The organism is Negadavirga shengliensis, assembly GCF_042652345.1.
GTDB lineage: Bacteria > Bacteroidota > Bacteroidia > Cytophagales > Cyclobacteriaceae > Negadavirga > Negadavirga shengliensis.
Map to the genome: position 1 here is coordinate 1 of NZ_JBHSJJ010000022.1, position 57671 is coordinate 57671.

Consider the following 57671-nt stretch of genomic DNA (forward strand, 5'->3'; position numbering starts at 1 on the left):
GAGCTGGATTTTAGTCGGATATCCCATATCTAGTCATATAACTAGATATAAAAATCAATAAAAAAGACCACAATTCCAAATTGCAGCCTCTTTTTATTTTATGTCTAGTAAATAGCCAAAGTCGAGGAGGCTGCCTTGTAAAAGGCAGCCTTTTTCCTTAGAAGCTGTTGCTAAAGAATATCCAGCAGGGATTTTAAAATGCAACGGATTCCCTGTTATCCTGTTAATTATTTAGGATTTTTTGAACATTTTTGCAACTCAACATCGGACACATGAAAGATAACATGAACAGGAAATACAGGATATACCTGGCTCTCATTTTGATTTTGGTGGCTTTTTTAAAGCTGCTCTTTACGGCACTCACCCCGCTCAGCTTGTTTTCAGAGGAAACCCAATATTGGCTTTGGTCGAGACACCTGGACTGGAACTACTATTCCAAACCCCTGATGATCGCATTGTATAACCGTGCCAGCACCTTTTTACTCGGTAATACTGAGTTGGGAGTGAGGGTCAATGCGGTGCTGTTCACTTCCTTGACTGCTTGGATGGTTTTTGAACTGTCCCTTTATATGTACAAAAAGCCAGCTGCCGCACTTTTGGCTGCGGTGATGCTTTTGGTGATGCCTTTCTTTCATTTGGCCTCTTTGTTTCATACCACTGACTCATCATTGGTGTTTTTTTGGGTATTGGCCATGTATTTTGTCTGGAGAGCCATTAACGAAGACCGTATGGGGTGGTGGATTGCCGCTGGTGTTGCCACAGGTTTGGGCATTTTGTCAAAGAACGTGATGCTGCTGATAATTCCTTTGATATTTCTCTATCTGTTGCTTATGGAACCGAAAACTTTATTAAAAAAAGGTTTTTATGTTTATGGATGGATTGCCGCCCTCTCCTTTGTTCCTGTTTTGGTTTGGAATTTCCAGAATGATTTTGTCACTTTCCGGCATGTGGGGACGCTGGGAGGAGTGAGTGGAAACAACAGCGGATGGGAGTGGAGCCGGGCTTGGAAATACGTAGGGGAATACGTTGGAGGGCAATTGGCAGTGATATCTGTATGGTTTATTCCCTTACTGATCCTTTCTTTTAGAAGAATGCTGAAGTATAAAGGACGGCGAACGCTTTTTGTTTTGCTTCCTGTGGTATCTGTCTGGATAATGTTTTTGGGCATATCCCTTTTTAAAAGGGTAGAAGTCAACTGGCCGGCTTTCGTCTACGCCACGCTTCCCATTGTCTTGGTGCAGGCATTCAGGGGAAAACCTTCCTGGAAAAGATATGCCCACTGGGCAACAGCTATTTCGGCGGTGCTTTTGGTGTTGATCATGAAGCCCGCTCCCTTGGATGCCATCGGCTTTAAAAAATTGCTGCGCCCGGATAAGGATCCCCTGGCAAGGCTTGCCGGATATAGGGAGCTGGGCAATAGAATAGATTTTTTGCTTGATTCGCTGAAGGTGGAGGATCATTTTGTATTCAGTGACACCTATCATATCTCTTCGGAACTGGCTTTTTATATGGAAGGACATCCCCAAACCTACAATCCAAACCTGGGTAGAAGGAAAAACCAGTTTGATTTATGGCCTGGATTGGAGCAGTTTGAGTATAAAGGGTATGCCGGAATCTTTGTCAAGTGGGGGGAGGAGGATATTCCACTAGTAGGGGAGGCTTTTGGAAAAAAGATCCATGATGAAACCCTGACCGCCTATTACAGGGGAAGTCCGGTCAGGGTATTTAGGATACAGATTTTTGAGGATTACAAGAAACTGGAAGAAATGGATTGGGGGACGTATTAAGAAGGTGAAAGAAGCAATGGCGGCAACTCCTTCAGCAAACCGAAAAGCAAGGAGAGTGGGCCGTAATATGGCTCCCCCAGGTCCGTTTTATTGGTAAATAATTGGGTCTCCCGATTACATCAATTGGCACGAAGGAGGCTTTGGAATGAATATGTTCCCAAACATCCGGCGACTTACCGAAAACCTTGTCAAAAACCCGCGGTAATCCCCGGTGTCAGGAGTTCCGTCCCCGAGCCCTTAAATCTCTACTTTTTTTCCTGTTTCCGCACATTCCAAAATGGCTTCCACAATACGGATATCCCTGAGGCCTTCCTCGCCCGGAACTAACGGGGATTTGTTTTCTATTATGGCCCGGGCATCGTTGTCCATTTGATTGGCCTGTTGCCAAGGCACCTCATAGGAGTGGTTGATTTCACCCAGCGGGCTTTTGCCTTTCACCCCTGCATAAGCGGAAAAAGGGGCCATTTCCAAGTTCCCTTGCTCACATGCCACCGTAAGGAAATTGATATTTTCGGCAAAGCTGGTTTTGATATCAGCGGTCACGCCGCCCGGAAATTCCAAGGTAGCTTCTACTACATCTGCCAGGCCGTCCTTATAAATTTCAGGCCGCGTGGAGACGGCTGTGGCTTTGAGGACAGCCGTAGGTTCCATATTGCTGCCGAGCCTTGCACCTTGGATGGAGTAGACCCCCATATCATAAATGACGCCGCCGCCCATTTCTTTTTTTTGTTTCCAGTGGTCGGTTCGGTTTTCCCTGTACCCTGCTGCACATTCCACGCTTTCTACTTTTCCCAATTTATTTTCCTTGATGATTTGCCGGTACTCCCGGGTATTGGGCTCATGTTGCAATCTGTAACCTATAGTAAGCTGGACGTTGTTTTTCTTGCAGGCGTCAATCATGTTCTGGCATTCCTTTGAAGTAACAGCCATGGGTTTCTCACACCAAACATGTTTGCCCGCATTGGCACCCCTAACGGTGTATTCTTCGTGCATAGAAGGAGGAAGTACCACATACACTACATCGATATCGGGATTGTCGGCAATGCTGTCAAAATTGTCATAGTTGTAGACGTTCTTATCGGGGATATTGTACTTCTTTTTCCACTCTTCTGCCTTGGAAGGAGTGCCGGTCACAATCCCTGCCAGATAACAATGTTCAGTCTGTTGCAAAGCAGGGGCCAATAAGTCCGTGCTGTAATATCCCAGTCCTATCAAGGCAACGCCGATTTTATCTTTTTTCTTTTCTTCCGTCCGTTCTTCCACCTGTTCTTCCTTTTTTGCACCGGAACAGGAAACAAGTTGGGTAGGGGTCAACAAAACGATACCACTGCCCAGGGCAATGGTTTTGATGGCATCTCTTCTCGAATTAAAATTCATTGGGTTTAAAGGTTAGAGGTTGAACAGCTGGATTAGGTACTCATTGACATGCGGCAATGCCGGTTAGGAACAGTGAAGATAGGAAATTATGGTTTCCTTATCAAAGGTTTTTGGAGAAGAGTACCGGTGGACAGGTGTTTTTTCCAGAGAATGTATAAAGGTTCCTGGGACCGGAATTTCCATTCTTTCGCCGTTCAAGTTGCTGCTCCTTACAAAAAACCTTATTTTCGCCTAAATTTATATTTTATGCCCACACCTGAACTGTCAGTTGTCGTCACGGTTTTCAATGAAGAAGAAAACATTTGTCCCCTTTTGGAGGCTATATATAGTGCTTTGCACCATTTGGATTATGAGTTGATCCTGGTGGATGATGGCTCAACGGACCAGACAGTGGCCAAAGTCAAGCAGCATGCCAATCACAGGACCACCTTGTTGGTTTTTAACAAAAATTACGGCCAGACCACGGCGCTTTCCGCGGGAATAGACAATGCAAAAGGGCAATACATAGCCACCATGGATGGGGATTTGCAGAATGATCCCACAGATATACCTATGATGTTGGAAAAAGCCAAAACAGAAAATTGGGATGTGGTGGCTGGGAGAAGGACCAATCGGAAGGACGGCTTTGTACTGCGCAAGCTTCCCAGTAAGATAGCTAATTGGGTTATCCGCCACAGTACCCGGGTATATCTGTCAGATTACGGATGCAGCTTGAGGGTCTACAAGGCACATATCGCCCAGAACATGGGGCTTTATGGAGAACTTCACCGCTTCATTCCGGTGCTGGTAAAACAAGAGGGAGCCACCATGACGGAAGTGGATGTAAAACATCATCCACGCATCCACGGCACTTCCAAATATGGATTAAGCAGGACGTTCAAGGTGATGGCAGACCTGATACTGATGCTCTTCTTCCAGAAATATTTTCAGCGCCCCATTCACATTTTCGGAACCCTTGGTTTGCTGGCTATTTTTACAGGAGTGCTGATTAGCATATACATGTTAGTACTTAAAATCATGGGCGAGGACATATGGGGAAGGCCTATGCTTATGGTCGGATTCATTTCTCTTCTCGGTGGAATACAGCTGATTACAACAGGAATCGTAGCGGAAATCATTGTCAGAACTTACTTTGAGTCGCAGGACAAAAAGACCTATTCGGTAAAAGAGACTTTTAAGAGTGAATAAGAAACTCCTCAAGCTGATACTTAAAATCCTGCTTACAGGGGCAGCGTTATATCTTGTTTTCAATAAAATTGACACCCAGGCCACCTGGGAGGTGATCAAGTATTCGCATAAAGGCTGGCTGGCCCTGGCCCTGTTTTTCTTTGTGATATCCAAGGTGTTTTCTGCCTTCCGGCTCAATATCTATTTTCGGGACATCGGTCTGGACCTGCCTGAGAGAAAGAACCTGAAGCTGTATGCCATAGGCATGTTTTATAACCTGTTTTTGCCCGGCGGCATTGGTGGGGACGGGTACAAGGTTTATCTGCTTAATAAGACCCACAAGGCTCCGGTGAAACAGTTGATCAACGCGGTGCTGTTGGACCGGGGCAATGGATTGGCGGTACTGATTTTTTTGATGTTTGGCATCATGCTTTTTTTAAAAGTGGACTGGCCTCTACCCATAGATATATCATGGATAGGGCTTATGGGCCTGTTGGCCGTACCACCGGGCCTTTATGTCGTGATGCTGCTTTTTTTTAAAAATTTTATGGATTCCATCATTCCGACCACGGGTTACTCTTTTTTAAACCAGGTGTTACAGCTTTTCAGTACCTATTTTATTCTTATGGCCTTGGGCATTTCGGATCAGGTGACGGCTTATCTTTTTGTGTTTTTGGTCTCCAGTACGGTGGCGGTCCTTCCGCTGACCATCGGAGGGGTGGGGGCCAGGGAGTTGGTATTTGTTTTGGCACATGATTATGTGGGCATCGATAAAAATGCCGCCGTGGCCTTCAGCTTGTTGTTTTTTGTAATCACCGTCTTTACTTCATTGAGCGGCGTATTTTTTAGGTTTAGGGAAGCGACATAGAATTTCCGGGAAAAACGAAAGGCTCTTGGTGAGCCTGTATATGCCTGTGCATGGTAATCATCCTTTTTATTTCGCAGTAGCCATCCGGTCCTGGTAGCCTGAATGCGACTGATGTTACGGCATATGATTTTCAATCCCGGTTGGGATTTTGTCAGGGGTTTGCTTGGTCTCCCGCAAAAATCCTGTAGAACTTGCCCCTATGGTCCTGGGATCTCCATCCCCCGGTAAAATAATTTTACTACTGTTTAAAATCTCCGACAGTTAGCGTTGACCTCATGTTGCTAAAACGAAAATGGCACGGAATCTGACCTAAAAGCCGTCGGGTTGTCTTGTACCAAGTACAATTCTTGATTCCGTTGAGGATATCGTAGGATACAAGTCATCATTTTGTATGGATTCATGCGGATATTGTTCACATTTTGGAGAAACAAACAACAATTTATTCAATTATTAAAATAAATTATTATGAACTATCACCAAAAGAGTGCATTTTTTTTGCTGCTGTTTGTATCGTTTAGCCTGGCGGGTTGCCTTCCTTTTACGGATTTTACAAATGAGGAAAGTGAGCAAGTGAAAGTAACCTGCCTTGTTGATGGGAGACCTTTTGAGGCTGTGAATGGGGAAGGTCTTTTTGCGGTGGACTTTGTGAGAACGGAATTGGTTGACGAAGAAACCTATTTTCTCCTGACGGTATTTGGGGGGGAGTTGTTGGATGATGGGGCGGCACTCGCTGTAGGCTTCAGGTTAGGGGGAGATAATCTGGCGGATTTGCAGGAGGGGGATACATTTGACAACTGGGAGCTGGATGAAAATGACGGTGCACACAAAGGCGTGATGGGAGGGGTGGAGCAACGGCCCTCCGCGAATAGTGACGAACATGATTTTAGAGCCAGTTCTAATCATACCGGTGATGTCAGCCTTACCATTACGTCCATCGACCATGTCAGTAAAAAAATATCGGGCGAGTTTCATTTTACGGCGCTGGATAATGAAAACAATGTACGTGTGGAAATAAGCGAGGGGAAGTTTGAAAATATATATTGGGGAAAAGAATAGTCAGTCACATTATAAAATTAAGCCCATTCAATAAATGTGGTATATTATTTGCCAAGGGTTGCATACAAAAAAAAATTATAGCCAATTTAAAAAATTCGCGTTATGAAAAAAACAGGCATTTTTAAAAATCTTTTGTACACATTTTCCGCAGCCGTGATCATGGCCTCATGTACCCAAAATGAGGAAGTGCCAAACACACAGGAAAGTGAAGTTACCTTAACTGCCACTGTATCGAGCAGCACTGAGCCAGGGGCAAGAACAGCAAGTTTGGTTTACAATAATTTGACCATTACCGACTTGAGATTATCTCTTGATGATGTGAAGCTAAATTTAAGAGCGACCAGTAACGACAGCAATAAGCCGACTATCGTGCATATTCGGAGTGGTGCTCCCCAGGTAATTACCTTAGTGAAAGACGGCCAAATCCACGATGTGCTCATTGGAAGCGCAATGGCTTTTAACGGAGTGTATGGCAAATTAAACTTTGACCTCGTAAAAGCTGTCGATGTGGATGAAGATGATGAAATGCTAGGGAAGTCTGTTATTGTCAAGGCTCTTTGGTTCGATGTTCCGGCGGTGATGTACCTGGATATCGAAGAGAATGTAGAAGTGAAATTCAATCAAGGAATTGAAGTTGCCGGGGCGCAGGATTTTCTATTGACGCTCTATATGGATAAGCTATTGGAGGGGGTTGACCCATCTTTGGTTTCCGATGGAAACGGTGATGGCCTGATTGAAGTGGGGCCAAATGATGAAGACGGAAACGGGGAGGCGTATGCTGCTATCCTGGCCAATATCGAAAGTGCACTGGTGATGCAAAACGGAAAATTCAAGGATAAATAATTGTCATCCTATTTTGCCTTTGAAGCCCTATTCCCCTTTGCACGTTAAGAATAGGGCTTTTTTATAGTTAAAGATTCAGAGATAAATTTTTGAGCTAATGGGTGTTTTACCGTCTCGCGATCGAGACATTCGAATAAGGCCATTACTTCCTGGGCCAGGGGGATAAGGCTGATTGGGGTATGTTCATGATTCATGAACCGAAAAGCCAGGTCGTATAAATAAACATGGTGTGATCAGCCTATATGGAATGGTTATTGAGCCGCTTTTTTTGCACCAACCTTCTTTGTCCGAAACTTCTGGGCAAAGCATATCAATTCATGTTTAACCTTAAAATTTTAACCCAAATGGCTATCGTAAAAGTAATTGAAGTAATCGCAGGATCCGACAAAAGTTTTGATGATGCGGTGCAAAATGCACTACATGAGGCTTCCAAATCCGTAAAAAACATCAGGTCAATTTATGTCAAACATTTCAATGCAAATGTGGAAAACAACAAAATCGTATCATATGGTGTAAATGCAAAAGTCTCTTTTGAAGTTGAGAACTGATCGGCAATGAATTTTGGAGGAAACAAAATCCGGTTTTCCGGGTTTTGTTTCTTTTGGTGTTGTTTTTCAGATTCAGTTGGGTTATTTATCATACAGCCGGGATTGATGAGATTCATTGTAAAGAAAATCCCGAACTCCCTCTGAAACACGAAATGGTGGATACCTTTTTTCTTTTTTACTCTGGCTATAATTTATAATTTTAGGCCGATAAGATAAACCCAGTAAACATGAAAACAAAAACATTGGCCTTTTGGGCTTTTTTTGCGTCAGTATTTTTTGTTTCACCCCAGCTTTTTGCCCAAAAAATAAGGGCAGAAAAAATAGGTTCGAAAATAGACATTACCATCGACGGGAAGTTTTTTACCAGTTATCATTTTGCATCCAATGAAAAATACCCCTATTTCTATCCGGTCAATGGCCCTTCGGGCGCATCGGTCACCAGCATGCGAAACGGCACCTATCCTCATCACAGCTCGTTGTTTTTTGGCTGCGATATGGTAAACGGCGGCAATTACTGGCAGGAAGGCCTGGACCGGGGACAGATTGTGTCTCTAAGGGCAGACATCGAAAACCTGGGGGAAGATAAGGTCGTCATCCACAACGAATGTATCTGGACCCGTCCAAATGCCACTGCTCCCATCAAAGATATCCGCAAAATCATTATCTCCGCAGCTGAGCCTGGAATATACCAGATTGATTTTGACGTGGAGATGGAAATGCTGGAAGATGTGACCATCAGAAAAACAAACCATTCGCTTTTCAGTGCCAGGATGGACCCGGACCTGGCGGTGACTGCCGGAGGAATAATGATCAACATGGAAGGAGATATCGGCGAAAAGGAAACATTTGGGAAATCCTCTCCCTGGATGGATTTTTATGGCAAAAGAGGTGGCGGAATGGAAGGACTTGCCATTATGCAGCATCCGTCCAACGCGTGGTATCCTTCCCCCTGGTTTACGCGTGATTATGGTTTTATCTCGCCCACACCGATGTACTGGCCGGAGGATGACGAAAAGGGAACGGTACTGCAAAAGGGTGAGTCGGTGAAGCTGCGTTATCGTGTATTGGTCCATCAGGGCGACCACAAAGATGCAGGTATTCAGGGAAAGTTTGAGGCTTATAGCAAAGAATAGCGGCTTGTTATCTGCTGTTGTCTTACGTTTTCCAATAACCCGTATAATAAAGCAGTTGAAGACCTGTAATTATTCCTATGGCCGCTCCGGCGGCCAATTCACCCGGGTTATGCCTGCCCAGTCGCCATCTGGACCAAGCAACAAAGGGGGTAAAACTAAAAAGTATAAGGGATAAGGGAAGATGTAAAGGCAATAAAGCAAAGCCGGTAAACAAAACCATTGAAGTGTGCAGAGAAGTCTTGATCCGAAAATTTAGCAGGAAAGAAAGTAAAACCAGCTGTTTGAGCATAAGGCAGCCGATAAGCATATCAGCGGGTTGTCCGGTCATTAACAAGAAAGTCATCACCATCAAAGCCAGCAAAAATATAAACCCATACATGGAACGGCGGTCTTGTTTTACTGAGACATCAAAGTTGGTGTAGATGCCTTTTTTGGTAAGAAAATAGTTCCACATCGCCAGTGGGAAAATTCCTATTCCAACCAGGCCTGTCAGGGTCCACCAGGCTGTATTTACCTCGTGGATAGAAAAGGTATAAAATACAAGATATCCGGTGATCAGGCTGATAGGGTGCGCTATGCGGGAAATGATCAATGCGGACTTCATATGTACGTACCTATGAAGGAAATCGGGATATTGACCACAGATGAAGTATCTTGATCGTGTGAGAAGAACATACAGATATTTTATATTTTTAGCATATTTTCCATTCTGCCCCACAAAGCTGCAAAATTTATTTTTAAATGTTCGGGCCTACCGTTAAAAGCCTTAAATTAGCGGCCTTGAATAAAACGATCAAACGGGCAGGTGCCCCATATGATGGATGTAGCAGTAATTAAATACAATGCCGGTAATGTACAATCGGTCCTGTATGCCTTAGAAAGACTTGGCGCCAATGCTTCGCTGACAGACAATTGGGAAGCGATCAAAAAGGCGGACAAGGTGATATTTCCGGGACAGGGCGAAGCCAGCACGGCCATGAAATACCTGAAAGAAAGAAAACTCGACGAATTGATCAAAGAATTGGAACAACCCTTTTTCGGAATCTGTCTGGGGCTTCAGTTACTTTGTGAACATTCGGAGGAGTATGATACGGATTGTTTGGGCATATTTCCGGTAAAAGTCAAAAAATTCCCCCCAGAGGACAAGGTTCCCCATATTGGATGGAATAACCTGGAGAACCTGAAATCGCCCTTATTAGATGGTTTGGACGATAATGCTTATGTTTATTATGTCCATAGCTTTTTTGCGGAAATCCATTCAGCTTACACCATCGCTACGTCCCATTACATCACGGATTTCAGTGCATTGCTCCATAGGGACAACTACTATGCGATGCAGGCGCATCCGGAGAAAAGCAGTGTCAGTGGAGAAAAAATTTTAACCAACTTCCTGAAATTATAATGGAAATCATTCCGGCTATAGATATTATTGGCGGCAAATGCGTCCGCCTTACCCAAGGCGATTACAGCCAGAAAAAAGAATATGCCAGTGACCCGGTAGAGGTAGCCAGGGAGTTTGAGGACGCGGGCATCAAAAGACTGCATTTGGTGGATCTGGACGGAGCCCGGGAGAAAAGGATCATTAACAAAGCGGTGTTGGCCAATATCTGCCAACAAACGTCATTGCAGGTGGATTTTGGTGGTGGGGTCCAATCGGATGAAGATATTGCGTTGGCTTTTAGCTTAGGAGCCCATCAGGTGACCGGCGGGAGTATTGCCGTCAAAAATCCTGAATTGTTTACCTACTGGTTGGAGAAGTTTGGCGGGGATAAACTTATATTGGGCGCGGATGCCAAGGACAGGAAAATCGCCATTTCAGGCTGGCAGGAAACTACTTCAGCCGATGTACTCGACTTCATAAAGGATTATGTGCAAAGAGGGATCCGGTATGTGATCTGTACGGACGTGGCAAAGGATGGCCTGCTGCAGGGCCCTTCATTGGATTTGTATAAAGAAATTTTATCGGAAATAGAGGGGGTTAAGCTGATTGCAAGCGGGGGTGTGTCAGATGTACAGGACCTGGAATCCCTTAGGGAAATCGGGGTGTATGGAGCCATCGTGGGAAAAGCATTTTATGAGGGCAGGATCAGTTTGGACCAGTTGGCTGAATTTACGCAATAGATTATGCTTACAAAAAGGATTATACCTTGTTTGGATATCAAAGACGGCAGAACTGTCAAGGGAGTTAACTTTGTACAGCTGCGTGATGCCGGTGACCCGGTGGAACTGGCCAAAATATATGCTGATGAGGGAGCCGATGAGTTGGTGTTTCTGGACATCACGGCCACCGTGGAGAAACGAAAGACCCTGGTGGAATTGGTGACCAAAGTGGCCAAAGCTATCAATATCCCATTTACAGTAGGGGGCGGCATCTCCACCGTGGAGGATGTCAAAGCCTTGTTGAATGCCGGAGCGGACAAGATCAGTATCAATTCCGCAGCAGTAAAAAACCCCAAGGCCGTCAACGACATGGCCAGGGAATTTGGCAGCCAGTGTATTGTGGTGGCCATCGATACCAAAAACCTGGATGGGATTGATTTTGTGCATACCCACGGGGGAAGGGAACCCACCCTGCTGAAGACTCAGGAGTGGGCGAAAGAAGTGTGCGACAGAGGGGCTGGAGAGATATTGTTAACCTCTATGGACCATGATGGCACCAAATCCGGATTTGCTCATGAAATAACCGCCGAAATCTCCCGTATGCTTACCATCCCGGTGATTGCATCCGGCGGTGCGGGAAACATGCAGCATTTTAAGGATGTTTTTACAGTAGGAAGCGCTGATGCGGCATTAGCTGCCAGTATATTCCACTTCAAGGAAATACCTATTCCTGATCTCAAAAGCTACCTGCAGCATGAAGGCGTGAGCGTCAGGATCTAGTGAAGGATAAAAGATTGTAAACAAAAGCTGTGACGACACAGTGCGGTTATGGACAAGTTAAATATAGATTTTGAAAAGGTAAACGGGCTGGTGCCTGTCGTTATTCAGGATGTCAACACCGGAAAGGTATTGATGTTGGGATACATGAATGAAGAAGCATTGGAAAAATCGGTCGAAACGGGCAAGGTTACTTTTTTCAGCCGGACCAAGCAGCGGCTATGGACCAAAGGAGAGACTTCCGGTAATTTTTTGGAAATAAAAAACATTGAGGTGGATTGTGACCAGGACACTTTGCTTATCCAGGCAAAGACACATGGGCCGGTATGCCACAAGGGGGATGATACTTGTTTTGGGGATGAAAACCGGAGCAAAACCCATTTTATAGATCATCTGAGAGAAGTGATCAAAAACAGGAAAAGCAATCCGTCTGACCAATCCTACACGGCGTCTCTTTTTGCAGCCGGTATCAATAAAGTGGCCCAGAAAGTGGGTGAAGAGGCGGTAGAAATTGTTATTGAGGCGAAGGATAACAACAAAGCGCTGTTTTTGGGGGAGGCGGCCGACTTGTTGTTCCATTATTTGGTACTGTTGGAAGCGAAAGGGTATGAATTGGACGAGGTCATGGATGTGTTGATCAAACGTCACCGGAAATAAATCCAAAATGTTATGGCTGGCGAGGCCACACTTTTCGTATATGGCACGCTTAGAAGCGGTTTTGGGCATCCCATGTGGGAACGTCTAAGGAATAGTTCCAGCCTTTTGGGAGAGGGGTATTTTTGCGGCTTGCTATACGATCTGGGCCCTTATCCCGCTGCCGTGCGCTCTGCTCATGAGGAAGAAGTCGTAAGAGGGGAAATCTATGCCTTGGAAGACGAAGAAAACCTACTTGAAGCATTGGACAGGTATGAGGGGATCGATGAGAAACTTGATGGAGTGGCGGAGTATACAAGGAAAAAAGTCAAAGCTTTCCTTGATGGGGGCAGGGAATATTGGTCATGGGTATATCTTTATGAGGGATACACGGATCATCTCGTGCCCATACCGGAGGGGGATTATCTTAAATACCTGAACGAAAAAGACAATTTGGGTTACTGACCCGGTTTAATTTGAAGCTTGTTCAAAACCTTTACCTTTTTGGGCTTCAATTCCCCGTTTTCCAAGCGGATCACTACTTGAAATTGACTTAAGCTCAGACAGAAATCAATGTCTTCCTCGATATTGTAGTTTTGAAGCCTTTTGGCATGAGAGGCTTTTTTCAGAAAATTGGCCAGATCATCTTTGGCGCCTTCATAAAGCGCCTCCATGGCCAGTGTGGCATCACAGTCATGCGACAATCCCAGGGAAAGGGACAAGGCACCTGCATACAAAGCGTCCTCCAAATTGAATTTACCTTTCCATCCCGCACAAAGTACCAACACATCGGCTTCTTTGGCTTTGAGATACTCAGCTGTTGCTTCCAGGTTCAAAAAGGCTCCGACCAATACTTCAGCCGCATTATCTTTGGCATAGGCAATGGCTCTGGTGCCATTGGTAGTGGTCATAGCGACTTTTTTTTGTTTATGGCGGCCGTCCAGATAAGCCAGAGGAGAATTTCCGAGATCAAATCCCTCCGCTTTTTGGCCGTTGCGCTCGCCGGCGATCAAAAAGTCTCGTTTTTTTTGCCTTCTACAGGTTTCAAGGTCTTCGATGGGGATTATGCTTTCCACACCATTCGCGAGGGCAGTAACCATGGTGGAACTGGCCCTGAAAATATCAACGACGACGACGATTTTGTTTTTAAGATCATGAAGGTGGATCAAGTCAGGACTTAGGCAGGTCTCTATTTTTCTCATTTTTTCAAAAGTGGTAATTTTTCAACTGACGCTTCCAGGTTTTTGTTCCTCACAGAGATGGCGATAGAGGTGCCTGGCTGAGCATATTCTGTTTTTACATAGCCCAGACCAATTCCTATACCCATACTCGGTGAAAGCGTACCTGAAGTGACATCCCCTATGGGTAACCCTTCGCTGTTCACAATGGTGTAATGAGCCCTGGGGATTCCTTTTTCCCGCAAGATAAACCCGATAAGCTTTTTTTCCACACCGTTTTCCTTTTGTTTTTTCAGGTATTCGTGGTTAATGAAGTCTTTTGTGAATTTAGTGATCCATCCCAGGCCCGCCTCTATGGGTGAGGTTTCCTCATTGATGTCATTTCCGTAAAGACAATATCCCATTTCAAGTCTCAGCGTATCCCTGGCGCCGAGGCCAATAGGTTTGATATCTAAGTCTTTGCCGGCTTCAAAAATGGCGTTCCAGACCTGGATCGCATCTTCATTTTTGACATAGAGTTCGAACCCCCCGGCGCCGGTGTATCCCGTAGCGGATATGATGACATCCCGAACTCCTGCAAATTCTCCTTTTTTGAAATGATAAAAAGGGAGGTCTTCAAGATCAACAGGGGTAAGGGACTGGACAGCCTTGGCTGCATTGGGCCCCTGAACTGCGAAAAGAGAGGTTTGGTCAGAGATGTTTTCCACTGTGGCGCCCATATTGTTATGCCGGTTTATCCAACTCCAATCCTTATCGATGTTGGAAGCATTGACAACCAGCATGTACAATTCTTCATCCAATTTGTAAACCAACAGATCATCCACAATACCGCCTTTTTCGTTTGGAAGACAGGAATACTGAGCCTGACCCTTTTTTAGCTTGCTGGCATCATTGGAACTCACTTTTTGGATCAAATCCAGGGCTTTTGGGCCTTTGATCAGAAATTCCCCCATGTGGGAAACATCAAATACCCCCACATTTTCCCGGACGGTCTTGTGTTCTCCGATATCGGACGAATACCTTACCGGCATATTGAATCCGGCAAAGGGTATCATTTTAGCTCCTAGTGATTCGTGAATATCGTTAAGCACTACTTTCTTTATGGCATCTTGCATGTACGGTAAACGTTTTGGCTGGGTAAAGGTAATAAATGGCCTCTAACAAATCGAGTTGCATAAAAAAAAGACCACTGAAAAAGCGGTCTTTTTAAGAATAAGTGCGCATTGTCTATCCTCCGTAACCTGGATTTTGAACCAACTCCGGATTGGCGTCCATTTCCCTTTGTGGAATGGGCAAAACCATTCTGTTGTCGTCATACGGATATTGGAGGGTAGGCGTGTTGTTGTCCTGGATTGATCCCCTTGTTCTTTTCACATCATGGATAAAATGACCTTCATGGGCCAGTTCTACCCGTCGTTCCCGGAGGATTTCGTCGAGGGTTAGGGAGTTCTTTGCTGAGAGTCCTACCCGCGTCCTTATCCTGTTGATGTCTTCAAGGGGGGTGGCTCCTGTGCTGGTGCCTTCCCTGAAATTGGCTTCTGCCCGGGTAAGATACATTTCAGCTAATCGTACCACTTTTACATTTCTGAATTGTTCACGCCATTTGTCTGTCCTGCGATCCCCGGCACGCATGCTGAATTGATTTAAGCGATCATCACCCGTTTCGTACAGCGTGAGATGGCTGTTGAGAATGGTTACATCCCCGCCCCTGGCACCAAATTCGGGGGTAGAATAGAAAAGGTGCATGTTATTGGCCGCATCTTGTGAATTCACCTGGATGGCAAACAAATCCTCTTGGGAATCGGCTTCATTGTTGAAGGCGCCCATGAAATCCGGCGTCAGGGATTTACCGTTGGCTGTGGCCACCTCAATGGCCCTGTTGGCTGCATCCCGTGCATCAGCAAACCTTTCCATCTGAAGATATACCCGGGAAAGTATCGCGGAAGCTACATAGTTTCTTGCAAAGAACCCATTGACGGGAGGCAGCAATTGCTCCGCTTCGGTAAGGTCTGCAATCACTCTTTGGTATACTTCTTCTACCGTATTTCTGGGAACAAAGACCTCTTCGGTCACTTCCCGGGTGGGGTCCAGAACCAAAGGTACTCCCAGGTTAGTGCTGTTGTTGCCGGTTACATAGGGAAGGCTGAAATACCTTAAAAGCTCGAAATATATGGCCCCCCGTATAAACAGGGCTTCACCTCTTACCCGGTTTCTGTCGGCTTCGTTTACTACATTAACGGCATCAAGGATATTGTTGCACACGTTGATGGCACTGTATGCCCTGGTCCAGGTATTGGTAATAAAGGTATTGTTGGTAAACATGCTTTTATTGTAAACTTCCCTGGGTTGGTTAAAAGTACCTTCCCACCGGATTTCATTGTTGGCACCCAACATTTCCGCATACAGCTGCAGCCTGCCTCCCCACAGGTCTTCATGCCTGAGGTCTGCATAGGCGCCGACTAGCACCCTTTTTACGTTGGCATCATTGTTTAAGGCCAGATCCTGATCCACACTTTGGGCAGGGGATAAGTGCAATTGGTTATCACAGGAAGACAGGGCCAGGGTAAATCCTGCCAGTGTCAGTAGGTATATGATTAAGTTTTTCATTTTTCTTGTCCGTTAAAATCCAACATTTAAACCCAACGAGAATGTTTTTGCCTGAGGCGCCGTGTAAAAATCATTGCCCTGGAATACGTTGGCATTTTGGGTGGTATTGAGCAAATAATCCGCATTCACCTCAGGATCCCAACCTTTATACTTGGTCCAGGTAAAGAGGTTTTGTCCCATAAAATAAATCCTGGCGGTGCTCAACTTAAACCTTTCCAACAGGTGCGAAGGAATCGTGTAACCCACAGTCAGGGTTTTGAACCTCACATAGCTTCCGTCCGAAATGTACCTGCTGGAGGCATTACAGCCGTTACATTCACCCAACCGGGCCTGGGGGATGTCGGTGATATCACCGGGGTTTTGCCACCGGGCAAATTGGGATTTCGTGGAATTGTCGAACCAGTCCCCATTTGCAGCATAGAAGCCGGCTCCACCCTCAAATATATCGTTGCCAAAAATTCCCTGGAAAAGAAAAGACATGTCAAAATTCCTATAAGTAAGCGTGTTGTTGATACCGGCTATGAATTTTGGATTGGGATCTCCCACCACCATTCTCTCTGCTTCGTTGTAATCATTTGTGGTTTCTGTCAACTCCGCATTGCTGTAGTACAAGGCATCACCGGTAGCCGGATCCACACCTGCATATTTTGGACCGTAAAATACGCCAATCGACTGATCCAAAAATATGCCATTAAGATAGCTGGAAGTGGAAGGGGGTATGGAAGTCTGGCCTTCAGCCAATTCCCTTACCCTGTTGATGTTTCTGGCTAAATTAAAGGAAGTGTTCCAAGTGAAGTTTTGATCGGCATAGTTGGCAGAATTGATGACTACTTCAAACCCGTAGTTTTGCATCCTGCCGATGTTCTGTCTCTGGGAAGTAAAACCGGTGGTTCCTGGAATGGGTACATTCAAAAGAAGATCGGTGGTGTTTTTATTGTATATGTCCAATTCACCGGTGATCCGATCCCTAAACAAGCCAAACTCGATTCCAAAGTTAAGTTGTGCAGTTTTCTCCCATGTTAATCTTGGGTTGGGAATTTGTGTAGGTTGTAATCCTGGTAGGAGTCCATAAGAGACAGGGCCGAAAAGTCCCAAATGATCAAAGTTTCCGATTTCGGCATTTCCTGTGAGTCCGTAGGAACCTCTGATTTTTAGGAGACTCAGCCCCTCACTTCCCTGTAGGAACCCTTCTTCTGACATGATCCATCCCGCCGAGGCCGCAGGGAAGAATCCGTACTTGTTGTTTTCACCAAACCTGGAGGAACCGTCCACCCGGGCACTGACCGTAAGCAGGTATTTGTTATCAAATTTATAATTGATCCTAGAGAAATACGACAAGAAGGTGAAATTGGTAAACTGCGAGGTTCCCTCTGTTATTTCCGCAGCGGATTCCAGTGTCCTTAGGTCATCCAACGGAAATTCCTGTCCGTCCACGCGGGTGTAATTTTCATCGGAACGTTGAAAGGACATCCCCACCACGGCTTCAAAATTATGTTTTTCAGCAAAAGTATTGTTATATGTAAAATAATTATTGGTGTTATAGTTAAAGATTCTCATCCATCGTGAGCTGCCATAACCGTTGGTTCCCTGGCCAATAATGGTTCTGGATCCGAAAAACCTTTCATCGTTTTGATTGAGGACATCCACCGCAAATTCAGATCTAAACCGTAGGTTATCGGTGAAATGGTATTCACCAAAGACATTGGTGATGTTTCTGAAATTGGTGGTCAGCCATTCCGCATTTTCGGAGTCGATCAGGTTATTATAATAAGTAGTAACCGGTCTGTCATACAGCTCTCCGTTTTCGTCCCGGATAGGTGTGATGGGTGACAGCGCTACCAGTTGGATCGGATTATAAAACTGGTTGTCTTCCGCTATTCTGGTGGTTTCAGTTCTGGCCAGACTGAAATTGGCCCCAATGGTGAACCTGTCAGAAATCTTATGGTCCAGGTTTAGTCTGCCGCTGATACGTTCAAAGTTGTTACGGATCATGATCCCCTCCTGTTTGTCATATGCGGAGGAGAAGTAGAAACGGGTTCTCTCATCGCCGCCATTGGCAGAGAAGTTAACGCTGGTAACACCGGCACCGGGATTGAAGGCTTCTTTTTGCCAGTCAGTGTCCACCGTTCCGTCCCTCCAGTTGGTGTGTCCTGCATGACGGTCTAAACGGTTTTCCACAAATTCGAGATCAGAGTCAGGGTAATCTTCAGGATTGTTGATAGGATCCAAGCCGTTTCTCCGGTCGTTGTTGTAGCCGGCTTCCCTCATGAGTTCCACAAATTCCGCGGCATTTAAGAACTCATTGAGACGGGTGGGACTGCTTACCCCCCTTTGGATGCCCACATTGAATTTCGTCCTGCCGGAGGTGCCGGATTTGGTGGTGATCAGCACCACCCCGTTGGAGGCCCGGGCACCATAAATGGCTGCGGCAGAGGCATCCTTCAATACCTCAAAAGATTCGATGTCATTAAAGTTGATGTCAGCCAAAGGATTACTTTGACCAATCGTTCCACTGGAGGTTACGGGTATGCCATCGATCACATAAAGGGGATCATTGCTCCCCGAAATAGAAGTGGTACCTCTCACCCTGATTTTGACGCCTTCGCCCACTTTCCCGCTTTGGGATTCGACGAATACCCCTGCCATACGGCCCTGAATGGCTTCCTGAAATGTCGGAACGGGGATGTTGGCGATCTCGGTGCCTTTAAGGGAAGCAATGTTCCCGGTCAGGTCCCCTTTCGTCACACTACCATATCCTACAACCACCACTTCGCCCAATGTTTTGGCATCGGTCTGTAACAGGACGTCAATGGAATTTTGGTTACCCACGGTGACTTCCTGGGTCAGAAACCCTATATAAGAAAATATCAAAGTTTCTTCGCTATCGACCGCAATGTTGTAAGTACCATCGATATCCGTAATGGTGCCGCGGTTGGTCTCTTTAATTCTTACATTGACCCCCGGCAACGGCATGTTGTCCTCTGCAGAGAGGACAGTTCCGGAGACATTTCGACTTTGTGCCCAAGTGGACGCTGTGGAAATAAACAGCATAACCAGCACAATAAGTAGACTTTTTTTCATAAGCATATAATATTAAATGGTGTTTCCTTATTTTTCACAGTTTTTTATAAAGATAACGGTTTTGAGGTATTCGGTTCTCCTTTAAAACATGGCGAAAATAGGTGTTTGACTATACTTAATTCAAGTAAATATCGACATATTTCGGGAATATTCCGCGTGACCCCCATATATAACAGGTTAAAGGTGTAATTTGATAAAAGTTAAAGAAAATAGTAGTTAAAATAAAACATTTACAAAAAAAAACAACCCATTTATCTAAAAATGAGTTGTTTAAATACCCTATAATCTTGTTTGATCAATATTAGGATTTGTCTGTCAACAGCGTAATGAGGATCGGCTTATGCTATATTGAAAAACTTTCTCCGCATCCGCATGTACGGGTGGCATTGGGGTTGACAAACTGGAAACCCTTTCCGTTGAGGCCATCACTGAATTCTAAAGTAGTGCCCGCTAAATATAAAAGGCTTTTTCTGTCCACAATGATTTTTATACCATTGTCTTCAAACACATGATCCGTTTCGGAAAGGTGCGCGTCAAAACCCAGATCATACATCAGACCGGAACAGCCACCACCCTTTACGGAAACCCTGATGTTTTCCTCCTCTTTGCGGCTTTCTTCTTTTTTTAGTTCAAGGATTCTGTTTTTGGCTTTTTCTGAAACGATGATCATTTTTTATCAATATTTTTTCCGGTCCACATTTTTCTTTTCTTAACGGAAACTCGGGAAAATAAATTCCCTCCGTTCAAAACAGAACGCCTTAGACTCTGTGTAAGCACACAGGTTTTGGGCTAAATCCTGTATATTTATTGAATATTAATGCAAATATAAACATTAGAAATGAAAATAGAACATATCGGCGTAGCTGTCAAAGATATCAGGGTTTCTAATAACCTATTCGAAAAGTTACTGGGAAGCCCGCCATACAAGGAGGAGGAGGTGAGCTCAGAAAAGGTCATCACTTCTTTTTTTGAAAGTGGCGATGTTAAAATCGAATTGTTACAGGCAACATCACCTGACAGCCCGATTGCAAAATTTTTGGAAAAAAGAGCTGAAGGCATCCACCATATCGCATTTGAAGTAGATGATATCGGGAAGGAAGTGGAAAGATTGAAGGAGGAAGGGTTTGAGATATTGAATGATGTCCCCAAGCATGGGGCGGATCATAAATTAGTTGTATTTTTGCACCCGAAGTCTACCAATGGGGTGTTGGTGGAATTGTGTCAGGAAAAAAAAGCAGATGAATAAAGACAAGAGAACCGAAATCAGTGAAATCGGTGAATTTGGATTGATAGACAGGATCCACCAAGGAGTCAAAATCAAACATGCTTCTACCGTCAAGGGCATCGGTGATGATGCTGCAGTGATCGGTGAAGGAAAGCGGCTTATGGTGGTCACCACGGATATGCTCCTGGAAGGTGTGCATTTTGACCTTGCCTATACCCCGTTGAAACATTTGGGGTTTAAAGCGGTAGCGGTAAATATAAGCGATATAGCTGCCATGAATGCCGTTCCCAGGCAAATAACCGTCAGCGTGGCCCTTTCCAACCGTTTTCCTGTGGAGGCGGTGGACGAGCTCTACGAAGGGATCAATTTGGCGGCGGACCATTACCAAGTGGATCTGGTAGGCGGTGACACCACTGCGTCCAGATCGGGCCTGATCATATCCGTTACAGCCGTGGGGGAGGTTGAAAAGGAAAAAATCAGCTTTCGCTCCGGGGCAAAGATAAATGATATCATTTGTGCCACAGGAGACCTGGGGGCCGCTTTGATGGGGTTGCAGGTTTTGGAACGGGAAAAACAGGTATTTCTTTCTAACCCTGAAATGCAACCGGATCTTGAAAAATACACCTACATTACCGGAAGGCAGTTAAGACCGGATGCGAGAATGGATATTGTCCATGAACTTCGTGATCTTGAGATCGTACCCACCAGTATGATGGATATTTCCGACGGGCTGGCATCCGAACTTTTTCATATATCGAAAGCATCCGGAGTGGGTGTCATGATTTATGAAGACAAATTACCCATTGACAAGCAAACCTATGATACCGCCGTGGAGTTTGATTTAGATCCGATTACATGCGTGTTAAACGGGGGAGAGGATTATGAACTGCTCTTCACCATCCGGCAGGAGGACTTTAAGAAACTTGAGAAGCATCCCGATATTCATTTTATCGGCCACGTGACAAAAGCGGAAGAGGGCTTGTTTCTGGTGACAAAAAGTGGAACAGCCGTGCCTCTCCAGGCACAGGGTTGGAAGCATTTTTAACGCTTTTGGTTTTTGGTCAGTCGGTGGGATACGGGATATAGAGAAAATTGGTGAAAGCCTCATCCACTACAAACAGGCAACAAAACTCATCGGGGTCTTTATAGGTCTGTTTGAACTGTTCCACTGCATCTTCTTCGATAAGCCCTCTCTGTACAAATTCATCCAGGTAGGTGATATAATAATTCCATTCAATGGGCTTGTCCTCTTTACTTAAAAAAAGCTGTCCTATCGGCTGTTCTGTTTTGCTTATAGGGAAGATGGGATAATCGGAAAATTTCCTGGATCTGACCTGGTATGAGGCTTCTTTTAGCGTTTCGCAGATTTTCACAAAATCGCTGCTGATGGTTCCAAGATATTTTCCGTTCAGTTCGGGATCGTTATCGTCTCTGATGATCATGTATCGGTTTATTTGTTTTTGGTTAACAACACTACATTTTCGACATGGTAGGTCTGCGGAAACATGTCTACGGGTTGAACCCTGTTTACGCTGTATTTTTCGGAGAGCAGGGCTATATCACGGGCCTGGGTAGCGGGATTACAGCTCACATAGACTATTTTTTCCGCCTCCAATCGGAGCATCATTTTCACCACGTCTTCATGCATGCCGGCCCTGGGCGGATCGGTGATGATTACATCCGGCTTCTCGTGGTTGGTGGTAAACTCCTCGTTAAGTATATCTTTCATGTCTCCGGCATAAAACAGGGTGTTCTCTATCCCGTTTATTTGGGAGTTTAACCGGGCATCTTCTATGGCAGCGTCCACATATTCTATACCAATTACCTGCTTGGCTTTCTGGGCAACAAAATTGGCAATGGTTCCGGTTCCGGTATAAAGGTCAAAGACCACTTCATCGCCTGTAAGACCGGCGAACTCCCGCGCTACTTGATACAGACGGTGAGCTTGTTCTGAGTTGGTCTGGTAAAATGATTTTGGACCTATTCTGAAACGGAGCCCTTCCATTTTTTCTTCTATATAATCCCTTCCGTGATAATTTAAAATTTCCAGGTCATGGAACGTCTCGTTTTTCTTCAGATTGATGACATACAACAGCGAAGTGATCCCGGGGAAATTCTCCTTGAGAAAATCCATGACCTTTTTTATGGCAGCATGGTTTTCTTCTCCGAATTGCACGATCACCATTATTTCTTCATTTGAAGAGGTTCTTATGATGAGATTTCTCAACACTCCTTCCTGCCTGATCATGTCGTAAAAAGAAATGTTTTCTTTCAGCGCGAAATCCCTTAGCCTGTTTCTTACTTCATTGGAAATATTGCCCTGTAAATGACAGTGCACTATGTCCACTATTTTATCGAAACGCTTAGGAATATGGAACCCGAGAGCGTTTCTCTCCAGGTTTTCTCCTGAATCTATCTGTTCACGGGTCAGCCACCGGTTGTTGGAAAAGGTAAAATCAAGCTTGTTGCGGTAATAACGGGTTTCCTTAGCACCGATGATGGGAGACACTTCCGGGAGGGGCACCTTGGCAATCCGTTCAAACTGGTCGATCACCTGCTGCCTTTTATATTCAAGTTGGAGTTCATAGGAAATATGTTGCCATTTGCAGCCACCGCATGTGCCGTAATGTTCGCAAAACGGTTCTGTCCGGTTTTCTGAGTATTTGTGGATATGTATGGCTTCTCCTTCCAGAAAACTGCTTTTCCCTTTTGTTACCCGTACATCCACTACGTCTCCGGGAGCCACATGGCTTACAAAAACCACTTTCCCTTCATAATGGCCCACGCATTTGCCTTCAGCCGCGATCCTTTCTATGGGAATCCGATGCAGGATCTTATTCTTCAATTTTCTTGACATAGGCTGCAAAATTAGTGATTTTCGGTGAAAGCCATTTGAAATAGAAACAATGCTTTTATTAAATTGGCCGGAATATAGTTGAAATACTTACCTTTAAATGGGATATGGATTTTATGAAATTGAAAGATAAAGTGGTGGTTGTTACAGGGGCTACTTCAGGAATAGGAGAAGCCTGCGCCCGTGTTTTTGGAAAAAACGGTGCCAAAATATGGATAACAGGCCGTAGCCAAATTAAACTTGACAATACCTTGCTCCGGCTTCAGAATGAAGGAATAACGTGTGCCGGCATAGTCTGTGATGCCGCAGACGAGTCACAGAATCAACTGATGGTGAAAGGGGCGGTGGAACGTTTTGGAAGAATCGATATGCTTATCAATAACGCAGGTATCAGCATGCGGGCCATGTTTCAGGATATGGATCTTGAAGTTTTTCACAAAGTCATGAACACCAATTTTATGGGTGCTGTCTATGCCACCAAGTTCTGTCTTCCGGAGATCCTGAAAAATAAAGGCACCATCATAGCCATGTCCTCCATTAATGGATTCAGGGGAACACCCGCCAGGACAGCGTACACGGCAAGCAAATACGCCATGAACGGATTCTTTGAATCGCTTCGAACGGAGGTAATGAAATCCGGGGTGCATGTATTGGTGGCCTGCCCCGGTTTTACCGCTTCCAACATCCGTAACAATGCACTTACAGCAGATGGCTCCATACAACAGGAGTCTCCCAGGGACGAAGAAAAAATGATGACTCCTGAGGAAGTGGCCAAGGCCATTTACAAGGCGGCTTTGAAAAGGAAAAGGGATCTGATATTGACAAGACAAGGGAAATTGGCTTCTTTTTTGAATAAATGGATGCCTGGTATCATGGATACGATTGTTTATAATCACATGGCGAAGGAAAAAGATTCTCCCTTTAAATGAATGGTTTATGCTAAAGGATATTTTTCAGGTTTATTTTAACAGATTGATTGATTTATCATCTGGTAACCGGTCTGTTTTTCTGCCCAAAATCATCAACAGTCAGATGATAGACCTAAAGGATTTTCATTTTTTGAACAATCATCCTGCATTTTTTTACATCACAGAGTTGGTGGGAAGAAAAAGAAATGTGCCATTGATACAGGTCCTGGATTCCAGGGACAAAAACGTGAACCAGCTGTCTGTAAGGCTAAAAAGACTTCATCAAAATGACAGATTTGCCGAAGAGGAAACAGGGGAAAAAACCCTTTTTGTCGGCTGGCCATTTGTTGAAGGCAAGTTGATCAACGACCAATTGATCCGGTGTCCGCTGATATTTTTCCCCGTCAGTATCGTTCATGAGGACAATACATGGTACCTGAGAAAAGCCATTGGCGAGGCCCCGTTTATCAATCCTACTTTTTTGCTGGCATATAGCCAGGCCCAAGGCAGGCCTTTTGACAAAGAGTGGCTGGAACAATCATTGGAAGATTTCTCCAAAGACCCTATAGGTTTCAGGACCGACCTGTACCACTACCTTAAAAACAAAGTCGAGTTGAATTTTGGAAGGGAAATATATCAGGATAAGCTTGAAATATTTCCCGAACAATCCAGAGCATATTTTGAAGAAAGCTTTAAAACAGGGATCTTAAAAATTCAACCTTATGCGGTTCTCGGACAGTTTTCCCAAAAGAGTTCCTCTCTAATGGATGATTACAAGCGGCTAATAACGGAATCGGATCATCAAACCTTGGAGGATTTGCTTTCCGCGCGGTTTGATCACGAAACAGGGGAAGAAAAGCGGCCTCAGGAAAACAATTTGTACAACACTTTCCCCATGGATGCCAGCCAGGAGGAGGTGTTAAAATTTGTGAAGCAAGGTATGTCATGCGTGGTTCAAGGCCCTCCCGGTACGGGCAAATCCCAGTTGATCTGTAATCTTATTTCCGATTTTATATCCAGAGGGAAGAAGGTTTTGGTGGTTTCGCAGAAAAGGGCAGCACTGGATGTCGTGTTTGAAAGGGTTTCGGCCCAGGGAATGGGCAATTTTACCGCCTTGGTCCATGATTATAGAAGTGACCGGAAGGAGCTTTATAAAAAAATAGCCCATCAGATCAGCTCATTGGAAAGTTATCAGGCACTCAACCGGTCGCTGGATGCGATCCAGTTGGAGCGGAGCTTTAGCCAGCTTTCCAGGCAAATAGAGAAGGACTCAGATTTTTTCGATGAGTACAAAGAAGCCCTTTATGATGACAAGGAATGCGGCGCACCTGTCAAGGAGTTGTATTTAACCTCCAGTATGAATGATGAGATAACCGATCTGACGCAGTATTACAGGTATTTCAGACTGGATGATCTGGATGCTTTTCTTCATGATTTTTCTGCCTATCAGACTTATTATAAACGGTATGAAGAACCGTCTTCTTTTTGGTTGCATCGGGTGGATTTCGCTGCTATGGGCCCTCAAGCTGTATCCAATATAAAAGCGATATTTGAAGAGATAGCCTCCGTAAAATACCAAACCCAAAAAGATCTCGGTGATCTGCTCGCCGATACATTTGAGTATCCGATCATTTATGAGTCTTTTGAGCACCGGGAAAAGTTGCAGGAACTGGCCAAAATGATAGACAGCCCGGATATCTTTGAGAAATTCAAAGCTTTAATGGGTTATGACAAATCCGTGTTTGACCGGTTGTGGCTGGAAAATAAGATAGAAATGATTGGCAGGCTTTTTTCCGGAGCGGGCATCGAGTGGAGTACCCCGGACGAGGAAGTTGAACCGATGCTGGAAAAAACGATTCACGCCTCCGACCAAATGGATTCCTGGATTGGTAAGATCATGTTGCGGTTTGATTCCAGGAAGTACGGAGATGTTGTGGCGCTTTTAGAGACAAATGGTTTGAAAAAAACCAAAGAGGGACTGGGAATACTGGCCCAGAAGCTGGAAAACCGGATGAACCTCAGTCATCAATACACCCTTCTGTCGCAAAAGAGTTGGATAAAGCTGCCCTCCAAACCGTTTGACTTAGCGGAGTTTGTCGAAGTCACAAATGTGTTAACGGCAGCCGTCCGTTCCCGTTTTATTATGACGGACTTAGGTGTTTTGTCTACCTATATTTTTAAAGCGAAGCTTTCCTACGGCCACTTCCACAACTTGTTGGCTGAAATGATAAGAATCACGGCTTGGATGGCTGACCACTTTCCTTCCTGGCAGAAATACCTTACTGAAATTCAAATCAAGCACTTGCTGAGTACTGCGGATGAGGAGAAACTTATTCCTGTAAAAATCAGATTGGCAAAAGATATAGATGACTTGGTCCGGTATGATGGCTTGAAGAAGAAAATGAATGAAGTCGAAAGAAAAGTAGTCGAAAAATTGATCGACGAGTTTCCCGATAAAGAGTTTGAGGAATTAAAACAAATATTTCTCTCCAGTCTGAAATTGAGTTGGGTGGGGCATTTGGAAGCAAAATATCCAGTGTTAAAAGAAATTCATGATTCCCAGATCAAGCAGCGTATCCAGGATTTTGGGAATGCCGTGGAGGAAAAATTGAAGGTGGCAAGGTTTATTGTGGAAATGAGACTCCGGGAAGATGTCTGTAAAAACCTTGAGTACAACCGGCTCAATAACATGATCACTTACAGGGAGTTAAATCACCAGGTGTTGAAAAAGAGGCAGGTTTGGGCGATCAAAAAACTCGTGGAAGAATTTGATGAGGAAGTATTTAGATTGATGCCCTGTTGGTTAGCATCTCCGGAAACGGCCTCTGCCTTATTTCCACTTCGTCCTTGTTTTGATCTGGTAATATTTGATGAGGCCAGCCAATGTTATTTCGAACGGGGGCTCCCCATCATGTTGCGGGGCAGACAGGTGGTGGTCGCGGGTGACAGCAATCAATTACAGCCCTATGATTTGTACCAGGCCAGGGTGCAGACTGAGGAAGAGGGGATGGAATTGGAAATCGATTCCCTGTTGGATATGGCCTCAAAATATTTTCCCAGCCACTCCCTTACCACCCATTACAGAAGCCAGACTTTGCCCTTGATCCATTTTTCCAATCTTCATTTTTATGACAACAGGCTATATATGCTGCCCGATCGGGAGGTGCTGAATTCAGGATACATCCCTATCCGTCTTATAAAAACAGACGGGGTTTGGGAAAACCAGATAAACAAAGAGGAGGCAGGGGAGGTGATCCGCCAACTGAAGAAAATATGGGAAGCCCATCCCAAAGATACCGTGGGAATCATCACATTTAATTATTTCCAGATGGTGCTGGTAAATGAGTTGATAGATGGGGAGTTTGGAGACAGCGGATTGGACCGGGTACGGGTAAAAAACATAGAAAACGTTCAGGGAGATGAGTATGACAGGGTGATTTTTTCGATAGGATATGCTCCTAATCCACAGGGGAAATTCACCGCAAACTTCGGGCTGCTGTCAAGAAAAGGGGGAGAGAACAGGCTGAATGTCGCCGTAACCAGAGCCAGGAAAGAAATTGTGCTTATTACTGGACTGGGTCCCGGAAACTTCAAAGAACACCATTTGACCAATCCCGGAGTCAGGGTATTGAAGGATTACATTCAGTATGCCAAAGAGGTTCAGGAGGGGAATATGCCTGACCGCCTGCCTTTTACCCATCCTGACTATCATGAAACCTGGTCGCTAAAGAACAGATTGATCAATACTTATGGAAACCATGAGGTTGTGGAAAACGACTATGACAAAATAATGGATTTGGAAGTCCAGGAAAACGGGAATGCCACCGCCGCCATTCTTACGGATGACCAGCGCTTCTTTGCCGCATTAAGTGCAAAAGAAGCCTTTGTGTATCACCCCCAAATGCTGACGCTCAAAAACTGGAGTATATTGTTCCTTTTCAGCCGGCAATATTGGATAGACAAGGAAGATCTATTACAGACCAAGCTTAAACTGAAAAGCACGGAAAAGGACGGAGAGGCCACCACCTAGGGATCAAGTCAGGGACCGGTTTTCGGGTCAACCAATGAATTTATTGTCCACGCCTGCCTGCACGCTGTCGCCATAGCTTTAGCGTAGGTGCCCGGCAGTCAGGAATTCCACCAATTGACACGAATTTCATGAAATGGTTCAGATCGTTGAGCCGTTTTTCCAAATATATAATTTCATCCAAATTATCTCCATCCTTCGTGCTGATTCCCCGAATGTCATTGACCGGGTTCGGGGCGGCCTGTGTAGACCTGTCCCGGACTTGGTTCGGGGGACTTGTTCGGGATTCGTGGACAACCATATGCCGCCGGAATTAGCTGTAACACCAACAAATTACCCGAATAACATTTGAGTTGACGCTAGTTTTTAGAAGGAGAAGTGATTTTTAATCCGACAGCTTCAATTCCTTTCAGGGTATCCTTTCTCATATACTGGACAAACTGGATTTTGCTTCGGTCATCCATCCCGCCAAATGGCAGGGTGTCATACAAAGTCAGCCGGTTTCCAAAACCCCGTCCGCTTGGTTTCCCGGTTTTGGAATCGAAAAGCCCCAAGTTGATCAAGGTGTCTTTTTTTATATGACCCACACTGTCTTTTAGAAAACAGCGTACATAGAGGTTATGAAATTCATAGTCATCATTGTATCTCACTCCTATTGTAGTGATCACATGATCATACGCCAGGCCGCTTAACTCACTTAACTCATATGTAACCGTATCGGACACTGCCCAACTCAGTGACTTAAAGCCAGTGAATTCTTCAAATATCCTATTTTCACTGCATGAGAAAAACCAAAACGAAAGCAAAAAAAGAAAAAAAGATGGGGAAATCCGGTTAAATCTCATTTGTATTGCCATTGTTGGGTCTGTTTTGCCCTCTTTTTTTATTATAGTTTCGTTTTTTGCTGGTTTTTTGCCCTCCTTCTTTTTTGTTAACGGCATCCTGGGTATTTTGAGGTGGGCTTCCTTGGTTCCGCGCCTGATTTCTTGGGCTTTTTCTGTTTCCTTTACGGTTTTTTTGCCCACTGTTTTTGGTCCTGTCCGTAGTGGTCTGCCGTGGCCCAGGTTTTAGTTCCGGCTGAACGGATAGGCTATCCACGCCGGTCTTTTTAGGCTTTGCTTTTCTTTTTTTCTTTTTCTTGGATTGGGAAAACTTTTTGTCCAACAATTCCAGGTCCTTATTGGATTTGCCGGTTTCTACTTCGCCTTCAAAAGCCTTATCCTGCTTGAGATTGAAAGGCATAATTCCTCCTTCGTTCATCTCAAGGATATCTTTTACCCTTTCACAATCGATAGAGTGCCAATTATTGTCGTCGTTGTAGCTGAACCACATCAGCTTTCTGAAAATATCCGTTTTTTGGAGTTTTGCAGGCCCTGCTTCTGTCTGCAGCGGTTTGTCTACGGATGGGATATCCTTAAGTGCGGCCATATAGCTGTCAAGCTCATAATTCAGACAACACTTTAACCGGCCACATTGCCCGGAAAGCTTGCTTGGATTCAGGGAAAGGTTTTGGTAACGGGCTGCTGAAGTGGTTACACTTTTAAAATCGTGGATCCAGGTCGCACAACATAATTCCCTGCCGCATACTCCTATTCCACCAAGCCGCCCGGCTTCCTGACGAAGGCTTATCTGCCTCATTTCCACGCGTATTTTGAATTCAGACGCAAGGATCTTGATGAGTTCTCTGAAGTCCACCCTGTCATCAGCGGAATAATAGAAGGTGGCCTTTGAATTGTCGGCTTGGTACTCGATGTCAGAAAGTTTCATTTCCAGTCCCAGTTCCTCAATGATCTGCTTGCTTCTGTATAAGGTAGGGATTTCCCTGTTTTTGGCCTCCTGCCACTTTTCCAGATCCTTTTGGTTCGCAAGCCGGTAAATCTTTAAAATGTTATCGTCATTCTTGATTTTCCTTTTTTGCATCTGAAGCCGCACAAGTTCTCCCTGTAGCGAAATGTAACCTATATGGTGGCCATTGGGAACATCCACGACCACTGGGTCACCGGTGGTGAGCTGTAGATGGTCTACATTTCTGAAATAATCTTTCCGTCCTCCTTTGAACTTCACCTCTATGATGTCGAATTTATCCACTTCAGGTATCCCCATATGGGATAACCAGTCAAAAGAGTTCATTTTATTGCAATCGCCCGTACCGCAGCTGCCGTTATTCTGACAGCCCCCGACAGTAGCCGGGTTGCCGGTAGAGCAGTTATTACATCCTGCCATAATATTATATTTTAGGGAGTTGCCTCCTCGTGAATATGGGAAATTTCATTTTGCGTAAGCCAGTATATCCTGTCCGATATCCCTACGGTAATTTACATTTTCCCAACTGATCTGACTGACTCTTTCATATGCGTTAGAAATGGCTTCCTCCACACTTTTCCCCTTTCCTGTAATGCCGAGCACCCTGCCTCCATTTGTTTGGACAGTGCCATCTTTTGTCAAAGATGTACCCGCATGAAAAGTGATCGATGAAGTGTTGTTATCCGCATGAAGTCCAGTTATTTTTTTTCCTTTTTCGTAGGACTCAGGATATCCTCCTGCTACCATAACGACTGTTGAAGTAACGAAATTCTCGGTTTGCAAGGTATAATTGGCCAAGCCTTTGGTGGCTATGGCTTTCAAAAGTGCCACAAAGTCACTTTTTATCCTTGGCAATACGGCCTGCGTTTCCGGGTCCCCCATCCTTACATTGTATTCTATCACCTTGGGTTGGCCGTCGACGTTCATTAGCCCGATGAAAAGAAAACCCCGGTAATCTATGTTTTCTTTTTTTAGCCCTTCGATGGTGGGCTTGACGATTTCTTCCTCAACTTTATCCATGAAAGCCTGGTCCGCAAAAGGCACAGGGCTTATGGCCCCCATACCACCTGTATTGGGCCCCGTATCTTTTTCACCAATTCTTTTATAGTCCTTTGCCTCAGGGAGGATTTTGTAACTTTCCCCGTCGGTGGCTACAAACACCGACAGTTCTATTCCGGAAAGGAATTCCTCAATCACCACCTTCGCTGATGCTTCTCCGAATTTCTTTTCCAACAACATTTCCCTGAAGCTTGCTTCCGCTTCCTCGTAGGATTGACAGATGAGCACGCCTTTTCCAGCTGCCAGGCCATCAGCCTTCAATACCACCGGTAACTTTTGTTTCCGGATAAAAGAAAGTCCTTCATTTAATGTGTCTTCGGTAAAGGTATCATACCCGGCAGTGGGGATGTTATTCGCTTTCATGAACTGCTTGGAAAAATCCTTGCTGCCCTCCAAGGTGGCCCCAAGTTGGTCCGGACCTACTATGGGCAGATGAGATGTTTCGGGATTGCTGCTCAAATAATTTCTTAATCCCTTCACCAAGGGTTCTTCGGGTCCCACAACCAAAAGATCAACAGATTCCCTTATACATGTGTCCTTGATGTTCTGAAAGTCGGTTACGTTTATGGGGAGGTTAATGCCCAATTCGGATGTTCCGGCATTTCCGGGGGCAATGTATAATTTTTTGCAGAGATTACTTTGTTTTATTTTCCAGGCAAAAGCATGTTCTCTTCCGCCGCTACCTACCAGCAATATGTTCATTTGTTTCTTTTGGTTTAATTTGCATGGTCTGATATGAATTTGATCCGGTATACCCTGATCTCTTCTTCCGAAAAGTCGTCGTCTTCCAGCTCCAGCATGGCATCCCGGATTTTGTCAGTATCAGCCGTCATGAAATAATCGTGGAGGATGTCTTCCCGCTCATCGTCCATGATGTTGTGTATATAATAGTTGATATTCAGTTTAGTGCCGCTGTATATGATCTGTTCAATTTCATGCAGGAGTTCCCCCATGCTGATGTTCAGATTGTTGGCGATTTCATCCAGATCGATTTTCCTGTCAATCTGTTGGATGATGGATATTTTTACTTTAGACCTGGTGCCTGATGTTTTGACGACCACATCTGAAGCCGTGATGATCTCGTTTTCCTCCACATAATTTTCAATGAGTTTCAGAAAGCTAGCGCCAAACTTGGCTACTTTTCCCATTCCGACCCCGTTTATCTGAGCCAGTTCGTCACGGGTAGTAGGATATACGGTAGCCATTTCTTCTAAAGAAGGGTCTTGAAAAATTACGTAAGGGGGGAGGTTTTTGGCCTTGGCTACTTTTTTCCTTTCAGCTTTCAGCAACTCAAAAAGCTTTTCGTCGTAAGCTTTTCCCATGCCGCCCATCTCTTCCGAAGATACAGTTTCTGACATTTCTTCAAAATTGTGGTTTTTGCTTAAGGTTACGGGATAGGGGTTTTTTTCGAAACTTTCACTTTTATCAGAAAGCAGGATAACGCCATAATTTTCAATATCTTTTTCCAAAAGCCCAAAGATCATGGCCTGCCTGATCACTGTTTTCCAATGAACTTCATCCTGTTCTCTGCCCCTACCAAAGACAGAGAGCCTGTCGTGATGGTAACTTTCAATATAATCATCTTTTTCCCCTCTGATGAGGCTGACGATATGATCCATGCTAAAGCGTTGTTTCGTCTCTTTGACCGCTTTTATTACCGTCAAAACGTCTTCTTGGCCATCAAAGGTTTCTTTGGACTTTTTGCAGTTATCGCAATAGCCACAGTCTTTTTCAAGGCTTTCTCCAAAATAATGGAGCAAAAACCTCCGCCGGCATACCGAACTTTCAGCATACGCGGCCATTTCCTGTAAGAGCACCTTGGCATTTTCCCGCTCGTTTACCGGTTTGTCCTTGTTGAATTTCTCCAGTTTGATGATATCATCGTAACGGTAAAACATCAGACAGTGGCCTTCCAGACCATCTCTTCCTGCCCTTCCGGTTTCTTGGTAATAGCCCTCCAATGATTTGGGGACATCGTAATGGATCACATATCTCACATCGGGCTTGTCGATCCCCATGCCAAAAGCAATGGTGGCAACGATGACGTCCACCTCCTCATTAAGGAAATCGTCTTGGTTTTTTACCCTTACATTTCCTTCAAGTCCCGCATGATAGGGGGCTGAACTGATTCCGTTGACCTTAAGAAGTTCCGCTATTTCCTCCACTTTTTTTCTGCTGAGGCAATAAATGATCCCGGATTTCCCCTTTTGTGACTTGATATATTTGATGATCTCTTTCTTGGTTTCGTTCTTAACTTTGGGCCTGACTTCGTAATACAGGTTGGTCCTGTTAAAAGAAGATTTATAAAGGTCTGCCTCCTCCATCTGGAGGTTGCGCTGTATGTCCTGCTGCACTTTGGGAGTGGCTGTCGCCGTCAAAGCGATGACAGGTAAATTATTGCCGATCTGGGCGATGATTGATTTTATTTTCCGGTACTCGGGCCTGAAGTCATGCCCCCATTCTGAGATGCAATGGGCTTCATCAATGGCCACAAAACTGACATTAGCCGTTTTAAGGAAGTTGACGTTTTCTTCTTTTGTGAGGGACTCAGGTGCCACATACAGTAATTTGGTCAGACCGGACTGGACTTCGCTCTTGACCTTGTTGGTTTCTGATTTACTGAGGGTGGAGTTAAGAAAATGGGCATTGATCCCAAAGCTGTTGAGCTGATCTACCTGGTTTTTCATCAAGGCAATCAGAGGAGAGATGACAATGGCTGTACCTTCTTTGATAACGGCAGGAAGCTGATAGCAGAGAGATTTCCCTGCTCCGGTAGGCATGATGACAAAGGTATTATTCCCTTCTAATATATTGTCGACAATTGCTTGCTGGTTTCCTCTGAATTGGTTGAAACCGAATATTCTCTTTAGGTTTTCTTTTACAATATTATCCACTTCACATTTAGGTTAATGAGTTGCACCTTGCTAGCCATTAAAAGATTAATGTATTTCTTTTCCTACCTTTGTACAAAATTAACAATTAACAACTGTAAAATTGAAATTACTAAAAAATATTAAAAGCACTGCTATAAAAGTACTTCAAAACGAATCAGATGCCATCAGAAATATGATAAATTTTGTAGACAGCGACTTTGAAGCCTGTGTGAGTGATATATTGGCATCTCCGGGCAGGGTAGTGGTCACAGGCATCGGTAAAAGCGCCATTATATCAAATAAAATTGTAGCAACACTGAATTCCACCGGAACTCCTTCTTTATTTATGCATGCAGCCGATGCAATTCATGGGGATTTGGGTATGATAAAAAAAGAAGATTTCGTAATATGCGTATCGAAAAGCGGAAATACCCCCGAGATTAAAGTTCTGGTACCACTTTTAAAAAGATCAGGTAATAAATTGGTGGCATTGGTATGCAATATAAATAGTTATCTGGCCGAGCAGTCGGATTATGTTCTCAATGCCAGCATCACGGAGGAGGCCTGCCCTAATAATTTGGCGCCCACGACCAGTACTACCGCACAGTTGGCGTTAGGGGATGCATTGGCCATATGCCTGCTTGAAGCAAGAGGGTTTACCGCGGCTGATTTCGCCAGATACCATCCCGGAGGATCTTTGGGCAAGCAACTTTACCTTACCGTGGGAGATATCATGGACAGACAGCTGCTGCCGGCAGTGGGAGAAGCGGCCTCATTAAAAGATGTTATATTGGAAATCAGCAGTAAAAGGCTGGGAGCAACCGCCGTATTGGATGAAAACCGGAATCTTAAAGGAATCATTACGGACGGCGACTTAAGGAGGATGCTTCAGCAGAATCCCGATCTCTCTAAAATAAAAGCAAAGGAAATCATGACAGATTCTCCTAAGACGATCATGTCCAATGAATATGCCATCAGAGCATTGAATATGATGAAAGCCCATAATATTACTCAACTGGTGGTTCAGGATGGCAAAAGAACGGTAGGGTTTATTCATATTCATGATTTGATGAAAGAAGGCATAGTTTAGACAATGGAAAAGAAAGACAAATATGTAGTCATATTGGCGGGAGGAGTAGGGATAAAATTTTGGCCGTATAGCAGAAACAGCAAGCCAAAGCAATTTCTGGATCTGTTGGGTACAGGCAAAACCCTCCTGCAAATGACCTTTGACCGGTTCAGACAGCACTATGATGCAGCTAGTTTTTTGGTAGTAACCAATAAAAAATATGCCCATCTGGTTAAACAGCAGCTTCCTGAATTGTCAGAAAACCAGATATTGATGGAACCTTTGCGGAGAAATACAGCGGCATCCATCGCTTTGGCCAGCTATAAGATCAAAAAAATGAATCCGAAAGCCAAAGTATTGATCAGTCCCTCGGATCAGCTGATTTTCAACGAATACATTTTTTTCCAGGCTATAAATAAAGCATTTGAGGGAGCTGAAGCCGGTCACAACCTGATCACGATAGGGATACAGCCCAACCGACCTGATACCAGCTATGGGTATATCCAGTATATAGAGGAGGACCAGGCCGAAGTAAAAAAGGTAAAGACCTTTACCGAAAAACCCAATGCGCAATTGGCTGCAACTTTTCTCGAAAGTGGGGATTTTGTCTGGAACTCGGGGATGTTTGTGTGGAAGAACCAAAGCATAATCAATGCCATAGAAAAACATATCCCCGAACTGGCAGAAGCTTTTGAGGATGGGGAAGACTATTTTTGTACGGAAAAAGAATCTGAATTTCTAAGGAAGGCCTACAGCCTGATTAAAAACATATCCGTTGACCATGGTATTCTGGAGAAATCCAACGCGGTATACGTGGTATTGGGAGACTTCGGCTGGTCGGATCTGGGGTCCTGGCAAAACCTGTATGAGGTGAGCAACAAAGACATCCATAAGAATGCGGTGAACGGGAATGCCCTTCTGTATGATACCCAAAACTGTTACATTAAACTCCCGCCCGAAAAACTGCTGGTAGTACATGGTTTGAAGGATTACCTTATCAGTGAAAGTGACAACGTCTTGCTTATTTGTAAGCTTAAAGAGGAAGACAGGTTCCGGGAGTTTGTCAATGACGCCAAAAAAGTCAATGACGGATATATTTAAGAGAAGAGTGATCCGACACAATGGTTTTGCTTTCTAATATCGAAAACCGGCAAAAGATAGATCAGGCGGTTCTCAAAATATCCGGGTGTTGGTGTCTCAGAAGCAATGTAGGTTACTGAGACAACCGCCCCCCTTTCTCATGGTAATCCACGGCCGCCCGTACCGACCCGTATTCGATCAACAGCTGTCTTGCCCGTTCTTCATCCAGCCCTGTAGCTTCCATGATCATTTTCGTGCCACGATTTACGAGTTTTTTGTTTGAAAGCTGCATGTCCACCATTTTGTTGCCCTTCACTTTGCCCAACTTGATCATCACACTGGTAGAAATCATGTTAAGCGCGAGTTTCTGGGCTGTTCCGGATTTCATTCTGGTGCTTCCCGTGACAAATTCAGGTCCCACAACGATTTCGACCGGAAATTGTACAGCTTTAGCCAAGGGACTCCCTTCGTTACAGGTAATGCATCCGGTCAACAAACCGTTAGTTCTTGCTTCGGTTACCCCCCCTATGACATAAGGCGTGGTACCGGAGGCGGCGATCCCAATGACGGTATCGTATGGGTTGGTCCCGTGGCTGAGGATATCTTTCCAGGCTTGATCTGGGTTGTCTTCTGCATTTTCGACCGCCTTTCTGATGGCCTGGTCCCCGCCCGCAATGATGCCTATGACCATATCATGAGGCACTCCGTATGTTGGAGGGCATTCGGAGGCATCCAAAATTCCCAATCGGCCGCTCGTGCCCGCTCCTATGTAAAATAAGCGGCCTCCTTTTTGCATTCTGGGAACGATTTCGGATACCAGTTTTTCAATCTGGGGTAAAGCATTACCCACCGCCATGGGAACGGTCCTGTCTTCCCGGTTCATGTTGCTGAGCAGTTCTTTGATGCTCATTTTTTCCAAGTGGTCGTAATAGGAAGGGCTTTCTGTCGTGCTCATATTTTTTGCTGATGGTATAGGGTTAATCCCGCTATGGGGGTTTCGAGAATAATTTGGATATCGGCATTCATATCAAGCCCTACTTTTCTAAGAATGTCGCTGTTGTAAAATGCAATGGATCCGACGAAGTTCACCGTTTTATTTTGGTAGTTTTCATACCTCGTCACATGCCGGATAAAGAAATCTTTAAACGCATTGTAAATCAGGCTGTAGCAGTAAGGATCAGATTTATACGTGGCTACAAATTTGCTGAAACCGGCCATATACCTGTTAGGGAAAGGTTTTTTATATACATTTTCCTGTATGGTCAATATGGAGAGCTCGAGTTCTTGAAGGGCCATTTTTCTAATGTGGGAAGGCATATCGTCATATATGAAATCTTGCAGAAAATGCTTGCCTATATACGCGCCGCCTCCTTCATCACCCAGAAGATAGCCTGGGGATGGTCTGCTGTTGATGATGTTTTCTCCGTCATAATCCCCACTGTTCGAACCTGTGCCCAGGATACAGGCGATACCGGGTTGGTGACCACATGTGGCCCTCGCAGCGGCCATCAGGTCATGGTCCACATGCACCCTTGCTTCTTCAAAAATGCTGTTGAACAGCCTTCTTACGGTTTCCTGGTTTTTTTCAGAAGTACATCCGGCACCATAAAAATAGACTTCCTGAATTTTGCCCCTGAGTTCCAAAAGATCAGCAACCTGCAGGTCTGCAAGCATCTCTTCTTCTTTCTGGTAGTAGGGATTAAAACCCACCGTCCTGAATTGGGTGATTTTGCCGTTAGAATGGATGACTCTCCAGTCGGTTTTGCTGGAGCCACTGTCCGCTATCAATATCATTTTATGAAATCAGATATCCAATTGGTTTGAATTTGTCAAACACATTTTCATTATGAGGGGCATCTTTTAGCTCTTCGGTAAGGTCTTGACCTGCCCAGTGTTCGTAATGCTGTCCGTTTCGCCAAAGCCTTGAAGCAGTAACATCATAGACCATGCCTTTATAAGCTATCCATATTTCGGGTTTATCCTGCCCGTTTCTGAGCGCCAGCTGATTTTTAGTGACGCTGATCATGCGATGACGGCCACAAATATAGAAAAATCCTTATGCTTAATCTTTGGCATCGGAGAGATATGTCAATACATTTTGAGTTGGGCATTGATCCATCTTTCCGGGATTTCCCCCTTTTGTGCAGTTTGATAGTCCTGATAGCTGCATGGAATGATGGTGTCTCTGCTGTACTTTTCATTTCCGGTGCCCGGGATCTCCATCCACCACTTCCCACTCAATTTGCTTTTATAAAAATATAGGATTGATGGTTTGGAATCCAGGGAAACGGTATATTTTGTATAGTCACTGCCCTGAAACGAGAGACTGTCTTTTCTGTGGTAAAACCCTTCAATAAAATACCACAGCATGGTTGCGATTACTGCGGCGGTTTTTTTTCTGGGATCATCAAAGGTGGCGTGGTAGCCAAATATACCGGCGGAACTTAGCTTTTCGTTCATCCCTGCGAACCAACAGATCTGACAAGCTTCTTCAGCAGAAAGCCCAAACGGCTGGGCATCCACGGCACCCGGTGCATCGGTTGACTGAATGGCGCAGACATCAAAACTCAGCAGATCGGCATTTCTTATTAAAGGCTCCACCTCTTTAAAATTTTCCCTTAACTTACCTAACCTGACATGATCGAAATACAATTTTTCAAGCGTATTGACAAGCTCATTATCAGTGAGGAAACTTTGATATGCCAAGTGGCAATAATTAAAAAGAAAATTTGGTTTTCGCAATATGATTTCCTGGGAATGGATTTCTTGGGGAGTGCCGGTGTCTTCCATGTCCATTTTGGCATCTATTGTAAGAAGGCTCACCAGTTTTTTCATATGCTGGTAGGAAAGATATTGACCGATATCAAGGTCATGGCTTCCTCCTATAAATAGGGGAAGCACTTGCATTTTCAGCAGTAATTCGCCGACTGAACTTAAAACAGCAATTGTTTCTTTTAAATTTCCGCCCGGTTTCAAATTCCCCAGATCGGCTATTTTGTAAGCCACCTGGCCCTTTTTTAATTGGAACAGTTTTTCCCTTATTGCCGTGGTGCTGGTGTTGTCGTTTTCAATATCTGCATGAGACCCCCTATATTCTTCTATTCCGATGATGGCAACCTGAATCCCCTCCAGGTTGGGAAAAGTCTCTCCGTGATAATGGATGTGGTTAAAAAAAGCGTTATGGCCATAGGTTTTTCGGATTAATTTTTCAGGAATAGGGTCAAAAAAAACTTGTAAATCCATGGAATATGATTTGAATAGTGGGCGTTAAATTTACGCAATAGCAGAAAATAAAAAAAGTCCCGCATAACTACGGGACCTTGTTTTTTTACCCTCCAAAGTCATCAAATCTGATGTTTTCCTTTGGAACCCCTAAATCATCCAGCATTTTCAAAACCGCCGAGTTCATCAAAGGAGGGCCACAAAGGTAATATTCAATCTCATCCGGCTCGTCAATCTGCTTGAGATAGTTGTCATAGAGCACCTGGTGGATAAAGCCTACGTAACCGTCGCCTTCTTTGTCGTCCAGTGATTTTTTTACTTTCCAATTGTCTTCGGGAAGCGGTTCTGAGAGGCCTATATGGAAATTGAAATTGGGGAAATCCTTTTCTATATCCCTGAAGTGATCCACATAAAAAAGTTCTTTTTTGGAACGGCCACCGTACCAGTAGGAGACTTTACGGTTGGTCTTTTCTGTATGGAAGAGGTGAAAGAGATGAGATCTGAGAGGAGCCATGCCAGCACCCCCACCGATGTATATCATTTCTCTCTGAGTAGGGTTGATATGGAATTCACCGTATGGTCCGGAGATGGTTACTTTATCGCCTGCTTTTCGGGAAAATACATAAGAGGAGCAAACACCGGGGTTGACATCCATCCATTTGTTGTTGGCCCTGTCCCATGGCGGTGTGGCTATCCTGATGGTAAGCATGACGATGTTGCCTTCCGCGGGGTGATTGGCCATGGAATATGCTCTGAAAATCTCCTCATCATTCTTCATTACCAGGTCCCATAAGCCGAATTTATCCCAATCACTTTGATAGACGTCTTGCGGGTGGCCAAGCTCGGGATGAGGCGTGATGTCCATTTCTTTGAAATTCACCGTGAGTGAAGGTACATCAATCTGTATATATCCCCCTGGCTCGAAATCCAGTGTTTCCCCCTCAGGTAGTTTTACTTTGAATTCTTTGATAAAGGTAGAAACGTTATAATTTGAAATGACCTCACACTCCCATTTTTTAATACCGAAGATTTCTTCAGGTATTCTGATCTTCATGTCACTTTTTACTTTGACCTGACACGAAAGTCTTACGTTATTCTGCTGCTCCGCTCTGCTGAGGTGCCCCACTTCTGTAGGAAGAACTTCCCCTCCGCCCTCATCTATGGTACACTTGCACATGGCACAGGTACCGCCCCCACCGCAGGCTGAGGGTAGGAATATTTTCTTGTTACTCAATGTGGATAATAAAGTAGAGCCGGCTGAGGTAATCAGCGGATTTTTCTCATCCCCGTTAATAATAATTTTGACATCCCCGGAAGCAACCAATTTAGATTGAGCAAAAAGAAGGACAAAAACAAGTAGCAGAATGATTATGGTGAAAGCTACAATCGATGTAATGATTACTGAACTCATTTAATAACAGATTTTATCTTATCAGTACGGTACTGGTTTTGAAGTTGCACAAATATATTTATTATTCCCCAAAACCGTTAAGAATATCATAGAATTTAATTGGGTAGATTTTTTCGGAATGGCGGTCTAGTTTTTTAATAAACTCAATAAAGTGGTGATTCTGCTTTTCAGCTGTCTTCTGTCGATAATGAAATCCAAAAAACCGTGCTCCAATACAAATTCGGAGCTTTGAAAGCCTTTGGGAAGATCTTTGCCGATGGTTTCCCGGATAACTCTCGGCCCCGCGAAGCCGATCAAGGCTCCAGGTTCGGCGATATTGAAATCTCCCAGCATGGCGTAAGAGGCCGTGACTCCCCCTGTGGTAGGGTCTGTTATCAGGGATATATAAGGTATGCCCGCTTCATCCAAAAGTGCCAGTTTGGCAGAAGTTTTGGCCATTTGCATCAGGCTGAAACCGGCCTCCATCATCCTGGCCCCACCTGACTTGGAAATCATCATGAAAGGTATCTTGTGCTTGAGGGCATAATCTATGGCCCGGGATATTTTTTCACCCACCACAGCACCCATAGAGCCTCCGATAAAATTAAAATCCATGCAGGTGATGACGATTTCCATCCCGCTTAATTTTCCTACACCTGTCCTGGCGGCATCTTTTAAAGAAGTCTTTTCAATGGTTTCTTTGATCCGGGTGGTATAGGGTTTGCTGTCCACAAAATTTAAAGGATCGGCGGAACTCATATCCTTGTTCAGTTCGGTGAATTTATTGTCATCAAAAAGGATTTCGAAGTATTCTTTGGAGCCGATCTTTACATGATAGTCATCATCCGGACATACATAAGAGTTGTTTTTCAGTTCCCTGGTGTGGATGATATTGCCCTTTGGGGTCTTATACCAAAGGCCGTCGGGGGCGTCTTTTTTTTCCTCTGTGGAGGTTTTTATGCCAGCGTCTTTTCTTTTAAACCAAGCCATAAATTGTTTTTCTTTTTTTAACCGAAAAGCCTTTCGGGATTACAAATTTATGGGTAATATCCATTAAATAAAATCAAAATCTGCTTTCTCATCCGGAAAAAGGGGGCTGGGGATTTTCCTCTAAGGAATCCTTTTCCATCAACACCCTTGTTTTTGGAAGAGAAAGGGGGTATTTTTCCTGTATGTAGGTGAGCATTCTTTCCCGGACGAGACATCTTAGGTCAAAGGCAGTAGGACTGTCCACAGCACTCATCAGGCATCGGAGTTCCACCGTCCTTTCTTTGACATCGGTTACCTGTAATACCTGTACTTTCCGGTCCCACAGCGGGGTGTTGTCCAATATCTCTTTGAGTTTCTTCTTAAGGTCCTGTACAGGGACAGTGTGGTCAACATATAAAAAAACAGTTCCCCAAATGTCAGCGGTGGTTCTGGTCCAGTTTTGGAATGGGGTCTCCAGAAAATAGGTAATCGGGAGTACCAGCCGCCGCTGGTCCCATATCCTGACCACCACATAAGTGAGATTGATTTCCTCGACCCGTCCCCATTCTCCTTCCACCACGACCACGTCATCTATCCGTATGGGTTGGGTGAAGGCAATCTGGAATCCGGCCAGCAAATTGGCAATGGATTTCTGGGCAGCAAAACCGATGATAATACCCACAATCCCGGCTGAAGTGAGAAGTCCCGCGCCTACTTTCCTTGCCGATTCAAAATTCATTAAAATGGCCGCGAAGGCGAGAACCACCACCACAATGAGAAAGATTTTCCGGATGAATCCTACCTGTGTGAGGATACGGCGCTCTTTCAGGTTATCGGCTTTGTCATAAGCATACCTTTCCAGGAAGGAATGCCTCAGTACGTTGGAAAGTTCTATGATTATCCAGGTAAGGTTAACGATAAACAACACAATAAAAATCGGTTGATCTTTGATATAGACGAGGTCATCCGGTGAAAAATACGGTTCAAAAATCGGGAAGATAACAAAGAACAATCCCCATTTAAGGGATTTTGAAAACTTCAGGAGTGCAATTTTTCCTTTTTCTGTCCGCGGCTTATAAAAAAAACCTGCGATGTACTTAAAACTGAAATAAAGGACCACATGGCTGAATGCCAGGATAAATAGGGTGACTATGACAAATATCGCTTTCTCGTTTAGCATCATCTTCAAGACTTAGGTGGAAGTAATAATTGAAAAGCAGCTGTATTGGGATTAATACATGGGATCAGGTTTTTTGAAGGGATTATCTTTAAGTTACAGATAAAACGGCTACACTTTCTGATAAAATCGAAATTCTGTTTATCTTTATTTTTTGTTGGCGCAGGCCACTAAACCTTACAAGAAAGCTTAAGTTAAAAATTTATTACCATACCATGCAATTAATCCATCTGTTTCTTTTTTCGGCTGTCATACTTATTGGCGCCTATTTTATTTATGGGAAATATGTTTTCAAGAAGTTTAAAATTGATAACAACAACATCACCCCTTCCCATAGATTAAAGGATGGTGTGGATTATGTGCCCAGTAAGCCCATTGTGGTATTGGGGCACCACTTTGCTTCAATAGCCGGTGCCGGCCCTATCGTAGGACCTATCATCGCCATCACTTTCGGATGGATCCCAGCAGTCATCTGGATACTGGTAGGGGGCATTTTTTTTGGTGCGGTACATGACCTGGGAAGCATGGTGGCCTCTTTGAGAAACGACGGGAAATCCATAGGAGTGATCATCCAGAACAATATCGGAAGCAAAGGGAAGCGGCTTTTTATCCTTTTTAGTTTTTCCACACTCATACTGATTATCGCCGTATTTGCTGACATCATCGCCAAAACGTTCATCAACAATCCCGGCGTGGCCTCGGCTTCCATATTGTTCATTTTGCTGGCCATTGTCTTCGGTTTTGTAACCAAGTTCACCGCAGATAGAAAATCCGCCTTTGCGGTAGCCTCGGTATTGGGGATAGGGATCATGTATTATTTTGTTTATCTGGGCATGCAGATACCGTTTGTGCTGGACTATCAGATGTGGATTTACATTTTGTTGCTGTATGCTTTTATTGCTTCAGTTACACCGGTTTCCATGTTGTTGCAGCCAAGGGATTATCTGAACAGTTTTTTGTTGTATGGGTTGATCCTGGCGGCAATAGTGGGGGTGATGTTTGCCAATCCGACGATCGTAATGGATACCGAAGTCCATGTCTCAGCGGAAAACCTGGGGTATATCTTTCCTGTTTTGTTTGTCACCATCGCCTGTGGAGCCATCAGCGGCTTTCATTCCCTAGTGGCATCAGGGACCACCTCGAAGCAGATAGACAGGGAGGAGGATACCAAGGTAGTGGGCTTTGGGGGAATGCTCATCGAATCCTTTTTGGCCATTATTTCGGTGGGGGCCGTGGTTGTTTTGACCCGGTCAGATTACCTTTCCAGGTTAAGCGAGCAGGGACCGGTCCCGTTGTTTGCGGATGGTCTTGGGTCTATCATTGCAGCAATGGGGATCTCCGAGGGGTTTGCGGTCGGGTTTGTGGCGCTAACCGTGTCGGCCTTTGCCCTGACTACCCTGGATACCTGTACCAGACTGGCGCGTTTTACTTTACAGGAATATTTTGAAGATGTCCAACAACCGGTAGGGAGAAGAATTTCCCAAAACAGATACGTATCAACCGGCGTAGTCGTCGTTCTTTCTGTATTGCTATTGGGCAGTGGCGGGTTTACCACACTTTGGCCCATATTTGGGTCAGCCAACCAATTGTTGGCGGCGCTGGCCCTTCTTACGGTTTCGGTGTGGCTGATCAAGAAAAAGGTCAACCCTACCTTTGTGACCATTCCTATGTTTTTCATGTTTACGGTTACCCTCAGTTCCCTGGGGTTATTTGCCTGGCATAACTTTCAGCAGGAAACCTATGTATTGGCCGCGATAGCGTCCATTTTGTTCGTGCTTTCCTTTGCGTTGATCTTTCTGGCCAAAAAAAGCCTCTCCAAAGAAGTGGAGATAAAAGAGATGGTAAAAGGTTAATCCTGAAGGTATATCATTAAAAAAGGGGAGGCATGATACAGTGTCTCCCCTTTCTGACCGGTTCATTTGATTTAAAACAGTCTGAAGCCCAAAGAAAGGATCAGCTGGTTTTGCCGTTGGTCTGTAGGTACTTGGGAAAACCCGTTGACCGAGTTGGTCAAGCCCCCTTCATATTTGAGGTCCATCAGGAAATTGCCGATGTCCAATCCAAGCCCCGCCTGGTATCCAAAGGTAAAATCCTCTGTCGGCGGAATAATATTCCCCTGACCGGAATCACTGGATCTGATATCGCTGTTCAGCATATAACTGGCAATGGGACCAGCCTGAAGCCTGAATATGCCTGCAAAATTAATCCCCACCATCACCGGTACATCCAGCCTGTCAAAACTGACATCATAATTAAAGGTGTTTCCGCTGAAGGATCCCCCGGTATTCGTGTACAAAACTTCAGGTTGGATAAAGATGATGGGAAGATTTATTCTGGCAAACGCTCCCAGATGATAACCCATTTTTGAATCTTCGCCCTGAAAACCGTCGGTTACCCGGACATCTCCCTGTGAAATTCCAAATTTAGGCCCGACAGAAAGGAATTGCGCGCTAACCGGGCCCGCCGCCAATAGGGTTAAGGACAAAATAATAAGTAGCTTTTTCATTGGTTTCTACGTTAATGGTTTGTGATGATGAAAACCGGTATCCTTTAAACCAAAAAGGTGCCAGAATATTGTTTTAGTTGGATTTTAAATTTCCGAAAGACAGAAAGTAAATGATGAAAGTATGGAGGTATCGCGCAGACATTCTTGTTGGCTGTATGATACAGGAAAGGGCAATCCGGAATTTTCTTGAGCTTTTATCTTGATTAGGGAAATCTGCCTATATTTAGGGCCGGCTAGCCGGACACTTGATCGTTTTCCATGCCTTCTGTTTCGATAATTAAGTGAATGTATGAATAGAATTGTTTACCTTTTTTATATCATAGGCTTTTCCCTTTTGTTTTATTCCTGTCTTGACGATAGGGATAAGATTGCCCATGATCCCTTTATCGGCAAACAGGCCGCAAGAAGAAGCGTCGGCCAATCTGCAAGCCAGATTCTTTCTGATGAAAGATTTACCAGGCTGGAAGTGGAAATCGTTTATATGGAGGGTGTCCGTCCCACCAATGAGATGATCAACAACATAAGGGGGTTTTTAGAGGAATTGATCCGGAAACCGGAAGGGGTGATTATCCAGGACAGGGCTATTCCGGGAAGGGGCCAGTCAAATTATACCGTGCAGGAAATCAGGGAGATGGAAGAGGAGCACAGGGGGAAGTATAACGATGGGAACACCATCACTTTGTTTGTCCTTGTTCTGGATGGGCATTTCAACAATGATGATGAAGAATCTTTTGCCCTTGGAGCGGCGTACCAGAATACCAGTATTGTATTGTTCGGGAAAAGGATCGAAGAAAACTCAGGAGGATTCAGAAGGCCCAGCCGGGGGGTTCTGGAGTCTACGGTGGCCTTACATGAATTGGGACATCTGATGGGGCTGGTGAATGTGGGATCGGATATGGTGGTGGATCATGAAGACGAAGAATACGATTCCCATTGTGACAATTCAGAGTGCCTGATGTATTGGGCTGTGGAGACAAGCGGCTTGTTTAATTTAACGGGAAACAACATTCCCGCTTTGGATCAAAATTGCAGGAATGATCTTACGGCAAACGGCGGAAGGTAGGGGCATAACCGGCCATTCAGGAGAATATACTGGATGGGACGAATTTGGGAAAAGCTCAGTTTAGTCAGGCAGAGATAAAGTTTTTTTGTACCTGAATGAGGACATGAAAAAGGGGGCGTAGATCAGCTATCTACGCCCCGGGTAAGTCAATTTCCTTTACTTTACCATGCTTATTGGATGTTGAACACGTCGGAGGTCTTCTTAGGAATTCTCCATGCCAGGGTAAAGTTGATCAGGTAATCGGCGAAAGCGGCATCCCCATGACGGTAATTCTCTGCGGTAGAATCTGCAATATCCGTCAAACTCCTGGTCCTGTTTCTGATCAAGGCGATGGGCACGTTAAGCGAGGCAGTCACGTTGCCCAGCATATAACTGACACCAGGCTCTACCGATACGATGTAGCCCGGCCTTCTAAAACCATCGCTGCTGCCGATCAAATCCCTGACAGGGATTCCCTCCACCCGGCCTCCCAGGGAAACGCCCAGCCCATGGCCCAATATAGGCATGAACAAACCGGAACGGAAAGCGTATTGATCAGGAACACTCATGATCGCCTCACTTTGACGGCCCCTGTTTGTGAATGTTCCGTTGGTGTTCCTCGGATTAAACATGTAAAAGCCATCATAATACAGGAAGAAATGAGATAGGTTCCAAATACCCTGGGCATCTACTATCAGGCCTACGCCTCCATCGCCCAATTGGATGGATTGATCGACCGGTCTCACTTGAGGTTGTCCTTCCGGCCCTACATTATAGAAGGTACTTTTGGCATTGTAGTTACCTGTGGGAAGTTTGAAGCCCAGTCCCAGGGCAGTATTGCCCCGTTTGGCCTTTTCGCTGGACAGCAACCAATAGCCAGCGCCGAATCTCATATCAGCAAGACCTCCGGAATAAGTCATGTGGCGTGAATTCCTGCCATGCTCATACAATGAACTTCTTTCGTTATAGGCAAAAGGCAATGAGACAATCCCATACACCCTATCTGAAAAGGCGTAGTTGATATTAAAGTCCCATCCATGGGACCAGTTGATCACCTCGGTGTTGTTGGCTATCCTGTTGGGCTCTTCGTGTGTGCCTCTGAAATGACGGAATGATTTAAAATACCGGTAATTCATGGCAATGTTCCATTCCCCTTTTTCGATGATATTTCCCTGGCCTACGGCATTGCCTATTCCTGAAAACTGACGAATGGCTACACAACCCTGTGCCATGGAAGATGAATGATAAAAGAGTGCCGAACCGAGTAGAATCAGGCTGTATAAATATTTTTTCATAATTTTCTGTAGTTGAGATGAGTTTTTTTAATTCTGTAGCTGGTTTAGCCAGGGAATCATAGGAAGAAGGCCTATATAAAACTTTTTACCCATTGCATCCACCAGCCGGAACTTACTTCCTTTTCTTGATGACTTAGTCAAGCTATGAACGGATTACGTGTTGCGTTTTACCGCATCGTATTTTGCACGTGAAAGCAATGTGTTTTTTTAAGTTCTATCAACGGCCGTTATCCGGATAAAATATGGTGTTATCCTCTCTGCAATCCATTGATCCTTACCAAAGGCTATCCCAGGAAATCAATCATCTTTGTTTTCGGGGGTGGAGAAGGAAGTTTCAAAGAGACGGTTTTGAAAAATACGGGTAGTACGTCCTGAAAGACAGCCTGGTTAAAGCCAGATGTCTCAAAAATGAGTACAAGTTTGGGATACAGGTAATCTTTAATGAAGTTTTGGGTTAATATTCTCTCCTGCTGGTTTTCAGCGTTGCTTTCAGGAACAAGAGAAATAACCCATTGCTTAAGGTTGAATTCCAGCTTTATTTTGGCCATATCAGGCACATACAGCAGTTCAAAGGTATCATCCGCAAACCGCTTTTTGATTGCCCTATAGGACTTGCCGTCTTTTTTGAATGGAATGTTGGTCAATTGAAAACCTTCTTCCTCAAATGAATAAGGCAGCTTCATGGGGATTTTCATTACCTGGTAATCCTGAAAATCTTTCTTATAGACCTTGCTGGTCCAATCTGACTCAATGACGTGTTGATAGGAAAAATAAAACACATAATACCCAAAATGGTACACCAGGAAACAGGCAAGAAGCAGTATGGATATGATTTTTCTCATGTTTTCCCTATCGTGTCAAATTTAATGAAAAAATTTTAATTACCTAATTTAGATGATGATAATGATATTTAATGTTTCCAACGGACATTGGTCGTAATTTTATATCAAAAAGTGGTGGATTTGAAAAGTATTGAATTGGGATTCGGCACAAGTAGGTTAAGTGGAATTAGTTTTATTTTCGGTGGGCACAAAGGTTGCTTTGCGCCCACCGAAATCCAGGTGTCGGAATGAGCCCTCAAGTGTCACTGGCACCTGGGGAGCGGGCCAGATCCACCGTTTTTACCCGTTGGCCACTTGGTAGGGACATGATGTAGATTTTAAGAATCTCTACATGGCCGGTCCGGGCAAGTCTGCATAGGGGAGGTAAGGGGATCAATTGGCTCCGTCATTTCTCATCGCTTCGACCACATAGGAGGCGACAGCCTTGCCCTGTTTGATGCCCTCTTCACTGTCAAATCGGTAATGGATTCCTCCATAAATCCTGGATTCTCCGGCTTCGACCGCCTTTTTTCTGTATATGTCCGCATTGCCCGGGAATATTTCAGCCAGCACTTCGGCGGCTGCCGAAGAGAAGGTGCTGTGGCCTGAGGTATAGGCAGGGAAGTTTGGGGTCCCTAATATGGTCTTGAATCCGGGGATGGTTTGTACAGGCCGTGGATAATGGTAATGATATTTTGCTGCCCAACAGGCAATGCCCGCATCCATCATGGCCATGTTGAGATAGGCGAATATTCTTGCGGACCTCAACGGGTTGAGTTGATGCCTGACTATATCTTCCTTCGCTATCCTGTTCCAGTGGCCAGGGGGAGTATACGATCCAATACCATCATTCCACCAGTTCGCAATTTTTCTTTGGGACTCTGTTCGGTTTTTTGCCAGGCGCTTGAGCTCGTCCGCGTGCTTGTTGAATTCAGCGGATCCGGGTACCGGCGGGGGAGGGGGCATTACCACGTCGGTGTTTGGCACCAGCCAGAGTTTCACGTTTCCGTACATCGGGGTCAATCCCACGGGGCGCTGGGGTGTCTCCATGTTATCCCAGCTCCAGCCGAATCTTTCGTACGCTACATTTTTGATCGAATCAGAAACAGGTTTTGGGACCTGGGCACTCCTCATGCCGTCGGTAGCGGCCCTTTCCAGTGCGAGTTTCGCAATTTCGGAACCAATGTGTGTGCCTGCGGCGACGTCACTTTCGACATTCAACCCCGCCCATTTAAGGGAAGCCAAATGCTCTTCCGCCAGCTCATTGATATAGGCCTGTTCCAGAGGAAACATCGCCGACAGAATGGTTTTGGATACTGCGGTTACAATGGCACCATCTGAAGGGTAGGCCGGAACGTCGTTGTTGGTAAATCCCGGAACAATGGCATTATCCACTTTATAGGGACTTGGCCTATTGTATTGGAATTTGTAATTCCACCCTACCACCAAACCGTCATATTGCGCCACACTCAGATAAGCCAATGCCCTTACCGTATAAGGAGGATGTGCAAAAGGGAAATAGGGGACTTTTCCCGGGTTGGCAGGATCAGGCAAGGTGTATGTGTTGTCTGGATTGGGACCAGGTATCAGATTGTATTTCGCCGCAAGTTCCAGCGCTATTTCATTCCACCGTATAATGGGATTGCTGGTCCAATATGCAATGGCGTCCTTTTGATTTTTCGACAAATTTGAGTTGGCCTCTTTAACCGCGTTCAGTTCATTTTGATAGGTGGCTGAGGATGTGCTTTGAGGAACCGGAACTTCTATTTGGGAAGGATCGGTGATCAAAACGGTTTTCCATGCACCGCCTTCGCTGTCCAATCCGCTGAAGACGTAGTCATCATATTTGTAATTGACAGGCAATTCTTCCAAACAGGAAGTCGCCAGGGCCAGCAGTATCGCAGCCGCGAATATAAATCGTATATGTGTTTTCATTTTTGTGCAATTAATTGGAATTGGTAATTGAGGCCCCCACCGATCATGTCGAACTTGCCCATGTTTCTTCCATTCACAAAATGGTTGTAATAGCCGATGATGCCTAGTCCTTTGACGTTTTTCAGATAGTATTGGGCAAAGCCTCCCACAAAAGCAAAGTCCATTTTGTTGGTGGGCTGTCCCATATTATAGGACCGGATATCGTCTCCGGACAAGCAGTAAAGGTTGGCATAGGTAGCCTCAACCCTCAAACGGTTTTCAAGCAACCACTGCCCAATGGTCAGATTATAGTTCATCGCATTGGGTACATCCATAAACGTGGTGTAATAGCTGCCGTTATTGTAGTAATAAGGTCTCTCTGCTTCCGTCTGACCTCTCCACAGATAAGCCAACGATCCCCGGAAATACAGCCCTTGGTTTAGCCGGTAAGCAGCAATTGCTCTGGCTCCCAGTTCCTGAGTGCCGAGCCCGATACTAAACGGTATATAGTCGGAAAGGTAGTTTGAGGCAGGTGTGTTGAAACTTATGTTGGTGAACAAGGACACCTTTCCCTTCCAGGCCTCCTTTTCCAGCCATTTGTTCTTCAGGGAAAAACTCAGGTCTTGGATGCCTTTAACGCCATCCATGTTGCCCCCGCTTGCCTCGGTTCTCACGTAGGGCAGGCCGACTATCAAATTGAATTTGTCGGTAATCCCGAATGCCACCATGGGCATTACCATTTGTCTGGTCAGGGTCCCGATGTTTTGGTTTCCCCTTAGGTATTTGCCTTCCCAGTATTGATCCCACGTGCCGTATTCGTATAGCGCGGCTATACATATTTGGCCTTTTTTCATCATCAAATCGTCCGTTGGGGTCTGTGAATGCACATGCATGGCCACCCCCAATAGAAGTATTGCTGTGATTATGCTTTTCATAAACAATCTGTAAGTTAGGTTGATATAGGTATTGAAGTAGGTTTTGGTGAACCTGTTGCAGCGTTGCAGAGATGATCTTCATCGGAAATTACCGCTCAATCAGTAAATGTCACGCTTGATTTAATGATCAAAGCGGCCACGTTGTTGATACACCATCGCCTCCGTACCATTTTTACCTTAGGTAAACACTTTTGATAGGGAGCGAGGATGAGTTCGGGAAGATTGTTCCGGGAATATCTCTGGTAACGAGCAGGTATTTAGGAAAAAGATGACTCCGGCGGGGGGGCATCCATGAAAACCACCGTGTCTGTTAATGCCAGGTTCAATTCGCCATAGTGCCAGGAGAATGTATAAAAAGTTCTTTTGAAGCAATAATCCATTGTCAGCCGGATAAAATCCTTGATAAAAGTTTTTGCCACGACTTTATCCTTATTGTTTTCTGCGCTGGCTTCTGAAGAGATGGAAATCACCCATTGCTTGAGGTTTACCTCCAGCTTTATTTTGGCCATATCTGGGACATACAGCAGTTCAAAGGTATCATCCGCAAACCGCTTTTTGATCGCCCTATAGGACTTGCCGTCTTTTTTGAATGGGATGTTGGTCAATTGAAACCCTTCTTCTTCAAATGAATAAGGCAGCTTCATGGGGATTTTCATGACCTTGTAATCGTGAAAGTCCTCCCTGTAGACCTTGCTGGTCCAATCTGTCTCGATAAGGTGTTGGTAGGAAAAATAAAACACATAATACCCAAAATGGTACACCAGGAAACAGGCAAGAAGCAATATGGATATGATTTTTCTCATGTTTTCCCACTTGCTCCAAATTTAATCAAAAAATTATGATTACCTAGAAAAGCATATGAAATGATTTTCTTACGTGAAATCTAAAAAATACAGACTAATCTTTTACCTCTTCGTAGTCTATGTAATCTCCCCCCGAAATATTTCCTGAAGATTTCTTTTTGTAATCTTTGGGCACATAGTCCACATTCACGTTTCCGTCCCGTGGTTGATTTTTACTTCTGTAATCCGCTCTTTGGGCTTCCTGTACCTGGTCCACAAATTTTTTCAGCTTGCTCCGCAGAAAGTAGCGTAGCAGACTGGAAAAGATCCACCCCAACGCAATAAAGAAGATGATTATTTTTAAAAGCATGATACTTAATGTTTTTTACCGGACACCCGCAAGGCGTTTTTGTTCATTACCTTAAATGATAACGGTAATGTCTAAAGGACCATTCAATAATAATTTAATTTTTACAGAAAAACCAGAATGGGATGGTTGTTCCGTAGGGTTATCTGGCAGATCCGGTGTCCCCGGGGGGTTACCGGATCTGCTTGTACCTTAGCTTATTAACCTTATTTACTCAGGTAAAGGTTTCTTTCGGAGTAAATTTTCAGGAAATAATCATCCAATAAGTCCTCTATGAAATAGATGGATTCTCCCGTGGATTTCATTTCAGGCCCTAATTCTTTGTTCACATTGGGGAATTTATGGAATGAAAAGACGGGTTCTTTTATCGCATAGCCGTTTTTGACGGGATTAAACTTAAAGTCAGTGACTTTGTTTTCACCCAGCATGACCTTGGTCGCATAATTCACATAAGGTTCTTGGTATGCCTTGCAGATGAAAGGTACGGTTCTGGATGCCCTTGGGTTGGCTTCTATGACATAGACTTTATCATTTTTAATGGCAAACTGGATATTGATCAGCCCTTTTGTTTCTAAAGCCAGCGCAATTCTTTCCGTATAGTTCTCGATCTGGCGTACTACCAGGTCACCCAGGTTGTAAGGTGGGAGTACGGCATAGGAGTCTCCGGAATGGATACCTGCCGGTTCGATGTGCTGCATAATGCCGATGATGTACACGTTTTCGCCGTCGCATATAGCGTCAGCCTCTGCTTCAATCGCGCCTTCAAGAAAGTGGTCAAGCAGGATTTCATTGTTGGGGATATCTCTCAATACATCCACCACATGCTGTTCCAGTTCCTTTTCGTTGATCACAATCTTCATGCTTTGGCCTCCCAATACATAAGAAGGCCTTACCAGCAACGGAAACCCCAGTGTTTTGCAAAGCTCCAATGCTTCGTCCGTGTTGTGGACAGTGCCGAATTCAGGATAGGGCACGTCGTTTTCTTTAAGCAGGGTAGAAAACCTGCCCCGGTCCTCCGCCAGGTCCAATGCCCTGAAACTGGTACCGATGATGGGGATATTGTACTTATCCAGCTTTTCGGCCAGTTTTAATGCAGTTTGCCCTCCCAACTGGACAATGACGCCTATGGGGTTCTCGTGGAGGATGATTTCGTAGATGTGTTCCCAGAATACGGGCTCAAAGTAGAGTTTGTCAGCAATGTCGAAATCGGTGGAAACCGTTTCGGGATTACAGTTGATCATGATGGTTTCATAACCACATTCTTTGGCCGCCAGTACGCCATGCACGCAGGAATAATCAAACTCTATCCCCTGTCCCACGCGGTTAGGGCCGGATCCCAATACCACAACTTTTTTGCGGTCTGAGGGAGTGGACTCGTTTTCATCACCGAAACTTGAGTAATAATAAGGAGTCTGGGCCTCAAACTCTGCCGCGCAGGTATCCACCAACTTGTACACCCTTTTGATACCCATTTCCTCCCTTCTTTTATTAAACACCTGGCTTTCCAGGCATCCCAAAAGGTGTGCGATCTGCCGGTCTGCGTACCCTTTTTGCTTGGCGATCTTCATCAGGTCATAGGGGATGGATTCAAGTGTATGTCCGGCCAGGGTGATATCGAGATGTACCAGTTCTTCAATCTGCTTGAGAAACCATTTGTCGATTTTGGTCAGGTCATGGATGGTACGGAAGGAAATCCCCAGTTTGAAAGCATCATAGATATGGAACAGCCTGTTCCAGCTTGGATGCTCCAAACTGTGCAGGATCATATCCTGGTTTGTCAGTTCTTTTCCGTCCGCGCCTAAGCCGTTCCTTTTTATTTCAAGGGACTGACAGGCTTTCTGCAGGGCTTCCTGGAAATTTCTGCCTATGCCCATCACTTCCCCCACCGCTTTCATGGAGAGTCCGAGTTTTCTGTCGGAGCCTTTGAATTTGTCAAAGTTCCACCTCGGGATCTTGACGATAACATAATCGATGGCAGGTTCAAAAAACGCGGAAGTATTGCCGGTAATGGAGTTTTTGAGCTCATCCAGGTTATAGCCGATGGCCAGTTTGGCAGCCACTTTGGCGATGGGGTATCCGGTGGCTTTTGATGCCAGGGCCGAGGATCTCGAAACCCGCGGATTGATCTCAATACCGATGATGGTCTGATTGTCCGGGCTTACGGCAAACTGCACATTGCATCCCCCCGCAAAATTCCCGATTCCGTTCATCATTTTTATGGCCAGGTTCCTCATTTCCTGATACACGGTATCCGGTAAGGTCATGGCAGGGGCCACGGTGATGGAGTCACCGGTATGGACGCCCATTGGGTCGAAGTTTTCTATGGAGCAGATGACGACCATGTTTCCGAGGTTGTCCCTGAGCACTTCCAGTTCATATTCCTTCCATCCCAGGATACTCTGCTCGATCAGGACTTCGTGGGTGGGGGAGGCCTGCAGACCGGCGCTCAGCGCTTTCTCAAAGTTGTCGGGGCCATCTACAAATCCGCCTCCGGTACCTCCCAGTGTGTAGGAAGGCCTGATCACCAAAGGAAACCCTATTTCCTGTGCGATTTCCTTTCCCTGAAGAAATGAAGTGGCAGTCCTGCCTACGCAAACGCTGACATTGAGTTTTTCCATCAATGCCTTGAATTTTTCTCTGTTTTCAGCGGTCTCGATCGCGTCTATATCCACGCCGATCATTCTGGTGCCAAATTTTTGCCATATCCCTGCTTTGTCACAGTCGATGGCCAAATTAAGGGCGGTTTGTCCTCCCATGGTGGGGAGCACACAGTCTATATCAGGATGTTCTTTGAGAATCTGAACGATGGATTTTTTTTCCAGTGGCAATAAGTAAACATTATCTGCGGTCACCGGATCGGTCATAATGGTAGCAGGATTGGAATTGATCAGGGTCACTTTGATCCCTTCTTCCCGCAGAGAGCGGGCAGCCTGGGATCCCGAATAGTCAAATTCACAAGCCTGCCCGATGACGATAGGGCCGCTTCCGATAATGAGGACATGATTGATACTGCTGTCTTTAGGCATGCTTGATCGAGGTTTTTTAGAAGTATTTACTTATGGCTAAATTGGTGCAAAATTAACCAAAATATTTTAAGATACATGATTGACTTGATTTTTCGGTAAGGTATTTCCACTTTGGAAAGGGAAACCGTAAAGAGAAGATGACTGATATTGATATAAAAAAAGTAACGCTTACGGAAATTGACCAACTACAAAAAATTGGCAGACAGACTTTTTACGAAACTTTCTCAGCTGGAAATTCCGAACAGAATATGAAAAAATATCTGAACGAAGGGTTTTCTGATAAAAAACTGACTGCGGAATTGAATGACAAGAACACCGAAGTTTATTTTGCTACACTGGACAACAATGTCATCGGTTATTTAAAGCTGAACTTCGGACCATCGCAAACAGAACTACAAGACGACAAGGCGCTTGAAATTGAACGCATTTATGTTTTAAGAGACTTTCACGGGAAAAATGTCGGGCAGTTACTTTATGATAAAGCAATCCAGGTGGCGAGACAGAAAAACGCTGATTATGTTTGGTTAGGAGTTTGGGAAGAAAACCCGAGAGCGATCAGCTTTTATAAGAAAAACGGTTTCGTGGAATTTGACAAACATATTTTCAAATTGGGCGATGATGAGCAGACCGACATCATGATGAAGCTTGAATTAAAGGAAACAGGTGACAAGTAAGGCTCAGACACATTAAACAACAATCCATGAAAAAATATATCTGTATTTTAGTTTACGCTGTTTGCTTTGGCTGTTCTGAAGAGAATGATTTGCTTCATGAGTATTACAATCCAGCGGAAATCAAACAGCTTCATAAGCTGATTGACTTTACGAAGAATGAACTTTCTAAAAATTGCAGTAATGAAAAAACGAGTTGTATACTTGGTTTTTTTGATCAATTTAAAGATCTGGGGGCGAATCAGGATCTGAATATACCTATTTCAGTGGATAAGGAATTAAAACTGCTCCGCTCAATTGACCTGGACCTTTTTAACGACATTTGGGCAAAGTGTAAGGGAAAAGACACAGAGGTAAAGACAAGGTGACGCCGGTAGAGAAAATATGTCTTAATCCTGATGGTCGATTTGTCCAATTTTTAATTGACGCCAAAAACAGATATCCCCATCTCGAGAACTATGGTTCATATTTCGATGTGATTAAAGACTATACGCCAGCAATGAACGCCCTTTTGCTTAAATATCCAGAAACATTTAATTTTGAACAAATGACGAGTTGTTAATTGTAGCCATACATATTTTGACCTTAAATTATCCTGAACAATGAATAAGACACCCTCTATTGAAATAAGGGTGTCTTTGATTCCAGGTCTAATTCCGGTCAGAATATATGGCGTACTTTAATCCCATGAAAGTCACTGGCCTGCCGGTCTTCCAACGGGGCCGGTTGAATCACCGCGATTTTCCTTCTTGTGGCGGTATTGATGACTGAAAAGCCGGGTGTTTCTCCGGTGGCGACATGGGCGGCACCACTGCGGGGATTTGGTCCGCGTAGCGTGATGAATGCGTATTTGCCATCGGGGGAAAAATCGAGAATGTCCGGGCTGCTTCCCACATCATCAAGATAGTGGACAATTTTATCGGTCTGGGTGTTGATGATTATGCCGTTGTCACTTCCACGGTTCACCTGCCACAGCCAAGGTCCCCGTGGACTTATGCGGGCACCGTGTGCATCCACCCCCCGGGTATCACTGCTTGATTTCATCAGGGTGTGGTTGGAAGTATCAAAAACATACCATTCACCACTCTCCGCAACGGGGATATTCGGATCACCCGGGTCTCCCCAGTTTGCATACATTTTACTGCCATCCCGGCTAAGTGCCAGTCCGCAATTGGCTTTTACCTCTTCCCTGGAAAAGGCCTTCACAATCTTGGGTTCCCCCGATAAAATATCCACCACCACCAAGCCTCCTGCCCCTGGACCAAGGGTAACATAGGCAAAAGCACCGTTAGCCGTATAGCCATGGCAGACCGGTGCCGAGACATTCATTCCCAATGCACCGCCGCCTCCGCCTTGAACTCCGGTGAATTTGTCTATCCATTCCGGATCGGTCAATAAATTGAGTTCACGTCCAATCGCGAAACTTTCGGTTGCAAGGTCTACAGTAATTTCGGTAAAGGTGACGGTACCTATGTTGGCCACCCATATGGATTGATCATCA

At 44.7% G+C, this 57671-nt stretch carries 51 protein-coding genes (1 of these 51 running past the window's edge); 22 read left to right on the forward strand and 29 right to left on the reverse strand.

The annotated features are described in order from the left end of the window. Positions 1-272: 272 nt before the first annotated feature. Complete coding sequence (locus ACFPFU_RS23745) at positions 273-1787, forward strand: ArnT family glycosyltransferase (RefSeq protein WP_377068884.1); 1515 nt, start codon at positions 273-275, stop codon at positions 1785-1787. 237 nt (positions 1788-2024) lie between these two features. On the opposite strand, the gene ACFPFU_RS23750 is transcribed toward ACFPFU_RS23745, so the two are convergent. Further along, positions 2025-3164 (reverse strand): Gfo/Idh/MocA family protein, encoded by a 1140-nt coding sequence (locus ACFPFU_RS23750; protein WP_377068886.1) that lies wholly within the window; start codon positions 3162-3164, stop codon positions 2025-2027. 246 nt (positions 3165-3410) lie between these two features. Between ACFPFU_RS23750 and ACFPFU_RS23755 the strand changes: the two genes are divergently transcribed. The 6 genes from ACFPFU_RS23755 (at position 3411) to ACFPFU_RS23780 (ending at position 8779) form a co-directional block, all read left to right on the forward strand. Further along, positions 3411-4352, forward strand: coding sequence for a glycosyltransferase family 2 protein (locus tag ACFPFU_RS23755; RefSeq protein WP_377068888.1), 942 nt, complete (start codon positions 3411-3413; stop codon positions 4350-4352). After that, positions 4345-5199 (forward strand): lysylphosphatidylglycerol synthase transmembrane domain-containing protein, encoded by an 855-nt coding sequence (locus tag ACFPFU_RS23760; protein WP_377068890.1) that lies wholly within the window; start codon positions 4345-4347, stop codon positions 5197-5199. Before ACFPFU_RS23755 ends, ACFPFU_RS23760 begins: the two co-directional genes overlap by 8 nt. 465 nt (positions 5200-5664) lie before the next feature. Further along, positions 5665-6255 (forward strand): DUF6252 domain-containing protein, encoded by a 591-nt coding sequence (locus ACFPFU_RS23765; RefSeq protein ID WP_377068892.1) that lies wholly within the window; start codon positions 5665-5667, stop codon positions 6253-6255. 102 nt (positions 6256-6357) lie between these two features. Beyond that, the gene (locus tag ACFPFU_RS23770; protein WP_377068894.1) at positions 6358-7098 is read left to right on the forward strand and encodes a hypothetical protein; all 741 of its coding nucleotides are present in this window, start codon (positions 6358-6360) and stop codon (positions 7096-7098) included. A 344-nt stretch (positions 7099-7442) separates the two neighbouring features. Continuing rightward, on the forward strand, positions 7443-7646 hold the full coding sequence (locus tag ACFPFU_RS23775; protein ID WP_377068896.1) for a dodecin family protein: 204 nt from the start codon (positions 7443-7445) through the stop codon (positions 7644-7646). 227 nt (positions 7647-7873) lie between these two features. Next, positions 7874-8779: a DUF6807 domain-containing protein gene (locus ACFPFU_RS23780; protein WP_377068898.1), complete on the forward strand. Its 906-nt coding sequence runs from the start codon at positions 7874-7876 to the stop codon at positions 8777-8779. 22 nt (positions 8780-8801) lie between these two features. Here the strand turns inward: ACFPFU_RS23780 and ACFPFU_RS23785 are convergent, their stop codons facing one another. Next, entirely contained in the window at positions 8802-9383 is a 582-nt protein-coding gene (locus ACFPFU_RS23785) for a hypothetical protein (RefSeq protein WP_377068900.1), read from the reverse strand. Between the two features lie 213 nt (positions 9384-9596). Here ACFPFU_RS23785 and hisH point away from each other — a divergent pair, with 213 nt between their 5' ends. From hisH to ACFPFU_RS23810, 5 genes are read left to right on the forward strand one after another with little or no spacing between them, the layout of a single operon-like run. Continuing rightward, the gene (gene hisH / locus ACFPFU_RS23790; protein ID WP_377069020.1) at positions 9597-10181 is read left to right on the forward strand and encodes an imidazole glycerol phosphate synthase subunit HisH; all 585 of its coding nucleotides are present in this window, start codon (positions 9597-9599) and stop codon (positions 10179-10181) included. Then, on the forward strand, positions 10181-10900 hold the full coding sequence (gene hisA / locus ACFPFU_RS23795; protein WP_377068902.1) for a 1-(5-phosphoribosyl)-5-[(5-phosphoribosylamino)methylideneamino]imidazole-4-carboxamide isomerase: 720 nt from the start codon (positions 10181-10183) through the stop codon (positions 10898-10900). Before hisH ends, hisA begins: the two co-directional genes overlap by 1 nt. Before the next feature lie 3 nt (positions 10901-10903). Next, on the forward strand, positions 10904-11659 hold the full coding sequence (gene hisF / locus ACFPFU_RS23800; protein ID WP_377068904.1) for an imidazole glycerol phosphate synthase subunit HisF: 756 nt from the start codon (positions 10904-10906) through the stop codon (positions 11657-11659). Positions 11660-11707: 48 nt separating this feature from the next. Further along, entirely contained in the window at positions 11708-12313 is a 606-nt protein-coding gene (hisIE, locus tag ACFPFU_RS23805; protein ID WP_377068906.1) for a bifunctional phosphoribosyl-AMP cyclohydrolase/phosphoribosyl-ATP diphosphatase HisIE, read from the forward strand. A gap of 12 nt (positions 12314-12325) precedes the next feature. Next, positions 12326-12754, forward strand: coding sequence for a gamma-glutamylcyclotransferase family protein (locus tag ACFPFU_RS23810; protein ID WP_377068908.1), 429 nt, complete (start codon positions 12326-12328; stop codon positions 12752-12754). Here ACFPFU_RS23810 and ACFPFU_RS23815 read toward each other — a convergent pair. The 5 genes from ACFPFU_RS23815 to ACFPFU_RS23835 form a co-directional block, all read right to left on the reverse strand. Continuing rightward, the gene (locus ACFPFU_RS23815; RefSeq protein ID WP_377068910.1) at positions 12748-13491 is read right to left on the reverse strand and encodes a 2-phosphosulfolactate phosphatase; all 744 of its coding nucleotides are present in this window, start codon (positions 13489-13491) and stop codon (positions 12748-12750) included. The genes ACFPFU_RS23810 and ACFPFU_RS23815 overlap by 7 nt on opposite strands. Then, complete coding sequence (gene gcvT / locus ACFPFU_RS23820) at positions 13488-14582, reverse strand: glycine cleavage system aminomethyltransferase GcvT (RefSeq protein ID WP_377068912.1); 1095 nt, start codon at positions 14580-14582, stop codon at positions 13488-13490. The genes ACFPFU_RS23815 and gcvT overlap by 4 nt, the downstream gene beginning before the upstream one ends. A gap of 112 nt (positions 14583-14694) precedes the next feature. Continuing rightward, positions 14695-16074 (reverse strand): RagB/SusD family nutrient uptake outer membrane protein, encoded by a 1380-nt coding sequence (locus ACFPFU_RS23825; RefSeq protein ID WP_377068914.1) that lies wholly within the window; start codon positions 16072-16074, stop codon positions 14695-14697. Positions 16075-16086: 12 nt separating this feature from the next. Further along, a complete protein-coding gene (locus ACFPFU_RS23830; protein WP_377068916.1) occupies positions 16087-19155 on the reverse strand; it encodes a SusC/RagA family TonB-linked outer membrane protein in 3069 nt (1022 codons plus the stop codon). 343 nt (positions 19156-19498) lie between these two features. Then, positions 19499-19825 carry a HesB/IscA family protein gene (locus tag ACFPFU_RS23835; RefSeq protein WP_377068918.1) on the reverse strand — a complete coding sequence of 109 codons (327 nt, stop codon included), beginning with the start codon at positions 19823-19825 and terminating at the stop codon, positions 19499-19501. A gap of 168 nt (positions 19826-19993) precedes the next feature. On the opposite strand from ACFPFU_RS23835, the gene mce reads away from it, so the two are divergent. Both mce and thiL read left to right on the forward strand, forming a co-directional pair. Beyond that, positions 19994-20401 (forward strand): methylmalonyl-CoA epimerase, encoded by a 408-nt coding sequence (gene mce / locus ACFPFU_RS23840; protein ID WP_377068920.1) that lies wholly within the window; start codon positions 19994-19996, stop codon positions 20399-20401. Continuing rightward, positions 20394-21425: a thiamine-phosphate kinase gene (thiL, locus tag ACFPFU_RS23845; protein WP_377068922.1), complete on the forward strand. Its 1032-nt coding sequence runs from the start codon at positions 20394-20396 to the stop codon at positions 21423-21425. Before mce ends, thiL begins: the two co-directional genes overlap by 8 nt. 16 nt (positions 21426-21441) lie before the next feature. Here the strand turns inward: thiL and ACFPFU_RS23850 are convergent, their stop codons facing one another. Continuing rightward, positions 21442-21819 carry a hypothetical protein gene (locus ACFPFU_RS23850; RefSeq protein WP_377069022.1) on the reverse strand — a complete coding sequence of 126 codons (378 nt, stop codon included), beginning with the start codon at positions 21817-21819 and terminating at the stop codon, positions 21442-21444. Between the two features lie 11 nt (positions 21820-21830). Next, on the reverse strand, positions 21831-23237 hold the full coding sequence (rlmD, locus tag ACFPFU_RS23855; protein ID WP_377068924.1) for a 23S rRNA (uracil(1939)-C(5))-methyltransferase RlmD: 1407 nt from the start codon (positions 23235-23237) through the stop codon (positions 21831-21833). Positions 23238-23350: 113 nt separating this feature from the next. Here rlmD and ACFPFU_RS23860 point away from each other — a divergent pair, with 113 nt between their 5' ends. Beyond that, entirely contained in the window at positions 23351-24163 is an 813-nt protein-coding gene (locus tag ACFPFU_RS23860; protein ID WP_377068926.1) for an SDR family oxidoreductase, read from the forward strand. Between the two features lie 7 nt (positions 24164-24170). Further along, on the forward strand, positions 24171-28172 hold the full coding sequence (locus ACFPFU_RS23865) for an AAA domain-containing protein (RefSeq protein ID WP_377068928.1): 4002 nt from the start codon (positions 24171-24173) through the stop codon (positions 28170-28172). 356 nt (positions 28173-28528) lie between these two features. Here ACFPFU_RS23865 and ACFPFU_RS23870 read toward each other — a convergent pair whose 3' ends face one another. From ACFPFU_RS23870 to recQ, 4 genes are read right to left on the reverse strand one after another with little or no spacing between them, the layout of a single operon-like run. Further along, the gene (locus ACFPFU_RS23870) at positions 28529-29026 is read right to left on the reverse strand and encodes a gliding motility lipoprotein GldH (protein ID WP_377068930.1); all 498 of its coding nucleotides are present in this window, start codon (positions 29024-29026) and stop codon (positions 28529-28531) included. Continuing rightward, positions 29004-30392, reverse strand: coding sequence for a PSP1 domain-containing protein (locus ACFPFU_RS23875; protein WP_377068932.1), 1389 nt, complete (start codon positions 30390-30392; stop codon positions 29004-29006). Before ACFPFU_RS23875 ends, ACFPFU_RS23870 begins: the two co-directional genes overlap by 23 nt. 45 nt (positions 30393-30437) lie before the next feature. Then, entirely contained in the window at positions 30438-31733 is a 1296-nt protein-coding gene (purD, locus tag ACFPFU_RS23880) for a phosphoribosylamine--glycine ligase (protein WP_377068934.1), read from the reverse strand. A gap of 14 nt (positions 31734-31747) precedes the next feature. Then, positions 31748-33925 carry a DNA helicase RecQ gene (recQ, locus tag ACFPFU_RS23885; protein WP_377068936.1) on the reverse strand — a complete coding sequence of 726 codons (2178 nt, stop codon included), beginning with the start codon at positions 33923-33925 and terminating at the stop codon, positions 31748-31750. Between the two features lie 100 nt (positions 33926-34025). On the opposite strand from recQ, the gene ACFPFU_RS23890 reads away from it, so the two are divergent. Together ACFPFU_RS23890 and ACFPFU_RS23895 are read left to right on the forward strand one after the other, a co-directional pair. Beyond that, on the forward strand, positions 34026-34994 hold the full coding sequence (locus ACFPFU_RS23890; RefSeq protein WP_377068938.1) for a KpsF/GutQ family sugar-phosphate isomerase: 969 nt from the start codon (positions 34026-34028) through the stop codon (positions 34992-34994). 3 nt (positions 34995-34997) lie between these two features. After that, on the forward strand, positions 34998-36074 hold the full coding sequence (locus tag ACFPFU_RS23895) for a mannose-1-phosphate guanylyltransferase (protein WP_377068940.1): 1077 nt from the start codon (positions 34998-35000) through the stop codon (positions 36072-36074). Between the two features lie 112 nt (positions 36075-36186). Here the strand turns inward: ACFPFU_RS23895 and murQ are convergent, their stop codons facing one another. The 7 genes from murQ to ACFPFU_RS23930 form a co-directional block, all read right to left on the reverse strand. Continuing rightward, positions 36187-37008, reverse strand: a complete 822-nt coding sequence (gene murQ / locus ACFPFU_RS23900) for an N-acetylmuramic acid 6-phosphate etherase (protein ID WP_377068942.1) — start codon at positions 37006-37008, stop codon at positions 36187-36189. After that, positions 37005-37847 (reverse strand): N-acetylglucosamine kinase, encoded by an 843-nt coding sequence (locus tag ACFPFU_RS23905; RefSeq protein WP_377068944.1) that lies wholly within the window; start codon positions 37845-37847, stop codon positions 37005-37007. The genes murQ and ACFPFU_RS23905 overlap by 4 nt, the downstream gene beginning before the upstream one ends. Position 37848: 1 nt before the next feature. Next, positions 37849-38079: a cytochrome b5 domain-containing protein gene (locus ACFPFU_RS23910; protein WP_377068946.1), complete on the reverse strand. Its 231-nt coding sequence runs from the start codon at positions 38077-38079 to the stop codon at positions 37849-37851. A 62-nt stretch (positions 38080-38141) separates the two neighbouring features. After that, on the reverse strand, positions 38142-39296 hold the full coding sequence (locus tag ACFPFU_RS23915) for a formimidoylglutamase (RefSeq protein ID WP_377068948.1): 1155 nt from the start codon (positions 39294-39296) through the stop codon (positions 38142-38144). A gap of 85 nt (positions 39297-39381) precedes the next feature. Continuing rightward, complete coding sequence (gene nqrF, locus ACFPFU_RS23920) at positions 39382-40686, reverse strand: NADH:ubiquinone reductase (Na(+)-transporting) subunit F (RefSeq protein WP_377068950.1); 1305 nt, start codon at positions 40684-40686, stop codon at positions 39382-39384. A gap of 126 nt (positions 40687-40812) precedes the next feature. Beyond that, positions 40813-41655: an acetyl-CoA carboxylase, carboxyltransferase subunit beta gene (accD, locus tag ACFPFU_RS23925; RefSeq protein ID WP_377068952.1), complete on the reverse strand. Its 843-nt coding sequence runs from the start codon at positions 41653-41655 to the stop codon at positions 40813-40815. A gap of 88 nt (positions 41656-41743) precedes the next feature. Further along, positions 41744-42817, reverse strand: coding sequence for a mechanosensitive ion channel family protein (locus tag ACFPFU_RS23930; RefSeq protein ID WP_377068954.1), 1074 nt, complete (start codon positions 42815-42817; stop codon positions 41744-41746). A 209-nt stretch (positions 42818-43026) separates the two neighbouring features. Here ACFPFU_RS23930 and ACFPFU_RS23935 point away from each other — a divergent pair, with 209 nt between their 5' ends. Then, positions 43027-44664 carry a carbon starvation CstA family protein gene (locus tag ACFPFU_RS23935; RefSeq protein ID WP_377068956.1) on the forward strand — a complete coding sequence of 546 codons (1638 nt, stop codon included), beginning with the start codon at positions 43027-43029 and terminating at the stop codon, positions 44662-44664. Positions 44665-44735: 71 nt separating this feature from the next. Here ACFPFU_RS23935 and ACFPFU_RS23940 read toward each other — a convergent pair whose 3' ends face one another. Further along, entirely contained in the window at positions 44736-45317 is a 582-nt protein-coding gene (locus ACFPFU_RS23940; protein ID WP_377068958.1) for a porin family protein, read from the reverse strand. 289 nt (positions 45318-45606) lie between these two features. Between ACFPFU_RS23940 and ACFPFU_RS23945 the strand changes: the two genes are divergently transcribed. Then, positions 45607-46380, forward strand: coding sequence for a hypothetical protein (locus ACFPFU_RS23945; RefSeq protein WP_377068959.1), 774 nt, complete (start codon positions 45607-45609; stop codon positions 46378-46380). Between the two features lie 170 nt (positions 46381-46550). Here ACFPFU_RS23945 and ACFPFU_RS23950 read toward each other — a convergent pair whose 3' ends face one another. From ACFPFU_RS23950 to carB, 7 genes are all read right to left on the reverse strand, one after another. After that, positions 46551-47654, reverse strand: a complete 1104-nt coding sequence (locus ACFPFU_RS23950) for a hypothetical protein (RefSeq protein ID WP_377068961.1) — start codon at positions 47652-47654, stop codon at positions 46551-46553. 284 nt (positions 47655-47938) lie between these two features. Beyond that, positions 47939-48496, reverse strand: coding sequence for a hypothetical protein (locus ACFPFU_RS23955; RefSeq protein ID WP_377068963.1), 558 nt, complete (start codon positions 48494-48496; stop codon positions 47939-47941). Positions 48497-48868: 372 nt separating this feature from the next. Next, the gene (locus tag ACFPFU_RS23960; RefSeq protein ID WP_377068965.1) at positions 48869-50410 is read right to left on the reverse strand and encodes a vanadium-dependent haloperoxidase; all 1542 of its coding nucleotides are present in this window, start codon (positions 50408-50410) and stop codon (positions 48869-48871) included. Continuing rightward, positions 50407-51324: a transporter gene (locus tag ACFPFU_RS23965; protein ID WP_377068967.1), complete on the reverse strand. Its 918-nt coding sequence runs from the start codon at positions 51322-51324 to the stop codon at positions 50407-50409. The genes ACFPFU_RS23960 and ACFPFU_RS23965 overlap by 4 nt, the downstream gene beginning before the upstream one ends. Before the next feature lie 257 nt (positions 51325-51581). Continuing rightward, positions 51582-52127: a hypothetical protein gene (locus ACFPFU_RS23970; RefSeq protein ID WP_377068969.1), complete on the reverse strand. Its 546-nt coding sequence runs from the start codon at positions 52125-52127 to the stop codon at positions 51582-51584. A 94-nt stretch (positions 52128-52221) separates the two neighbouring features. Continuing rightward, complete coding sequence (locus tag ACFPFU_RS23975; RefSeq protein WP_377068971.1) at positions 52222-52476, reverse strand: DUF4834 family protein; 255 nt, start codon at positions 52474-52476, stop codon at positions 52222-52224. Between the two features lie 203 nt (positions 52477-52679). Beyond that, complete coding sequence (gene carB / locus ACFPFU_RS23980) at positions 52680-55499, reverse strand: carbamoyl-phosphate synthase large subunit (RefSeq protein WP_377068973.1); 2820 nt, start codon at positions 55497-55499, stop codon at positions 52680-52682. Between the two features lie 137 nt (positions 55500-55636). On the opposite strand from carB, the gene ACFPFU_RS23985 reads away from it, so the two are divergent. Continuing rightward, positions 55637-56173: a GNAT family N-acetyltransferase gene (locus tag ACFPFU_RS23985; protein ID WP_377068975.1), complete on the forward strand. Its 537-nt coding sequence runs from the start codon at positions 55637-55639 to the stop codon at positions 56171-56173. Between the two features lie 26 nt (positions 56174-56199). Next, positions 56200-56538 carry a hypothetical protein gene (locus tag ACFPFU_RS23990; RefSeq protein ID WP_377068977.1) on the forward strand — a complete coding sequence of 113 codons (339 nt, stop codon included), beginning with the start codon at positions 56200-56202 and terminating at the stop codon, positions 56536-56538. A 292-nt stretch (positions 56539-56830) separates the two neighbouring features. On the opposite strand, the gene ACFPFU_RS23995 is transcribed toward ACFPFU_RS23990, so the two are convergent. Further along, positions 56831-57671, reverse strand: partial view of a YncE family protein gene (locus ACFPFU_RS23995; protein ID WP_377068979.1) — the 3' portion only. 449 nt of this gene lie beyond the right edge of the window; 841 of the gene's 1290 nt are visible here — the last part of the coding sequence; its start codon lies off the right edge, out of view; its stop codon occupies positions 56831-56833.

Coding starts and splice junctions, on each gene's coding strand:
- ACFPFU_RS23975 (WP_377068971.1), bottom strand. CDS start 52,476: ATGCTTTTAAAAATAATCATCTTCTTTATTGCGTTGGGGTGGATCTTT.
- hisIE (WP_377068906.1), top strand. CDS start 11,708: ATGGACAAGTTAAATATAGATTTTGAAAAGGTAAACGGGCTGGTGCCT.
- ACFPFU_RS23970 (WP_377068969.1), bottom strand. CDS start 52,127: ATGAGAAAAATCATATCCATATTGCTTCTTGCCTGTTTCCTGGTGTAC.
- hisH (WP_377069020.1), top strand. CDS start 9,597: ATGGATGTAGCAGTAATTAAATACAATGCCGGTAATGTACAATCGGTC.
- purD (WP_377068934.1), bottom strand. CDS start 31,733: ATGAACATATTGCTGGTAGGTAGCGGCGGAAGAGAACATGCTTTTGCC.
- ACFPFU_RS23835 (WP_377068918.1), bottom strand. CDS start 19,825: ATGATCATCGTTTCAGAAAAAGCCAAAAACAGAATCCTTGAACTAAAA.
- ACFPFU_RS23825 (WP_377068914.1), bottom strand. CDS start 16,074: ATGAAAAACTTAATCATATACCTACTGACACTGGCAGGATTTACCCTG.
- ACFPFU_RS23745 (WP_377068884.1), top strand. CDS start 273: ATGAAAGATAACATGAACAGGAAATACAGGATATACCTGGCTCTCATT.
- ACFPFU_RS23860 (WP_377068926.1), top strand. CDS start 23,351: ATGAAATTGAAAGATAAAGTGGTGGTTGTTACAGGGGCTACTTCAGGA.
- ACFPFU_RS23785 (WP_377068900.1), bottom strand. CDS start 9,383: ATGAAGTCCGCATTGATCATTTCCCGCATAGCGCACCCTATCAGCCTG.
- ACFPFU_RS23965 (WP_377068967.1), bottom strand. CDS start 51,324: ATGAAAAGCATAATCACAGCAATACTTCTATTGGGGGTGGCCATGCAT.
- hisF (WP_377068904.1), top strand. CDS start 10,904: ATGCTTACAAAAAGGATTATACCTTGTTTGGATATCAAAGACGGCAGA.
- ACFPFU_RS23905 (WP_377068944.1), bottom strand. CDS start 37,847: ATGATATTGATAGCGGACAGTGGCTCCAGCAAAACCGACTGGAGAGTC.
- ACFPFU_RS23755 (WP_377068888.1), top strand. CDS start 3,411: ATGCCCACACCTGAACTGTCAGTTGTCGTCACGGTTTTCAATGAAGAA.
- ACFPFU_RS23765 (WP_377068892.1), top strand. CDS start 5,665: ATGAACTATCACCAAAAGAGTGCATTTTTTTTGCTGCTGTTTGTATCG.
- carB (WP_377068973.1), bottom strand. CDS start 55,499: ATGCCTAAAGACAGCAGTATCAATCATGTCCTCATTATCGGAAGCGGC.
- ACFPFU_RS23940 (WP_377068958.1), bottom strand. CDS start 45,317: ATGAAAAAGCTACTTATTATTTTGTCCTTAACCCTATTGGCGGCGGGC.
- ACFPFU_RS23915 (WP_377068948.1), bottom strand. CDS start 39,296: ATGGATTTACAAGTTTTTTTTGACCCTATTCCTGAAAAATTAATCCGA.
- mce (WP_377068920.1), top strand. CDS start 19,994: ATGAAAATAGAACATATCGGCGTAGCTGTCAAAGATATCAGGGTTTCT.
- ACFPFU_RS23985 (WP_377068975.1), top strand. CDS start 55,637: ATGACTGATATTGATATAAAAAAAGTAACGCTTACGGAAATTGACCAA.
- ACFPFU_RS23870 (WP_377068930.1), bottom strand. CDS start 29,026: ATGGCAATACAAATGAGATTTAACCGGATTTCCCCATCTTTTTTTCTT.
- ACFPFU_RS23830 (WP_377068916.1), bottom strand. CDS start 19,155: ATGAAAAAAAGTCTACTTATTGTGCTGGTTATGCTGTTTATTTCCACA.
- ACFPFU_RS23960 (WP_377068965.1), bottom strand. CDS start 50,410: ATGAAAACACATATACGATTTATATTCGCGGCTGCGATACTGCTGGCC.
- ACFPFU_RS23990 (WP_377068977.1), top strand. CDS start 56,200: ATGAAAAAATATATCTGTATTTTAGTTTACGCTGTTTGCTTTGGCTGT.
- ACFPFU_RS23930 (WP_377068954.1), bottom strand. CDS start 42,817: ATGATGCTAAACGAGAAAGCGATATTTGTCATAGTCACCCTATTTATC.
- ACFPFU_RS23955 (WP_377068963.1), bottom strand. CDS start 48,496: ATGAGAAAAATCATATCCATACTGCTTCTTGCCTGTTTCCTGGTGTAC.
- ACFPFU_RS23775 (WP_377068896.1), top strand. CDS start 7,443: ATGGCTATCGTAAAAGTAATTGAAGTAATCGCAGGATCCGACAAAAGT.
- ACFPFU_RS23770 (WP_377068894.1), top strand. CDS start 6,358: ATGAAAAAAACAGGCATTTTTAAAAATCTTTTGTACACATTTTCCGCA.
- ACFPFU_RS23935 (WP_377068956.1), top strand. CDS start 43,027: ATGCAATTAATCCATCTGTTTCTTTTTTCGGCTGTCATACTTATTGGC.
- ACFPFU_RS23875 (WP_377068932.1), bottom strand. CDS start 30,392: ATGGCAGGATGTAATAACTGCTCTACCGGCAACCCGGCTACTGTCGGG.
- accD (WP_377068952.1), bottom strand. CDS start 41,655: ATGGCTTGGTTTAAAAGAAAAGACGCTGGCATAAAAACCTCCACAGAG.
- ACFPFU_RS23780 (WP_377068898.1), top strand. CDS start 7,874: ATGAAAACAAAAACATTGGCCTTTTGGGCTTTTTTTGCGTCAGTATTT.
- gcvT (WP_377068912.1), bottom strand. CDS start 14,582: ATGCAAGATGCCATAAAGAAAGTAGTGCTTAACGATATTCACGAATCA.
- murQ (WP_377068942.1), bottom strand. CDS start 37,008: ATGAGCACGACAGAAAGCCCTTCCTATTACGACCACTTGGAAAAAATG.
- ACFPFU_RS23815 (WP_377068910.1), bottom strand. CDS start 13,491: ATGAGAAAAATAGAGACCTGCCTAAGTCCTGACTTGATCCACCTTCAT.
- rlmD (WP_377068924.1), bottom strand. CDS start 23,237: ATGTCAAGAAAATTGAAGAATAAGATCCTGCATCGGATTCCCATAGAA.
- ACFPFU_RS23895 (WP_377068940.1), top strand. CDS start 34,998: ATGGAAAAGAAAGACAAATATGTAGTCATATTGGCGGGAGGAGTAGGG.
- ACFPFU_RS23945 (WP_377068959.1), top strand. CDS start 45,607: ATGAATAGAATTGTTTACCTTTTTTATATCATAGGCTTTTCCCTTTTG.
- ACFPFU_RS23950 (WP_377068961.1), bottom strand. CDS start 47,654: ATGAAAAAATATTTATACAGCCTGATTCTACTCGGTTCGGCACTCTTT.
- ACFPFU_RS23910 (WP_377068946.1), bottom strand. CDS start 38,079: ATGATCAGCGTCACTAAAAATCAGCTGGCGCTCAGAAACGGGCAGGAT.
- ACFPFU_RS23865 (WP_377068928.1), top strand. CDS start 24,171: ATGCTAAAGGATATTTTTCAGGTTTATTTTAACAGATTGATTGATTTA.
- thiL (WP_377068922.1), top strand. CDS start 20,394: ATGAATAAAGACAAGAGAACCGAAATCAGTGAAATCGGTGAATTTGGA.
- nqrF (WP_377068950.1), bottom strand. CDS start 40,686: ATGAGTTCAGTAATCATTACATCGATTGTAGCTTTCACCATAATCATT.
- ACFPFU_RS23810 (WP_377068908.1), top strand. CDS start 12,326: ATGGCTGGCGAGGCCACACTTTTCGTATATGGCACGCTTAGAAGCGGT.
- ACFPFU_RS23750 (WP_377068886.1), bottom strand. CDS start 3,164: ATGAATTTTAATTCGAGAAGAGATGCCATCAAAACCATTGCCCTGGGC.
- hisA (WP_377068902.1), top strand. CDS start 10,181: ATGGAAATCATTCCGGCTATAGATATTATTGGCGGCAAATGCGTCCGC.